This is a genomic window from Propionivibrio sp., from assembly GCF_029255185.1.
Classification (GTDB): domain Bacteria; phylum Pseudomonadota; class Gammaproteobacteria; order Burkholderiales; family Rhodocyclaceae; genus Propionivibrio.
In genome coordinates, this window is the sequence record NZ_JAPUVO010000132.1 from 1 (window position 1) to 56562 (window position 56562).

Below are 56562 nucleotides of genomic sequence, written 5' to 3' on the forward strand. Positions count from 1 at the left end.
TATGCACATCCAGCCCCACGTACTTGCTAAACTCTTTCATGACCTGCCTCCCTCAATTTAGGCTCTGCGCCTACGGTTGAACAAACCCCAAGCGTAACCCTCGTCGCTTGAGGTGTGGCAGGTCAATACATGATGTCTAAGGGAGGCCAGTATGGAAGGCTCATTTCTCAGATTTTACCTGGGCGAGAAGCAGGGTCATCACGGCGTTCTGCTTTGGGAGTGGCTGCTCGAAAAAGCCAACAAGCTGGGCATACGAGGAGGTTGCGCATTTCGCGCGATCGGTGGCTTTGGCCGACACCATGCGGTGCACGAGGAGCGCTTTTACGAACTGGCGGGCAGTACGGGAGTTGAAGTCGAGTTCATTGCCAACGATGAGGAGATAGAACAGCTGCTGGCGCTCATTCATCAGGAAAATATCCGGATTTTTATGCTCGTATGCCGGTTCATTTTGGCGTCATCAATCCGGATGCTGATGATCACGTCAGCGTTGGCAGCTAATCAAAGGGCATTTCGTTGTATAGTCCTGCCCTTGTTTGTTTTTTTCGCCGTGTGTTTGATCAACTTTTGTATTGGAAACCAAAATGGTCACCGTCACAAAACCCTCATCCCCAAAAAAAACCACAGCTGCCGTAAAGAAGGTCGTTGTCGCCAAAGCGGCGGCTACGCCTGCCAAGTTCGTCAAGATCACCAAGGTTGTCGGCCGTCAGATTCTTGACTCGCGCGGCAACCCTACCGTTGAAGTCGATATCACTCTTGACAACGGATTCGTGGCGCGTTCGGCTGTTCCGTCTGGCGCCTCCACTGGCGAATTCGAAGCCTGCGAACTGCGCGACGGCAACAAGAAAATTTATCTTGGTAAGGGCGTGCTCAAGGCGGTTGAGGCCGTCAACGGCCCGATCGCCAAACTGCTCAAAGGCAAGAATCCGCTCAACCAGCGCGAACTTGACGTAGCGATGATCGCGCTCGATGGCACAACCAACAAGTCCAGGCTCGGCGCCAATGCGCTGCTCGGCGCTTCAATGGCCATCACCGTGGCTGGCGCCAATGTCAGCAAGATGCCGCTCTGGAAATACATCGGCAAGATCCACAAGAACAGGGATTTCGTACTGCCGACGCCGATGGCCAACATCATCAATGGCGGCAAGCATGCTGACAACATGATCGACTTCCAGGAGTTCATGATCATGCCGGTCGGCGCCAAGAGTTTCTCCGAAGGCCTGCGCTGGATCACCGAAATTTTCCATGCGCTAAAGAGCATCCTCAAAAAGGGCAAGCATGTGACGGCGGTTGGCGACGAAGGCGGTTTTGCGCCGAACCTGACCAACGACGAGGCGCTCGAAGTCGTCATGCAGGCGATTGTGGCTGCGGGTTACAAGCCGGGAAGGCAGATCGGCATCGCACTTGACTGCGCATCCTCCGAGTTGTTCGACGAAGGTGAGCGCAAGGGCTATAAGTTCTGGAAGTCGAACCCGGACAAGCTGTTTACGGCCGACGACATGATTGCCAAGTACACAGAGTGGTGCAAAAAATACCCGATCGTTTCGATCGAGGACGGTCTTGACCAGAGTGACTGGGGTGGTTACGTTAAACTCACCAAGGCCCTGGGCAAAAAGGTGCAGATCGTTGGCGACGACTTTTTCGTGACCAACCCGGTTCGCCTGAAGAAGGGTATCGATATGGGGGCCTGCAATTCGATCCTGATCAAGGTCAACCAGATTGGCACCGTGACCGAAACGCTCGATGCCATCAAGATGGCGCAGAAGGCCGGCTACAGCGCGGTTTGCTCGCACCGTTCCGGGGAGACGGAGGACTCTTTCATTGCCGACCTCGCCGTGGGTACCGGCGCCGGCCAGATCAAGACCGGTTCGTTGTCGCGTACCGACCGCATCTGCAAATACAACCAGTTGATCCGTATTGAAGAGCAGCTCGGTGACAAGGCCGTGTACAAGGGTCTGAAGTCGATCAAGGGCGCCGGTTACTAATACTGCCTTTTCAGCACCAAGTAAAAAAGCATCGCTTCGGCGATGCTTTTTTACTTGGTGCACTGTGTTGGTTGGAGTTATCGGCCGGTCGCCAAGAGTGTTCTCGGCTGCCACCGTGCCTTGGTCGTGGCGGCCGGCTGACGACGAACTGATTGGCATCGTCCACGGGCCAACTGTCTTTGTTTCATCGCAGCGCGTAAGTCATGCGAGCTGGATACGCCGCTATCGCTGGCGCGTCGAGAGCTGACCACCAATCGCTGAAAGTCCATGCCGGCAATGGATTTAGCGAGATAGCCAATGCGCGCCCGCCACGACAGGTTATATCCTTATCAGAACATAGTCGTTTGGTCGCGTGGCTTTGCCTACTAAGGTGTCTGCTCCGAACCTGGCGCTGCACCAATCGTTTTAAGTGACGATGTGCAGTGCCCCTGACCCGCCGCGCGCGGGCTTTCAACTGGAGAAGATCATGAGTCTGCATCGCACGCTGCTGGGGGTCGCCGTGGCCCTAGCCATCGTTTCCGCACACGCCGAAACCATTCGCGTCGCCATCGGCACGCAGGATACGACCATCAACTGCGCCACCGGCGGCCTGTTGATCCGCGAACTCAAGTTGCTCGACAAGTACCTGCCGCACGACGGCAAGTACAAGGACGTGAGCTACGACGTGCAGTGGAAGAACTTCACTTCGGGCGCACCGCTGACCAACGAGATGGTCGCCGACAAGCTCGACATCGGTTCGATGGCCGATTTCCCCGGTTCGGCCAATGCCGCCGCCTTCCAGAAAGCCGGCAAGAAGAGCGTGTTCATTACCGTGCTCTCGGGTAGCACCCTGGGCAGTGGCAACGGCATCGTCGTGCCCAAGGACTCGCCGGTTACCTCGATCTCGGAGCTCAAGGGCCGGACCATCTCGGTGCCCTTCGCCTCGACCGCGCACGGCATGCTGTTGCGTGCCGTCGCCGCCCAGGGTTGGGATCCGGACAAGGACGTCAACATCATCACCCAGGCCCCCGAGGTCGCTGGTCCGGCATTGCAGGCCGGCAAGGTCGAGGCCCACGCCGATTTCGTTCCGTTCGCCGAGCTCTTTGTCCATCGCGGTTTCGCGCGCAAGATCTTTGACGGTTCGCAAGCCAACGCGCCGACCTATCATGGCACGCTGGCCAATTCGGCCTTTGCCGAGAAATACCCGGAGATCGTCGTCGCCTTCCTGCGCGCGGCGATCGAGGCCGAAAAACTGATCGCTGCCGATCCCGAGAAATACAGCGAGCTGATCGAAAAGGTCACCGGCATCGAAGCGCCGGTGAATTATCTCTACCACGGGCCGCTCGGCTTGCAGACCCGCAGCTTTGCCTGGAAACCAGAATATCGGCAGGCACTGCAAACGTCGATCGACACCTTGAAATTGCTGCGTCGCACCGATGCCGATATCGAAGCCACTCGCGTCATCGACGATCGCTACCTGCGCGAGGCGTTCAAGCAGTCGAGCCTCAATTATGACGCGGCGCTCAAGAACGATGGCAAGCATCCGCTCAAGGCCAACGACCACCTGACCGGCAAGCCGATCACCGACACCCGGCGCGTCGCCGGCGTCTGGGTGCAGGGCGAGCCCAAGGTACGCCACTACGCCAGCGTCGAGTCGGCCTTCAGCGACCTGCGCAAGATTGAGGCCTCGGGCAAGAGCGCACGCGCCGTCTATGTGCACGACCTGATCCACCGCATCAAGCTGCTGGCGCCGCAGTCGTATTTCGCCAGCGACGCCAGTGGTCAGCTCAGCGCCTTCCTGCAGAAGGACGCTGCGGCGGCCTATGCCAGCGCCAACAAGGGAAAACTGCTCGACTATGCGGCGCTGCGCTCGGGATCGGCCAAGCTGGCTGCCAACTAAAGTCTACGGTGTAGAGCGCGATGACCAGCCTGCAACCGTCCTTGTCCCTGGCCGGGTCTGTCGATACGGGCTCGCCCGATCTGTCGCCCGTCGTCGCATCCGCCGCGTCGGGCTGGGCCTGGGCCCGCCTGGCCTTTCAGGCGGGAGGGTTGCTGCTGTGCGTACTCATCTGGCACGTGCTGGCCAGCCACCGCGTGCCCCTCGGCGTGATCACTTTCGCCAATGTGCCGCCGCCGGCCGAGGTGCTGGCTACGGCCTGGGATCTGGCGCAATCGCCAAAACTTGGGCAACACCTCTACAGCAGCCTGCTGCGCATCTTCTTCGGTTTCGGTCTGGCGGCGCTGTTTGGCATCGGTCTCGGGCTGCTGATCGGGCGCCTGCGCTGGGCGCACGACGGCCTGTTGCCGCCGCTCGAAGTGTTGCGGCCGATTCCTGCGGTGGCGTGGATTCCGCTATCGATCCTGATGTTTCCCTCGTCCGAGGGCAGCATGATTTTCATCACCTTCATCGGCGCGCTGTTTCCGATCCTGCTCAACACCATTCACGGCGTCGAAGGCGTCTCGCCGCGGCTGATCGCCTCGGCGCGCAGCCTTGGCTGCGGGCGTTGGTCCCTGTTTACCGAGGTGATCGCCCCTGGTGCTGCGCCGAGCATCGTCACCGGCCTGTCGATCGGTATGGGCACCTGCTGGTTTTGCCTGGTCACCGCCGAGATGATCTCGGGACAGTTCGGAATCGGCTACTACACCTGGGAGTCCTACACGGTGCAGAACTACGCCGCAATCGTCGTCGGCATGCTGGTGATCGGCGCGCTGGGCATGGGTAGCAGCGCACTGATCAACCGCTTCGGCAAGCTCCTGATGCCCTGGTATCAGCCGCAAGGAGGGAGATCGTGAGCTCGCCGGCAAGCGCGGCAACGCTGGGCCATATCGACATCGATCACTTGCATATACACCTCGGTGAGCCTGGACAAAGCCTAGAAGTTGTGCACAACGTGTCGTTTACGGTGGCAGCCGGCGAGTTCGTCTGCCTGCTCGGTCCCTCCGGCTGCGGCAAGTCGACGCTGCTCGGCGCGCTGGCCGGCCATCTCGTGCCCAGTCACGGCAGCATCCGCGTTGATGGCCTGCCGATCAGCGGGCCGCACCCCGAACGTGCACTGGTTTTTCAGCAGCACACGCTGTTTCCGTGGAAGCGGGTGGTCGATAACGTCGCCTTCGGCCTCAAGATGAAGGGAGTGGCTCGTGATCAGCGGCAGCGTCAGGCGCACGACCTGCTGAATCTGGTCGGTCTCGAAGGCTTCGAGAATCACTATCCGGCGCAACTCTCGGGCGGCATGCAGCAGCGCGTCGAAATCGCCCGCGTGCTGATCAACTATCCACGCGTGATGCTGATGGACGAGCCCTTCGGCGCGCTCGACGCGCAGACCCGACTGATGATGCAGGAGCACCTGCTCGAGGTGTGGTCGCGCATCCGCACCAGTATCGTCTTCATCACGCACGACATCGACGAGGCGCTTTTTCTGGCCGACCGCATCCTGGTCATGAGTCCGCGTCCGGGGCGAATCATCGACGAACGCAGGCTCGGTTTTGGCCGCCCGCGCGATGGGTCGCTGGTCACTTCCGCGCGCTTCATCGAACTCAAACGGCATTGCCTCGAACTGCTGCATCCCGGAGGCAAGCATCCGGCCTATCTCGAACGCCTGAGCCCGCTGGGCAAGGTACCGGCCAACGCATCTTCGTTCTCCGTCTGAGAAAAATGAACGCGCCAACCACTCCCGCCGCCGTGCAGCGTGCCAGCCATCCGGTACCGCTCTACATTCAGATCAGGGAAGCGCTGCGTTCCCGAATCGTCGATGGCTCATACCACCAGAATGATCGCCTGCCGTCCGAAAGCGAGCTGATGCGGCACCACGGTGTCAGCCGCATCACCGTTCGTCAGGCGCTCGGTGACTTGGAGAGCGAAGGGCTGATTTTTCGCGTCGTCGGCAAGGGCTCGTTCGTCTTACGCCTCAAGCCGTTTGAGGAACTGACTCGCCTGCGGGGTTTCGGCGAAGCGATGTCGCGCCTGGGTTATGAAACACGTAACTGGGTCGAGAGTCTGGGGACCGTCGCTGCCACCCAGGCGGTCGCGCGCCGGCTCGGGCTGGCGCATGAGGAACTGGTGACGCGCGACATTTTCCTGATTATTGAGAATAACTACGGCATTCCCCTTGGGCAGGCCGAATTGAGTATCGAGGCCACCGTAGCCGACCCTGTTCTCGCCGGGCTGCTGGAGATGTCGGATGGAGCGCCGGTGCTGCGCATCGAACGGCTGAACCATAGCGCCGCCGGCGTTCCGCTCGATTTCGAATACCTCTATTAACGTGGCGACGCCTTCCGCTACCAGTTACGCATCAACCGTGGCGGCTAAGCCGCAATTTATCAACCACTAAACAGACCAGGAAAGCCGCTGGCAGAACCCGATCTATCGCGACGTCAGGCAGGCGGACGACGTGCGCCTGGAGTTCGGTCGGGAACATCAGCAACTGTTCAACGACTGGCTCGACGCCAGTTTCGAGAATGGTCTCTTGAAAACCCGGGTCGAGCCGGACCGGGAGTGACGAAGCGGCGAGCTGTCGCTTGCCAGGCAACACCAATCCGCATTGCAACCCGCAAGGAACAAAATGAAAACAAGAAATATTGAAGTCGACGTGCTGGTCATCGGCGGCGGTACCGCCGGTCCGATGGCTGCCATCAAGGCCAGGCAGAAGTCGCCGCAGCTCAAGGTGCTGCTGCTCGACAAGGCTAACGTCAAGCGCGCCGGCGCCATCGCCGAGGGAATGGACAGCGTCAACAACGCGATCATCCCCGGTTATGCGACGCCGGAGCAGTACGTCAAGGAAATCACCATCGCCAACGACGGCATTGTCAATCAGGCGGCGATCAATGCCTACGCCATCCGCAGCCACGACATGATCCGCGAACTCGATAGCTGGGGCGTCAAGTTCGAGAAGGACGAGACCGGCGAGTACGCGGTCAAGAAGGTGCATCACCTCGGTTCCTACGTACTGCCGATGCCCGAAGGCTACGACATCAAGAAGCACATTTTCAAGAAGCTGCGCAAGTTCGGCGTCGAGGTCAGCAATCGCCTGATCACCACCCGCCTGCTGGTCGGCCGCGATGGGCGCATCGCTGGCGCTATGGCGCTCGACTCGCGCAGCGGCGAGTTCGTCGTCATCCGTGCCAAGGCGGTGGTGCTCTGTACTGGCTCCGCGGGACGCCTCGGTCTGCCCAGTTCGGGCTACCTGTTCGGCACCTACGAGAACCCGACCAACGCCGGCGACGGCTACAGCATGGCCTATCATGCCGGCGCCGAGCTGTCCGGAATCGAATGCTTCCAGATCAACCCGCTGATCAAGGACTACAACGGCCCGGCCTGCGCCTACGTGACCGGACCTTTCGGCGGCTATACGGTCAATGCCAGGGGCGAGCGCTTCATCAAGAGCGACTACTGGAGCGGCCAGATGATGCTCGAATTCTGGCGCGAACTCGAAGGCGGCAATGGCCCGGTCTACCTCAAGCTCGACCACCTGGCCGGCGAGACGGTAAGCAAGATCGAGAACGTGCTGCACGTCACCGAGCGCCCGTCGCGCGGGCTCTTTCACGAAGGGCGCGGCGTCAATTACCGCTCCGACCTGGTCGAGATGCACATCTCGGAGATCGGCCTGTGCGGCGGCCACAGCGCGTCCGGCGTGTGGGTCGACGAGAGCGCGCGCACCACGGTGCCCGGCCTCTACGCCGCCGGCGACCTGTGCAACGTCGCGCACAACTACATGCTCGGCGCCTTCGTCTTCGGCCAGATCGCCGGCGAGGACGCCGTCGACTATGTCGTCGGCAAAGAGCAGGCGCAGATCGACGAGGAGCAGATCGAGAGCGAACGTGAACGTGTCTTCGCGCCGCTGCTGCGCGCCGAAGGCATCCCGCCGACGCAGATCGAATACAAGCTGCGGCGCATGGTCAATGACTATCTGCAGCCGCCAAAGGTGACCAGCAAGATGGAGATCGGCCTGCAGCGCTTCGCCGCGATTGGTGAGGATCTCAAACAGATGAAGGCCAACAATCCGCACGAGCTGATGCGCGCGATGGAGGTCTACGCCATCCTCGACTGCGCCGAAATTGCGGCGATCGCCTCGCTCTACCGTACCGAAAGTCGCTGGGGGCTCTACCATTACCGCCCCGACTTCGAGGAACGCAACGACCAGGACTGGTTCGTCTTCGTCGAAGTGAAGAAGGGCGCCGACGGCCGTCCTCAATGCTTCACTCGCCCGGTGCCGCCCTACATCTACCCGCTCGACGAAAACGAGCGCGATGCCTACAGCAAAATGCGCGTCGACACGCCGCTGGCGGCCTGAGGAGAAAGAGAACATGACTACCTACGAGACCCGCGGCCTGGTCAACATCATTGTCGATCCGGGCAAATGCATCGCCGAGAAAGGCTGCCGCGTCTGCATCGACGTCTGCCCGACCGACATCCTGATCCTCGACCTGGGCAACGGCAAGGTGCGCATGGCCTACGACGAATGCTGGTATTGCCTGCCGTGTCAGCACGATTGCCCGACCCAGGCGATCCGCGTCGAAATTCCCTACCTGCTGCGTTGAGCGAGAAGATGACCCAACTTGACCCCGACATCCAGGCGGCACTGCCGCTGTTGAACAGCGACGATGCCGCCGTGCGGCGCATCGCGCTGCTTGGCCTTGTCGATTACGCTACCGAACATCCCGATCTCTTTATCACGGCTAGCCGCGACGCCGATCCGGGCGTCCGCCTCGAAGCCGCGCGGGCGCTCGAAGGCCAGCCCGACGCTGGTGCCGTCGACGCGCTCATCGACCTGCTGGTCGACCCCGACGCGGTAGTGCGTGCCGCCGCCGCGCTCTCACTCTCGGAACTGCTCGACGGGCAGGCAGCGCCGGTTCTGCTGCGCCGCTTCGCCGCTGCTGCGCCGCTGGCGCGCGCCGGAATCCTCGGCGGATTGCGCAAGCTGCGGCAGCCGCAGGCCTTGCCGCTGGCGCTGCAGAGCCTCGACGATGAACTGGCCGCCGTCCGCCGAGAGGCGGTCGGCGTCCTCGGCTACCTCAAGGAGAGCCAGGCACTGCCGCAACTCGCGCAGCGCGCGAGCAGCGACCCCGAGCCGGCGATCCGTCTGGCGGCCGTTGGCGCTCTGGCTTACGCCACCGACGCGTCGGTGCTGCCGGCCTTGCTCGCCGCGCTGGCCGACAATGACTGGCAGGTCCGCCAGGAAGCCGCCGTCACCCTCGGCAAGTTGCTGCTGCCGGGCGCCGCCGATGGCCTGATCGCCGCGCTGGCCGACCCGAGCTGGGAAGTGCGCCTGAAGGCAGCGGGTGTTCTCGGCAAGTTGCGCGAGCCACGCGCGGTCGCCGGTCTGGTCGAGGCCATGGGACATCCGGTCAGCAACCTGCGCAAGGAGGCCGCCGGGGCGCTCGCTGCGATCGGCGGTCATTCGGCGTTCGTCGCGCTGACCGTCGCGCTCGACGATCCTGACGTTGAAGTGCGCAAGATTGCCGAGCGCCACCTTGGCTGAAAGTGTTGCCCAGAGCGCGGCAACCAGCGGGACCGCCGCAGGAATGCGGTCGGTAGTGCGCCCGATAAACGTGCTGCGGCTACCGGCACCGCCTTCGCTGCAGGCGCTCGGCGATTTTCTGCAACGTCGGCAGACGCTCGTCCTGCGCATTCAGTGGGCGTTCGCCGCGCTCTACGCCTTTTTGCTGATCGGGCCGGTCGTGCTACCGCCTCCGCTGGCACAGGCCGGCGTTTTCGACAGCCTGGCGCGCTTTGCCGAAGCGCTGTTCTGGGGCATCTGGTGGCCGGGTGTGCTGCTCGCAACGCTGCTCTTCGGGCAACTCTGGTGTGGCGTTCTGTGTCCCGATGGCATGCTCACCGAATTCGCCAGCCGCCACGGCAAGGGCGCAAAGATCCCCGCCTGGCTGCGCTGGTCGGGCTGGCCGATGCTCGGCTTCAGTCTGCTGATCGTCTACGAGCACCTGACCGACGCCTACCGCTCGCCGAACGCGACCCTGGCGCTGCTCGGCGGCGCCAGCCTGCTGGCCATCGTTACCGGTACACTGGTCGGTCGCAGCAAGCGCGTCTGGTGCCGTTACCTCTGCCCGCTGGCCAATGTCTTCTCCTTGCTCTCGCGCTGCGCGATCTTCCATTTCCGTGTTGACCGCGAGGCCTGGGATAGTGCACCGCGCCTGCCGCGCTCCCAGGCGAGGGCGGTCGATTGTCCGCTGCTGCTTGACGTGCGGCGCCTGCGCAGCAATGAAAAATGCAATATGTGCGGGCGCTGCAGCGGTCACCGCAACGCCGTGCAGCTCGCCCTGCGGCAGCCGGGCGGCGAGATTGCGGCGCTCGGCGCAGGGCAGGGCGAAGCCCGGCGCTGGGAGGCGCTGGTCATCGCCTTCGTGCTCATCGGACTCTCTTTTGGCGCGCTGCACTGGCGCGGCAGTCCGTGGCATGCAGCGCTCGGTGTCGCGCTGCAAGGCTGGACGCCGTGGACGAGCGCCGCGCTCGCCATCTTGCTGCCGGCGCTGCTCATCGGCAGCGGCGTCGCGCTGCTTCTGCTGCTGGCCGGCGCCGGTTCGCTGCAACGCAGTGTCCGCCTGGCCTATGGATTGATTCCGCTGGCCGGCATCGGTCTTTTCGTCGGCTCGCTCGAATACTCGCTGGGCATTTTGGCGCGCGAAGGGCTGGCGCTCGGTCACCTGCTGCCGACCTTGCGCGCCGCCGTCCTGCTGCCGGCGCTGATCTGGAGCGGCGCGCTCGGCTGGCTGCAATTGCGCGGCGAGATCATCGCGCCATGGTGCAGGCATGGGGCCCTAGTCATCTATTTGCTGACCGCCGCCTTGCTCGGCGGGTGTTACCAGATAGTACCGTTTCCCTTGTAACCCAGTCTCACGGAAGAGACTGGGAGGCGCTTCCGGCGTCCTGCTGCCGCTTGGCATTGAAGTAGTCGGACGGCCATAATGTTTTTGTCATATTTGGCTCGCCACTCACTTGATGCTGATTCACCACGCAAGTCCGGTGATCCCGCTGCTACCAGCACAACAGATGGCCTCGCAAACCGGCCGCATCAATTTAAAAACTCTAATACCTGGCGTTGCCGGGCGTGCGCGGGAACGGAATTACATCGCGCACATTGGCTAGCCCAGTGATGTATGAAATGGTGCGCTCAAAGCCAAGGCCAAAGCCCGCATGCGGCACCGTGCCGTAGCGGCGCAAATCGCGGTACCAGCCGTAATGCGCCGGGTCGAGGCCGCTTTCAATCATGCGTTTATCCAGAATGTCGAGTCGCTCTTCGCGTTGTGAGCCCCCGATAATTTCACCGATGCCGGGGGCCAGAACGTCCATGGCGGCGACGGTTTTTTCATCATCGTTAAGTCGCATGTAAAACGCTTTGATTTCTTTGGGGTAGTTCATCAGCACCAGCGGACCCTTGACATGCTTTTCGGCCAGAAAGCGTTCGTGCTCGCTATGCAAATCCATGCCCCATTGCACCGCATACTCGAATTTCTCCTTGCTGTTTTCCAGGATTCTTACGGCCTCGGTGTAATCCATGCGCACAAAATCGCAGTCGATCATGGCCCTTAGTTTGTTGATCACGCCCTTCTCGATGCGCTCCTCGAAAAACTCCATATCGTCAGCGCGTTCGGTGAGTACCGCTGTGAAAACATAGCTCAACAGGGCTTCGGCCAGGGCCGCGTCATCCGTCAGATCGGCAAAGGCAATTTCCGGCTCGACCATCCAGAATTCCGCGAGGTGGCGGCTGGTGTTGGAGTTCTCGGCGCGAAACGTCGGACCAAAGGTATACACCTTGGACATTGCCATGCAGTAGGTTTCAACATTCAACTGGCCGGAAACCGTGAGGAAGGATTCGCGTCCGAAAAAATCCTTGGAAAAATCCACCTTGCCATTTGCTGTATGCGGCAGATTCATCAGGTCCAGCGTCGAGACGCGGAACAGCTCACCTGCCCCTTCGGCATCAGAGGCGGTGATAATTGGGGTGTTCACCCAGAAGAAATTCTGCTCATCGAAGAAACGGTGGATTGCCTGCGCGATGGTGTGCCGAACGCGTGTAACCGCGCCGATCACATTGGTGCGCGAACGCAGGTGCGCCACTTCGCGCAGATACTCCATGCTGTGCGCCTTGGGCTGGATCGGATAGGTATCCGGGTCATCCACCCAGCCAATCACCTTGATTGCCGTCGCCTGCATTTCAAACGGTTGGCCTTTGGCGGGGGAGGGAACGATCAAGCCCGTCGCCTCAACCGAGCAGCCGGCGGTGAGGTGGACAACCTCATCGGCATAATTAACCAGCGTATCGGGCGCCACCACCTGTATCGGGTGGAAACATGAGCCATCGGATAGGTTGACAAATGATACGCCAGCCTTGGAGTCGCGCCGTGTGCGCACCCACCCCTTGACCGTAACGGGTACACCGGCAGGCGCCAAGGCGCAAAGAATTTTCTGAACGCTAAGTTGAGTCATGATTTAATCTGAAGTTCCACCACGTGATGAGCGAATTTTCCTGAGCCCGTAAGGGGTTGGCTTGAGGTCGGGGTTCTGTTTTCTGACTACGGTGATATCTGTTGCAGAAGTTCCATAGCGCGCCGCTGTTTCGCGTTTGCGGTGGTGAGGATAGCGAAGCTTGGTGTATCTCCAGCGGCCATCGGCGTTCGGCAGGTATTGCGGGTGATAGTGGCCAATTCAGCCATCAAGGTGGCAAAGCTATGAACCGGCGTGTCGTCGTCGAGGGTGTGGCGCGCTACCTTGGCCAAGGCGGCTTCGGAGCGTGTAGCCGGTGCCACGGGGTCGCGGACGGCCTTGGCTTGCTGGTCTGTATCGGCAAACATCAACTCGCGCCAAGCCTCACGCATGTGCCACTCGACGTAGTACGCCAGCATGCACAAAAAGATATGCGAACGCACCCGATCGGCCAGCCGGTGATGAATCGGGCGCGCCTTCAGGTCAATGCTCTTGAACGAACGGAAGGCGAGCTCGACGTTGGCCAGCGACTTGTAGTTGCGCACACAGTCCGCGTCGCTCATCTGCGTGGCACAGACCGAGGTGCGAATGATGTAGATGCCGTCCAGCGCCGCTTCGGCGGCGATGCTGTCCGGCTTGCGTCGAAATGAGAATGCCGCCTCGTCAATGACCAGCTCGAAATGCTTGGACACCTTGTACTGGTTGACGACCTTGCCGACGCACACGCCGATGGCGTCCTGGCCCGTGAGTCTGGCGGCGACCACGCGCTTCTTGATTTTCTCAAGGTTCTTCTCGGTGGCGCACAGCAAGGCTTCGCGCTTGTGGGCGCGTAGCGCTGCCAGCGGGGCATTGCGGCACGCCACCAGGCGTTCGCCGGGATAGTCCGGGGCGCTAAACTCGAACAGGTTGCGCTCATCAAACAAACCCAGTTGCAGTTGCCCCTGCTCGATCAGCGCACGGATCGAACCGCTCTTGAGCGTCGTGATCCAGTCAAAGCCTTCGTTTCCCTGCATCGCATCGATGGCCTTTTGCGAGATCATCCCCCGGTCGCCAACCATGACCATTTGCTCAATACCAAACTCAGTGCGCAGCCGCTGCACTTCGGGCAGGAAGGTTGTACTGTCTGAAACATTGCCATCATGAACAGACACAGCCACCGGACACCCTCGGGCATTGGTCAGCAAGCCGTAGTTCGCCTGCAGCAGGCCGTGCTTGGCCAGCGGACAGGTGGTTCCCTCGAAGTAACTGGAGGAGAGGTCGTAGAGCACCAGACCACCTTCGCGCAAATGGCGCGCCGCAAGCTTCTTCTCGATGCGGCCTTGGTGCGTCAACAACCAGTCCATTGCCGCGTACAGATCGTCCTCGCTGGCGTCCGCGACCGCAAAATCCTCGGCCAGCGTCGTCGTGTGCCACGTGCGGGTGGTGGCCAATTTAGTTTGTGGGCCGACGATGCGCGAGGCGACCATGGCCAGCACCAGATCACGTTCGCGGCACGGCTTGGCAGCGATCAGCGACGCGAACCCGAGGCGCTGCATCGCGGTGGCCGCCGCGTGCACATGACCTTGCGCACGTGAGCGCGAAATCTCGAAAGCCTGTCCAATAGGGACGAACGTCTCGCCTTGCAGCGTGCGCCGAATGATGTCTACCAGCGCCTCGGGCAGATGCGACAGATTGCCCAGCGTCTCATTCTTTACCGTACCGCCTTCACGATAGCTGCGACGCAACAGATGCGTGCGATAGACCCGATCTTTGTACGTGCGGGTCGTGGTGACGACATGAGCGGTTCCAGTACGTGTAGACATAAGCACAGATTAGGAAATTAATTGACGTGCGTCAATAATTTTTAGTGACTACAAATAGAAACAAAAATTCCTCGCCAAACAGTATTCTCGGAAACCACATGGCGTCCCTGTGCGAACTTACTTCAGGTCACCGCGCAAATCAGCAACCCGCTGTTGCAGGTATTCCGGCGTCGCCGCTTCCGGCGCTACCGGCTCGCCAACATACAGCCCGATCTTCGCGAAAGGCCGCAGATTCGACGGCCTGCTCATTGCCGGACCGTTTTTACGGCTGAAAAAACTTCCCCACAATCCGCGCAAGGCCATGGGCACAACAGGCACCGGCGTACGCGCCACGATACGCTGAACACCGGGACGGAAAGCCAGCAGCTCCCCGTTGTTGGTAATACCCCCTTCGGGAAAAATGCCAATCAGGTCGCCGTTCTCAAGCGCACTAGCCACTTCGGCGAAAGCTTTCTCCATCAACGCCGCATCTTCCCTGGCGGGCGCAATCGGAATCGTTCGCATGTGCCGAAAAATAAAGCCAATGAGCGGCATGCGGAAAATTCGGTGATCCATCACGAAACGGATCGGTCGCCGGCTGGCTGCGGCGACCACGATCGGGTCGACAAAGCTGACGTGGTTGCAGACCAACACCGCCGGCCCGTCGTGCGGTATATGCTCAAGCCCCTTCTGTTCCAGGCGATAGATCGAATGGATGAGCAGCCAGGCAAGAAAGCGCAGCATGAATTCCGGCACTAGGCTGTAGATGTAGATGGCGACCAGCGCGTTGCATAGCGCGGCGCAGCCAAACAGCAGGGGAATCGGCAGCCCGTTGCCGAGTGCGCCCGCCGCCGCAAGTGCGCCGATAACCATGAACAGCGCGTTGAGAATGTTGTTGGCAGCGATGATGCGCGCTCTATGCTCGGGGGTGCTGCGCAACTGGATCAGGACGTAGAGCGGGACGATGAAGAAACCGCCGAAAAGGCCCAGAGCGAAAAGGTCGAAGAGGACGCGCCAGGTCTCGTGCAAGCCAAGCAGGCTGCTCATCGCCAGCGGCGCGGCGGCTGGCAAAGTGGCGGGTGAGGAGAAGACCAGATCGAGGCCAAACAGTGTCAGGCCGATCGAGCCAAAGGGCACCAGGCCGATTTCAACGTGTTTGCCCGAAAGCTTCTCGCACAGCATCGACCCCAAGCCGATACCCACGGTAAAGGTGGCGAGCAGGAGGGTGACCGAACTTTCATCACCGCCCAGAACCTTCTTGGCATAAACCGGAAACTGGGCCAGAAACAGCGCCCCGTAGAGCCAGAACCAGGAGATGCCGAGAATCGATAGAAATACGGTGCGATTCTGGCGAGCAAAGCCAATATTGCGCCAGGTCTCGGAGAATGGATTGAGGTTGACCGCCAGATTGGGAACAGGCGCCGGCGCCGGCGGAATGCCCAGACTGGCAAGAAAACCGGCGGCGGCAACCAGCAGCCCGGCAAAGGCCACCCAACCGGGGTGAGAACCAACACCGGCGAGCAAGCCGCCAGCCAGGGTGCCGATCAGAATGGCAACAAAGGTGCCGCTCTCGACCAGTGCATTGCCGCCCACCAGCTCTTCCTCGCGCAAATGCTGCGGTAGAATCGCATACTTAACTGGGCCGAACAGGGCCGAGTGCAAACCAAGCAGGAACAGTGCGCCGAGCAGCACGGTCAGGCTGTGCATGAAGAAGCCGAGCGCGGCGACGCCCATGATCGCCATCTCCAGCACTTTCACCAGGCGTGCCAATTTCGCCTTGTCGATCTTGTCGGCCAGTTGCCCGGCGGTCGCCGAAAAAAGGAAAAAGGGAAGAATGAAAATCCCGGCTGCCAGATTGGTCAGCATCTCGGGCACCAATGTCGTCCAGCTCGCCGCCTGAAAGGTGAGCAGCACCACCAGCGCATTTTTGAACAGATTGTCGTTGAAGGCGCCGAGAAACTGCGTGGCGAAAAATGGCGCAAAGCGACGGGTCTTGAGCAGGGAAAACTGCGAGTACTCGGTCTGCGATGTCGGTTTAGGACTCATGACGCGGCCTTTCATCAAGCCTTCGATAAAAAGAACCCCCCCGCAGGATTCTGCCCGGCGGGGGGGTTCGGTGAGCGAATCGCAAGCAATTACGCCCAAACTGGCATGATCTGCCGGTTGATTACATGCCCATGTCCATACCGCCCATGCCACCCATACCGCCCATGCCACCACCCATGCCGCCACCGGCTGGCTTGTCTTCGGCCAGTTCAGCAACCATGCAGTCGGTAGTCAGCATCAGGCCAGCGATCGACGCTGCGTTCTGCAGCGCGGTGCGCGTCACCTTGGTCGGATCGAGCACGCCCATTTCGACCATGTCGCCATATTCACCGGTGGCCGCATTGTAACCGTAGTTGCCCTTGCCATTGACCACGGCATTAACCACGACGGAAGGCTCTTCGCCAGCATTGGCAACGATTTCACGCAAGGGCTGTTCCATGGCGCGCAGAACGATCTTGATGCCGGCGTCCTGGTCATGGTTATCACCCTTGAGCGAAGCTAAGGCCACACGGGCACGCAGCAGCGCAACACCACCGCCTGGAACGATGCCTTCTTCAACGGCGGCGCGGGTTGCGTGCAGCGCATCTTCGACGCGCGCCTTCTTCTCCTTCATTTCGACTTCGGTGGCCGCACCAACTTTGATCAGCGCAACACCGCCGGCCAGTTTGGCCACGCGTTCTTGCAACTTCTCACTGTCGTAATCGCTGGTCGAGGTTTCGATCTGGGCGCGAATCTGCTTGACGCGTCCTTCGATAGTAAGGGCATCGCCGGCACCGTCGATGATTGTCGTGTTTTCCTTGCCGATTTCGATGCGCTTGGCCTGGCCAAGCTCGGCCAGGGTAGCCTTCTCGAGGGTCAGACCGACTTCTTCAGCGATAACCTGACCACCCGTCAAGACAGCGATGTCTTCGAGCATGGCCTTGCGCCGGTCGCCGAAGCCTGGAGCCTTGACGGCGCAGGTCTTCAGAATGCCGCGGATGTTGTTGACCACCAGGGTGGCCAGTGCTTCACCATCGACATCTTCAGCAACGATCAGCAACGGACGACCCGCTTTGGCGACCTGCTCGAGCACGGGCAGCAAATCGCGAATATTGGAGATTTTCTTGTCGAAAATCAGAATATAAGGGTTGTCCAGGATCGCGCTTTGCTTTTCCGGATTGTTAATGAAATAGGGCGACAGGTAGCCACGATCAAACTGCATCCCTTCGACGACGTCGAGTTCGTTGTTCAACGATTTGCCGTCTTCGACGGTAATGACGCCTTCCTTGCCGACCTTTTCCATCGCTTCGGCAATAATGTCGCCAATCGAACTGTCGGAATTGGCGGAGATCGAACCGACTTGGGCGATTTCCTTGTTGGTCGAGCACGGCTTGGAGATCTTCTTCAGTTCATCAATGGTGGCGATAACCGCCTTGTCGATGCCGCGCTTCAGATCCATTGGGTTCATGCCGGCGGCAACGTACTTCATGCCTTCGCGGACGATTGACTGAGCCAGAACGGTGGCTGTGGTGGTGCCATCGCCAGCGATGTCGGAGGTTTTGGAAGCCACTTCCTTGACCATCTGCGCGCCCATGTTGGCGAACTTATCCTTCAGTTCGATTTCCTTGGCGACGGATACACCGTCCTTGGTCACGGTCGGGGCGCCATACGAGCGCTCCAGAACGACATTCCGCCCCTTGGGGCCGAGCGTGATTTTGACTGCATCCGCCAGGATATTCACGCCTTCGACCATGCGAGCGCGTGCGGAATCACCAAATTTAACGTCTTTTGCTGCCATTGTGATACTCCTAATAATTCGGTAGTGGTGTGAGTTTTGCTGTGAAGCAGGGATCGTGTGCCGGGTGAACTACACTCAGACTTCAACGACGCCCATGATGTCTTCTTCGCGCATGACCAGCAGTTCCTCACCATCAACCTTGACGGTCTGGCCGGAATACTTGCCGAACAGGACACGGTCGCCGACCTTGACGTCGAGCAGGCGAACTTCACCGCTTTCGAGGATCTTGCCTTTGCCGACGGCGATGATTTCACCCTGATCTGGTTTTTCAGCAGCGGCATCAGGAATCACGATGCCAGAAGCGGTCTTACGTTCTTCTTCGAGGCGTTTAACAATCACGCGATCATGTAAAGGACGGATTTTCATGCAGTTTCTCCTTGGGGTTTAAGCGTAAGTGACTACGAATTCATCGTTGCCAAGCCAGGGAGCCCAGACCGGGCTGTTAGCACTCATGGCTGACGAGTGCTAATGATAGGGGCGGAAAGGTAATATTTCAAGGTGTGCGGCAATAATTATCGTAATCAGAATGCCGGGTGCGCCATAGATCAGGAGTCGACCCGGTACTCGGCGGATCTGGCGTGGGCCTGTAGACCCTCGCCCTGCGCCATGAGTGACGCGATACGCCCCAGCGTCTTCGCCGCCGCTTGCGAGACACGGATCAGGCTGCTGCGTTTCTGGAAGTCGTATACACCGAGCGGTGATGAGAAGCGCGCGCTGCCTGAGGTTGGCAACACGTGGTTCGGTCCGGCACAGTAATCGCCGAGCGATTCGGAGGTATAGGGGCCAATGAAAATGGCGCCGGCATGGTGAATTTTGTCCACCCAGACTTCAGCGTCGGCCAGCGACAATTCCAGGTGCTCCGGTGCAATGCGATTGGCGATGGCGCAGGCCTCATCCAGGTCGCGCACTTCGATCAGCGCGCCGCGATGTTCCAGTGACGCGCGGATCACGTCCTGGCGCGGCATGGTCTGCAGCAGTTTATCCATGGCTTGGGCAACGCGCTCAATATAGGCCGCATCTGGGCAGAGTAGTATCGATTGCGCCAGTTCGTCGTGCTCGGCCTGAGAAAAAAGATCCATCGCCACCCAGTCGGGATCTGTCTGACCATCGCAGATGATGAGTATTTCCGAAGGCCCGGCCACCATGTCGATGCCAACCACACCAAAGACGCGACGCTTGGCCGCAGCGACATAGGCATTGCCGGGACCAACGATCTTGTCTGCCGCCGACACACTCTGCGTACCGTAGGCCAGCGCACCTACCGCCTGGGCGCCGCCAATGCAGAACACGCGGTCGACACCGGCCAGCGCCGCCGCCGCCAGCACCAGCGGATTGCGTTCGCCGTCCGGCGTTGGCACAACCATGATGAGTTCCCTGACACCGGCCACCTTGGCTGGAATTGCGTTCATCAGCACCGACGACGGGTAAGACGCCTTACCGCCGGGAACGTAGAGGCCAACACGGTCCAGCGCTGTCACTTTCTGGCCGAGCAGCGTGCCGTCGGCTTCCTCAAACTGCCAGCTGTGCAGGGTCTGCCGCTCGTGATAGCTTCTAACGCGGCGCGCAGCCGCTTCGAGCGCTTCACGCTGAACCTTGGGCAAGTGATTCAGTGCGTTCAGCAACTCGTCGCGGGACAGTTCAAGCTCCGCCATCGAGTGCACGGCGAGGCGGTCGAAGCGATTGGTGTAGTCAACCACGGCAGCGTCGCCGCGTACTTTGACGTCGGCCAGAATGGCGGCGACCGTGCGGTCTACCGATTCGTCCTGCGCACTTTCAAAGGCCAGCAGCGAATCGAGTCGCATTTTAAAATCCGCATCACGACTGGAAAAGCGCTTTATCGAAATCACGATTTGACTACGCACGACCCGACAACACTCGCAATGGCATCAAGAATCGGAACAATCTTCTCGCGCTTAAGTTTGAGTGCAGCCTGATTGACGATCAGACGCGAGGAAATGTCGATGATGTGCTCAACCGCCACCAGGTTGTTGGCTTTCAGCGTGCTGCCGGTCGATACCAGATCGACGATGGCATCAGCCAGACCAGCCAGCGGCGCCAACTCCATCGAGCCGTAGAGCTTGATCAGATCGACGTGCACCCCTTTAGCGGCGAAATGCTCACGCGCGATGTTGATGTATTTGGTTGCCACCTTGAGCCGTGCGCCCTGACGCACGGCGTTTTCGTAGTCAAAGCCAACGGGAACCGCAACCATCATCCGGCACTTGGCGATCTTCAGGTCAAGCGGCTGGTAGAGTCCTTCGCTACCGTGTTCGAGCAACACATCCTTGCCGGCCACGCCGATATCCGCCGCGCCGTACTGCACATAGGTCGGCGCATCGGTCGCGCGCACGATGACGACGCGCACATCGGCACGGGTGGTCGGGATAATCAGCTTGCGCGAAGTCTCGGGGTTTTCCAGCGGTTCAATGCCGGCTGCCGCAAGCAGTGGCAAGGTTTCTTCAAAAATTCGGCCCTTTGAAAGGGCGATGGTAATGCCATTCACGGCGCTGATCCTTTATGCTGCTTGGTAAAGGGGCGATTTTACCGCAACGCCGCGCCCAACACCTTCAATGTACCCGCTTGACCTTGGCGCCCAGCCTGGTCAGCTTCTCTTCAATCCGTTCGTAGCCGCGATCAAGGTGGTAGATGCGTTCAATCAGTGTTTCGCCCTGCGCCACCAGGCCAGCGATGACCAAGCTGGCTGAAGCGCGCAAGTCGGTAGCCATCACCGTCGCCCCGTCAAGACACGCTACGCCAGTCACCAGTGCGTTGTTGGCGTCGATCCTGATGTCAGCGCCGAGCCGGATTAATTCGACGGCGTGCATAAAGCGGTTCTCGAAAATCGTTTCGCGGATCACAGCCGAACCCTCGGCAACACAGTTGATGGCCATGAACTGCGCCTGCATATCGGTCGGAAAGGCCGGATAAGGCGCGGTGCGAATACTCACCGCCTTGAGCCGCGGCGGCGCTTTGAGTTTGATCGCACTACTTTCGGCCGTCACCTCGCACCCCGCTTCACGCAGTTTCTGCAGCACCGAATCGAGATAGGCGGCCGAGGTATTGGTCAGGCGAATATGGCCGCCGGTCACTGCCGCAGCACAAAGATAGGTGCCCGTTTCGATACGGTCGGGCATGATTGCATGGCGCGCGCCGTGCAAACGTTCAACGCCATGGACGCAGATGCTGTCGGTTCCGGCGCCCGTAATCCGAGCGCCCATGGCAATCAGGCAGTTGGCCAGATCGACGACCTCCGGTTCACGCGCGGCGTTTTCAATGACCGTTTCACCGTCAGCGAGCACCGCAGCCATCATCAAATTCTCGGTCCCGGTTACCGTCACCATATCGGTGACGATGCGCGCACCCTTCAAACGACTGGCCCGGGCAAGAATGTAACCGTGTTCGACATGAATTTCAGCGCCCATCGCCTGCAAACCCTTGATGTGCTGGTCGACCGGCCGGGCGCCGATGGCGCAACCGCCGGGCAGCGACACCTTGGCCTCGCCGCAGCGTGCGAGCAGGGGACCAAGCACCAGAATCGAGGCGCGCATGGTTTTGACCATGTCATAAGGTGCAGTCGGATTATGCAACCCATGGCTATCGAGGATCAGGCCATCGTCACCGTCCAGCGTAACCTCAACACCCATCTGCCCAATTAAGCGCCGCATGGTCGAAATGTCGTTAAGCTCAGGCACGTTGGTGAAGTGCAGGGGCTCGGCGGCAAGCAGGCTGGCGCAGAGAATCGGCAGCGCAGCATTCTTGGCGCCGGACATGGCCACTTCACCGGTAAGCGGCGTGCCGCCCTGAATCAGTAATTTATCCACGGAGTGCGCTCCGCTCCTCGGGGGTAAGCGTTTTCATCGATAGAGCGTGCAGTTCGCCACTATCGAAATACGGACGCAAAATAGCGTTAACCAGTTGCTGGCGTTGAACACGACTCTTGCCAGCGAATGCGGAGCTGACGAGGATCGCTTCAAAGTGCTCGCCGTCACCCTCGACGTGCAGCCCTTCGCACGACAGGCCTTCGGCGATTATTTTTTTTATCTGTTCGGGGTTCATCATGGTTTAGTACCTCAACTTGTAACCGCTGCGCAATAGCGCCAGCGTGGTCAACGCAACAACAAGAAAACTTACGGCGACAACGGCCAGGCTGGTTGCAGGCGCCACGTCGGAAACACCGAAAAAGCCGAAACGAAAGCCGTCGATCATATAAAAAACGGGGTTGAAATGCGATACTCGCTGCCAGAAGACCGGCAGCGAGTGGATCGAGTAGAACACCCCTGAGAGCATGGTCAGCGGCATGATCAGGAAATTCTGAAAACCCGAGAGCTGGTCGAATTTGTCAGCCCAAATACCGGCAATCATTCCCAGCGATCCCATGATGCCGCCGCCAATAATGGCGAACACCAGGATCCAGCCCGGTGCGACAAAACTCAGCGACGCAAACCAGCCGGTCACGACAAGCACGCCGAGGCCCACCATTAGTCCGCGCAGCATGGCCGCGACAACATAGGCGAGGAAAAACTCAACGTAGGAAATCGGCGGCAGCAGGATGAAGATAACGCTACCCATGACCTTGGACTGAATCAGGCTGGACGAGCTGTTGGCAAAAGCATTTTGCAGCACCGACATCATGACCAGCCCGGGAATCAGGAACGCGGCATAGCGCACGTTATGGACCTGCACCTGCGCATCAAGCACGTGCGAGAAGATCAGCAGGTAGAGCAGCGCCGTCAGCACCGGCGCGGCCACCGTCTGGAAACTGACCTTCCAAAAGCGCAGCACTTCTTTGTAGAGCAGTGTACGGAAACCGCTCATCGGCTTACCGCCTGTTCTCTGGCCTCTGCCCCCTGCATGACAGCGACAAAGACATCTTCGAGGTCGGCCTGGGTCAGGCGCAGGTCCTCAATCACACCGCCCGCCACGCGAATTTCCGCCAGCAGGTGCTCGATCTCATCGAACCCGGCCAGTCGAAAAATCCAGCACCCCTCGTTTTGAGTCGCGCGCGCGCGCAAGGCTAGTGGCAGGCTAGCCGCATTGGCCAGGCGCAGATTAAGCGTGTGCCCGGGAACACGGGCCAGCAGGTTGCTGGTCGTGTCCAGCGCCACGACGCGCCCCTGCTTGAGCATGGCAATACGCCCGCAAAGCGCTTCGGCTTCTTCCAGATAATGGGTGGTCAGAATCACCGTATGCCCTTCGCGGTTCAGGCGCTGGACAAACTGCCACAAGCCCTGCCGCAACTCGACGTCGACTCCGGCAGTCGGCTCATCGAGAACGATCACCGGCGGCTTGTGTACCAGCGCCTGCGCGACCAGCACCCGCCGTTTCATGCCGCCGGACAGGCGGCGCATATTGACATTGGCCTTGGCGGTGAGATCAAGATTCTCAAGAATTTCGTCGATCCAGGCGTCGTTGTTGCGGATGCCAAAGTAGCCCGACTGGATGCGCAGGGTCTCGCGCACCGAAAAGAACGGGTCGAAAACCAGTTCCTGCGGTACCACGCCGAGCCGCCGGCGCGCTTCGCGATAATCGCCATGCACATCGTAACCCATCACACTGAGTTGGCCCTGGTCAGGACGAACCAAGCCGGCCAGACAGGAAATCAGTGTCGTCTTGCCGGCGCCATTCGGTCCCAGCAGGCCGAAGAACTCGCCTTCGGCAATTTCCAGTGAAACGCCGTCAAGCGCCCGCAAACTACCGAAGTATTTTACAAGCTGCTGAATGGAAACAGCGACGCCCATGGCATCAGAACTTTACAGACACGCGCGCTGATCAGGCGAGCGAAAGAGAATCGGAAACGCCGTATAGCGCAGCCTGGCTAATCATGCTTGCCGGCGGGTTGGTGACACGCATCGTTACGCCGCATTCACGCGCGGTGCGCAACAAGCCGAAAATGACGCTGAGTGCCGACGAATCGGTTTGCGCAACTGCAGAAAGATCGAAAACGATTTCGCTGGCTGTGGCCGGCGCAGTCGCCACCACTTCGGGGCGCAAAAAATCTCGCCCCGCTTGGAGCAGGGCGCTGGCGTTGGCGATCAGCATGGGGCCCGTGACAGAAAGGCCGCCCCCATTTTTTTCAATCATTTCTTGCCGGCTTCAAGTTGCTTGTTCTTGGTCGTGAGCATCTGGAGTAGGCCATCAATGCCATTGGCACGAACTTCCTGATTGAACGTGTCGCGATAGTTGGTCACCAGACTGACGCCAGCAACGACGACGTCATAGACCTTCCACGCATCACTTAACTTTTCCAGTGAGTAATCCAGCTGGATCGGCTTGCTGCCCGGCTGCACAATCTCGGTTTTGACCAGCACCTCCATATCGCCGCTTTGCATCCGGGTCGGCTTGTAGCGTACCGTCTGATCTTTGTAGCTGGTCAGCGCATTGGAGTAGGTGCGGACCAGCAGCGTCCTGAATTCGTCGGACAGGTGCTTCTTCTGTTCAGGCGACGCCTTGTTCCAGTCGCGCCCCATCGCCAGCGCCGTCATGTGCTGGAAGTTGAAGTGGGGCAGCACCTTGATCTCGACGAGTTCGATGGCCTTTTTGGTATTGCCGTTCTGGATATCCTTGTCCTGACGAACGATGCTCAGGACATCGTCGGTCACTTTCTTGATCAGCGCGTCTGGCGAATCTTCCTGGGCAAAGGCTGGAGCACAAAACACGAACACGCCAAGCAGCAACGAAAACAGCGGTTTCATCAGTCGCTTTCTAAAGAACAACAAGCGACTCAGTAACACCGGCTCTGCTTGCATTCGCCTTCGCCACGGCCTTCAATCAGGGTTTTCCCGTCGTTGATTTCGCTACGACGGTTTTGTAGGTATGCATCGCGAATATAGTTGTATTTGTCGAAGGCCGCCTGCTCGACAACCCTGTCGGTCGGTAAAAGACTGGCGCGAAGATCAATGAAACGAACACCAACCAGCGAATTGCGCAGGGCGACATCATCGACACGCCAGACCGGATCGGCGTAGCTATCAACCAGCCAGCCGAACGAATCACGCGTCGTGCGTGGCCCGATCAGTGGCCAGTAGAAATAGGGGCCGTCATCAACGCCCCATTTGCCGAGGGTCTGGCCAAAATCTTCGGTGTGCTTTTCCAGCCCCATTTCACTGGCCACATCAAAAACGCCGCCGATGCCAATCGTCGTATTGACCAGTACCCGGCCAACGTCAGACAAACCCTGACCGCCTTTGCCTTGCAGAAAATTGTTAACCGCCGTCCATACGTCGTAGATATTGCCAAAGAAATTTCCGATTCCGGCCTTCACCGGCAACGGTGCGGCCGCATCGTAGCCCTGGGCGACCGGTTTGACGACCAGGTCGATGCCCTCATTGACCGAGAACATCGCACGGTTGAAACTTTCGTAGGGATCCTTGGGATTGTTCGCCGTAGTCGCACAGCCGTTCAGACCGCCCAGGACTGTAGCGGCGAATGCCACTGAAAACACGCGCTTTGCCATTTGAGTTTTCACGAGCGAACCTTCCTGTTATTTTTTGTCCGGACCTTCGGACGCCTTGTTGAACATGAACTGACTGATCAGTTTTTCCAGCACGACTGCAGACTGCGTCTTGGCCACTACATCGCCAGACTTGAACATTTTTTCGTCACCGCCGGCATCAAGCCCGATATACTGTTCGCCGAGCAAACCCGCAGTCAGAATGGACGCAAACGTATCCTTCGGGAAACGGTAGCGACTATCGATGGTCAGCGTTGTTACCGCCTCATAGCTCTCAGGATCGAAGCGAATCTCCGTCACCCGACCGACAACCACCCCTGCACTTTTCACCGGACCGCGTACCTTCAGGCCACCGATGTTATCAAACTTGGCCGTCAACTGGTACGTCTCGGCAAAATTGGCCGACGAAAGGTTGCCGACTCTTAGTGCTAAAAACAACAGTGAGGCAAACCCAAGGAGAACAAAGAAACCTACCCACAAATCAAGCAACTTGCGACTCATCAAAGCCCCCGGAACATGAAGGAGGTCAACACAAAATCCAGCGCCAGAATGGCCAGCGCCGAATAGACCACCGTTCTTTTGATCGAGCCCGACACGCCTTCGGCGGTCGGAACTGCATCGTAGCCTTCAAAAACGGCAATCAAGGAAACGGCCACCCCAAAAACAAAACTCTTCACCACGCCATTCCAAACGTCGTAGCGGAAGTCCACCGACCCCTGCATCTGCGACCAGAAGGCGCCCTCATCAACACCGATAAGAACGACACCGACCAGATAGCCCCCGAAAACGCCAATCGCAGAAAACAGCGCTGCCAGCAGCGGCATCGAAATAACACCACCCCAGAACTTCGGAGCGACGACCCGGGCAATCGGGTTAACCGCCATCATATCCATCGCGGTCAGCTGTTCGGTGGCCTTCATCAGGCCGATCTCAGCGGTAATCGCCGAGCCGGCGCGCGAAGCGAAGAGCAGCGCAGCAACCACCGGACCCAGTTCACGCGTCAGCGACAGCGCCACCAGAACCCCCAACGCCTCGGACGAGCCATAACGCTGCAGCGTCTCGTAACCCTGCATGCCAAGCACCATGCCGATGAACAGCCCGGAAACCAGAATGATCAGCAGCGACTGAAAGCCGGAGAAATAAATTTCGCGAATCGTCAGATGCAGGCGTCGGAAGGACTGGCCCGAATAGACCAGAACCATCACGAAGAAGCGTGCCGCAAAGCCCAGGCGTTGAAGCCCATCGTTCAAGTGATGCCCGACAGTCCGGATCAGTTCGATCACGCTGGAAACACTTTTCTCAACCATAGGCGCCCTGCCGCATCAAATCCTGCTCGAAAGGAGCCGCAGGATAGTGGAAGTGCACCGGACCGTCAGCTTCGCCATAGACAAATTGATGCACGAAGGGATCGGAGGACGCGCGTATTTCGTCCGGCGTGCCCTGGGCAACGATCTGCCCGTCAGAAACAAAATAAACGTAATCGACGATCAGCATTGCCTCATGCACATCATGCGTCACCAGCAAGGTCGTCGCACCCAGCGCGTCGTTAAGCTTGCGGATGAGCTGGCCGATGACGCCCATCGAGATCGGATCGAGTCCGGCAAAGGGTTCGTCATACATGATCAGCATCGGATCAAGCGCGATCGCCCGGGCCAGGGCAACGCGCCGCGCCATGCCCCCCGACAGTTCAGAAGGCATCAAATTGTGTGCGCCACGCAAACCAACGGCATTGAGTTTCATCAACACCATATCGCGAATCATTTCTTCCGGCAGATCGGTATGCTCGCGCATCAGGTAGGCGACGTTATCGAAAACGGAAATATCCGTAAACAGCGCGCCAAACTGGAACAGCATTCCCATCCGCCGACGCATGGCGTAAAGCTCATCGTGGCTCATGTCCGGCACCGACTCGCCATCGACCAGCAGCGTGCCGCTAGTTGGTTTGAGCTGGCCGCCAATCAGACGTAGCAGGGTCGTTTTCCCGCAACCCGAATTGCCCATGATGGCCACCAGTCGGCCTCGGGGAATCTCCATGGTGACGCCATTGAGGATAGCCCTGTCGTCGTAAGCGAAATTGATGTCAGAAATCTTGACCAAGCTATCGGCTGGCACAACGGCATCCCGTACGAAAAATTGACGCCGATTATACCCGAATCCGGATCCCCTCATCCGCCAAAAATACGCGGCCATATAATTGTGAAATAATGGCGAGCTCCTTTTTCTGGATCAAAGACGCGCCTTCCATGACCGCCGCCCCAGAAACCACCTTGCCGGAAAAATCGCTGCTGCTCATCGTGGACGATGACCCGCTCATTTCCGATACGCTCAGTTTTTCGATGAGTTCTGTTTTCGAGGTCATCACCAGCCACTCCCGTGCGCACTGCACCCAACTGCTCCGTCAGCTACGCCGCGCCCCGCAAGTGGCACTGGTTGACCTTGGACTGCCTCCGCTGCCGCACCGCCCGGACGAGGGATTCGCGCTGATTTCCGATCTGCTCAAACTGGCGCCGGAAATCAAGATCGTCGTACTCTCCGGCCAAGGCGACGCCGACAATGCCCGTCACGCCCGCACCTTGGGCGCGACCGACTTTGTCGCCAAGCCTTGCAATCCCGCCGAACTGCACAAAATTCTTCAGCGCGCCTTGAGTTATCGCTCGCTGGACGAAATACGCGCTCCTGGCTTTTCTGCTTCGCCACTGATCGGCAACAGCCCGGCCATCCAGAAACTGAAAGTGCAGTTGCAGCAGTACGCCGATTCGCCTTTTCCTGTCCTCATCGAGGGCGAGTCTGGCAGTGGCAAGGAAATCGTTGCCAGCAGTTGCTTGCACCTCGACACCCGGCGCCGTAGCAAGCCTTTTTTTGCACTCAACTGTGCGGCCATTTCACCCAGCCTGGTCGAACCGACCCTCTTTGGCTATGCCAAGGGAGCCTTTACCGGGGCGGTTACGGCAACAGCCGGCTATTTCGAAGATGCCGCCGACGGAACACTTTTTCTCGATGAAATTGGCGAACTACCGCTTGAGTTGCAGGCAAAATTGTTGCGGGTACTCGAGAACGGCGAATATCAGCGGGTCGGCGAAACACAGAAACGCGTCAGCCACGCTCGAATCATTGCCGCCACCAACCGCGACCTGCGCCGGGAAGTCCGGTCCGGCAACTTCCGCGCCGATCTTTATCATCGCCTTTCGGTTTTTTCGATCACCGTTCCGCCGCTACGCGAGATGGACGACGACAGGTTGCTCTTGCTCGAGCACTTTCGCCAGCGCTACGCGACGCAGACGCAAGCACCTTTCATTCTTTCCGATGCGGCGCGCGCGCTGTGGTCACGTTATAGTTTTCCTGGCAATGTGCGCGAACTGCGCAACATCGTCATCCGCCTCACAGCAAAGTATCCCGGTCAAAGCGTGGACAGCAGTGCACTGGAAGCCGAACTTGACCTGCAAGACGAGCCGCTGGCGCCAGTCACCGCACCACCGCTGGTCAGCACCGAAAGCGATGCATCGATCGTTGCCGCCGGCCAGCGCCTGCAACAGCCGGACCCCTTCAGCCTGGATCGCTTGCTGGCCGAAACCGAACGCAATTACATCGAAGCCGCACTACGACTGGCGCATGGCAACGTCAGCCAGGCCGCACGCCTGCTTGGCATCAACCGCACCACGCTTTACAACCGGATGGAATCCTTTGCCAAGGAGCAGTAATGTATCTTGACCACTTTGGACTCCGCGAAGCCCCGTTTCGCATCACCCCGCATACCGAATTCTTTTTCGCCGGCGCCAACCGGGGAGCCACGCTCGAAGCGCTGATCTACGCCATCACGAACGACGAAGGCATCGTCAAGGTTAGCGGCGAAGTGGGCAGCGGCAAAACCATGCTGTGCCGGATGCTACTGGAAAAACTCCCGGACAATGTTGAAACCGTCTACCTCGCCAATCCGTCACTGTTGCGTGACGAAATTCTCCATGCCATCGCCGAGGAACTGCACGCCCCCTTGCCGGAAGGGCGCTCGCACCAGTTGTTACGCGCCTTGCAGGATCGTCTGATCGAAATCTACGCCGCTGGCCGTCAGGTCGTTGTCATGATCGATGAAGCCCATGCCATGCCTGCGGAAACGCTGGAAGAAATCCGCCTGCTTTCCAATCTTGAATCAAACCGGCACAAACTTCTGCATATCGTCCTCTTCGGTCAGCCAGAACTCGATGCTCACCTGCGCAAAACAAATATGCGTCAGCTCAAGGAACGGATTACCCACAACTTCGCCCTGGAGCCGCTGCACCGCAACGATATCGCCAGCTACCTGATGTTTCGCATCCGTGCCGCCGGCTACCACGGACCCGATCTATTCACCGAAGGCGCCATCCAGCGCATCAGCAAGGCATCTGAAGGGCTAACGCGGCGCATCAACATCCTCGCCGACAAGGCGCTGCTTTCGGCATTTGCAGAAAACAGGCATCTCATCGACGCCCGGCAGGTAAAGGCGGCGATCAACGACGCCCAGTTCAACCTGATACATGACAGCACCGTCAACCCAACAAAATGGGGAATCAGTGCCACCGTAATTGTGCTCATTGCGGCGTTGGCCTTCTTCGCCGGAAGCCACCGCACCAGCAGCTCGCCGGCCTCGGCCGCCGAAGTCACCACCGGCCTGGCTGTCGCACTGCCTGACGCAGCGCCACCCGACGCTACTCCCGCCGTGCAGCCGGGCACCCTCGCCGAGCACATCGCCGCCGGCGAAGACTGGCTGAAAAAAACACCAGACACCCACTACATCATTCAGTTGCTCAACACAGACGGGCGCAGGCTCCGCGAGGTATCTGCCTTTCTGGAAAACAATACCCGGACGCTTGACCCGCAACAACTCCACGTCTATCGATCGAACCTGAGCGGCCACGACCGGCTCGGCGTGATTTATGGCGATTATCCCTCGCGTGACGCGGCAAACGCAGACCTGGCAAGGCTTGCCAGGGCCAGTCACGTCACCAAGCCCTATATTCGCTCGGTCAGCAAACTGCGTTGAATCAATACAAATCAGTCACCAATGGCACCACCTTAAGAAATGAACCAGGCACCCATGGCGCTACCTTAAGCCGCATTTTCCCGAGATTTTCGGATGTTATGGCGAGCGACCTCACGGGTGATGGTCAGCAATGGGTGGCTTTTTGGCCGTCGTTTGATGGCATGAGGTTCGACTCGCCCCGGGCGAACCGGTAGTCGCAACAAACTGATGCCGCCGAGCAGGTGGGCCGTCATGGTTCCGATACTGCGGCGGCCGGCAAAACGAAGCTGCTGTTCAAACGCCAGAAAGAGCTGGATCGTCCCTTTGAAGCTCAGCGCCCGAGCTGCCACGTCGGAACCGGCTGCCGCGCGAACCATTAAGGCACAGACCAGGTTGTAGGCGAGCAGATAGACGGCGATTTCCTTGTCGACCATCGACGCCGATTGAGTGCGCAGAATACCCATTCCCATGTCGGCCTTGATCGAGCGCAGGTCCACCTCCACCTGCCAGCGCCGGGAATACAGCGCATCGACAGCCTCTCCGGCATGGATTCGTAGGTCTCGGCGTCCATCCAGGCTGGCCGTTTGGGGCGCATCCAGCCCACCAAATGATCCCGTCGTCCCAGGCGTCGGCTCCGGCGGAAGTCGTTGATTCGGCGCTGATGCTGCCGGGTGACCAGATCGACGCCTCGTTTCACCAGCAGGGCGGCGGTGAAGTAGTTGCCGTGATAACGGTCGGCCAGGATGATGTCCCCAGAATCCAGTTTCGGCAGCCGCCGGGAGACTGCATCCTGGCACGCACCGTCCTGACTGAGCGCCTGACCAATGAACAACGCCAAGGTCATCAGCGGGGGATAGATTCGTTCCCGAAAGGCGCCAACTTCCTCGACCACCAACCGCTGCAAATCCGCAGCGGGCACCACGGCCCCCAAGCCTTGGGTCGGTTGGTCGCCAAATTGTCGGCGGAATCGTTCAATCCCTTGTTGCAGGCGTTTTTTTGCTAGCATCCACCATGGCTGATCCTCCTGTTATCGAACGTGACTTCAGACACCACGATCTTAGCAAGCGGGGCTCTCAGCCTTCTTCTTTTTGCGCCGCTAATTATCACAGCGGCTTAAGGTAGCGCCATGGAAGTCACGGTCGTATTGAGTGGGCCAGACCTTAAAGACCTCGACCTCTGGATCTTCCATCAGATGCGGCTTGTCGTTGAGCAAGTAGTCGCGAATCCTCTCAGCAGAAGCCGTAAAGCCAGTCGAACTAGCGTAATCGCGTGCGGCGGCAAGAAACATCTGAAACGTTGTCAATCGCTGCTGTCCATCTACAACCTGAAAGGCTGGCACGCGGCCGGCGGAAAACCCGCCCCGAGTTTCCAGCACAACGGCGCCCATGAAATGGGAGAACCTGCGTTCCCTTCCGGCTAAACATTCAATCGCCTTGGTGCGCACGTCATTCCAGAACAGCTCCCACTGTTTTTGCTTTGTCCAGACGTAATGGCGCTGATAGATCGGCACACAAAATCGCTGCCGATTTTGAAGAAAACGTCCGATTTCGATTGGCCCCGCTTTCATCAGCTTCCCCTACTCGCTATCGTCAGGGGATTGTATTCCTTGCTCTTTGACGCCACAAGGTGGAATCATCATTGGCATAAGGGCGAAACCACGTCCGCCGATCCGAAAGTCCTCAGGGAAATGCAAATACCCCTGAAATGGATGCCAAAGACGACGCAGATATAGCAGCTGAATTCTTCAAATCATTAACCATTGTGGTAAAGTAAACGAATGAAAGTCTCCTATGAAGATGAAGACATCGAGACTTTGTGCAAGCAAGAAAAGATGGCTACCAAGAAGCTGGGGCCTGAGTCGGCCAAGAAGTTACAGCGACGGCTGGCAGAGTTGCACGCAGCCGGTGTGGTCGGCGAGTTGGCCATCGGTCGGCCGCACCCTCTGGATTATGACCGCGTGAGGCAGTTTGCCGTTGATTTGCACAAGGGAAAGCGATTGATCTTCAAACCGACCAGCAAGCCGCCGCCCGCGAAGGCCGATGGCTCGATTGACTGGTCGAAGGTATCGGAGATAACGATTATCGGGGCGGAGGATTACCATGACTGATGCAATGTTGCGAACCTACGAATCGCTCGCGGATTTCGCGCCCGATTGGGTTGCGGTGCCCGGCGAGTCGATTAATGATTTATTAGAAGAGCGAGGCTGGACGCAAGCCGACTTGGCAACGCGGACAGGCTTCACGACTAAGCACGTCAATCTGCTATTGAAGGGGAAGGCGCCCATTACGGAAGAGACTGCTCTCAAACTGGAAAGGGTGCTCGGCAGTACTGCTCGATTCTGGCTCAATCTCGAAACGCAATATCGGGAACACTTGGCCCGGCAGGTTTCCATCAAAGCGTTGTCCGAGCACACAGCTTGGCTGAAAGAGCTTCCGCTAGGCGATATGGTCAAGTTCGGATGGGTCCGAAAGGTCACCGATAAGGCCCAGCAAGTATTCGAGTGCCTGCGGTATTTCGGGGTTGCCGAGGTGTCTGCGTGGCGCGAGCAATATGAAAGCCCGGTTGCCGCATACAGGGCAGCGGAAAAGTTGATCCGAACACCGGCAGCGGTTTCAGCATGGCTGCGGCAGGGCGAGCGGAAGGCCGAAGATATGAGGCTTGCCGAGTTTGACCGCGACAAGTTCGAGGTCGCGTTGAAGCTGATTCGGGGGCTGACGACAGAGAGTAACCCGAAGGTCTTCCTGCCCAAACTCATCGAACTGTCCGCCCGTGTTGGCGTCGCCGTAGTGCTCGCACCCGCTCCCAAGGGGTGTCCGGTAAGCGGCGCTACCAAATGGCTTGGTTCGACCAAGGCACTCATCATGTTGAGTCTTCGAGGAAAGACCGACGACAAGCTCTGGTTCTCGTTCTTTCACGAGGCAGGGCACTTGCTAAAGCACGGTAAGCGAATGACCTTCCTCGACATTCTTGGTGAAGATGGACTGAACCCACAGGAGGAAAAGGAGGCGGATGTATTTGCCCGCGATTGGCTGATTCCGCAGGTGGAATATCGAGGATTGCTTTCGCAACCATTGATCGGGGAAAGAAAAATCAAAGAGTTCGCCAAGCGTATCGGCGTTGCACCTGGCATCGTGGTCGGACGACTGCAATATGACGGTCAAATCGGTTGGCAACAGTTCAACCACTTAAAGGTGCGCTATGTCTGGAATCATGAGTCGCGGTAACAATAGTCGCCACTGAGACAACACGGCACAGGTAGCCGGGAAACAATCGGGCAGGGACATGGACAACAAGAACGAAGCATTCTCCCGCGTCATCATCGACGCAATGCTTGCCGCGCAGGGGTGGAACACCACCGATCCTAACGCCGTCCGCTTCGAGGTGGTCATGGCCGATGGCACCCGGGCCGACTATGTGCTCTGTGACCGCAATGGCCGCTCCCTGGCAGTGGTCGAAGCCAAGCGCTATTCCGTCAATCCTGCCGACGCCGGCCCGCAGGCCAAGAACTACGCCAAGCAGTTGGATGTTCCCTATGTGTTCCTGACCAATGGCGTCGAAGTGCTGTTCTGGGAATGGCAGCGTGAAGCCTACGCCCACCCGGTCAAGAGTTTCTTCAAGCAGGACGACCTTGAACGGCGTTTCGCCAGCCTGCAACTGCGCCGCGATGTCTTGGCCGTGCCCATCGACTTGAAGATTGCCGGCCGCGATTACCAGCAGGAGTGCATTCAGACCGTCAGCAAGGAAATCAAGCAGGGCCGGCGCAAACTGCTGATCGAGATGGCGACGGGCACGGGCAAGACCCGCACCGCCGCCGCCCTCATTAAGCGGCTGTTCGAAGCCAATGCCATCACCCGCGTGCTGTTCCTCGTTGATAGGATTCCACTCGCCAAGCAGACCGAGGACGCTTTCGCCGAGCACTTGCCCGACTACCCCGCCTACGTGCTGCGGGCCGGCCGCCGCTTTCAGGACGAGAAGCGGATCACCATCACCACGCTGCAAAGCATGATCAACACCTATGGCGAATATTCGTCGGGCTACTTCGACCTCATCATTTCCGACGAGTGCCACCGCAGCATCTATGGCAAGTGGAGCGGCGTGCTCAAATATTTCGATGGAGTGCAAATCGGCCTCACCGCCACGCCCTGCGTCGCCAACCTCGACGGCATGGAAGGCGACGACGAAGACAAGCTGTTCGTGCGCGACACGCTGCGGTTCTTCGAGGTGGATGCGCCGACCTTCTCCTACAAGTTGAAGGATGCCATCCGTGACGGCGTGCTGGCCCCATATCAGATCTATCAGGCTAAGACGGTCAAGACCGCCGCCGAAGGTGGCTTCGAGGTCAAGCGAAGCGAACTGGACTGGTCGGCCATGAATGCCGAAACCATGGAAGAGTTCGAACTGTTGTTCGCCGCCGCCGATCCCATCGTGATCGACCTGGCGGCGCTGGAACGCCGCTTCACCATCCCGGAACGCAATCGGGCTATCGTCCGCGAGTTTCGAGAGGTGTTGGAAAAGGGCTTCATCGACCGCAAGGGCGTGCTGCGGATGCCGCTGATCGGGAAAACCATCGTGTTTGCCGTGAATAAGAAGCACGCCGAAACGCTGGCGCAACTTTTCGACGCCGAGTTTGCCGACAAGAAGCCTTCCGCCGATGTCCGCTTTGCAGACTATGTGGTGTCGGGTGCTGGGCCTGATGACACCATCGACGCCGTGGCGAAGATTCGCCGCTTCAAGAAGGAACCGTTCCCGCAGATTCTGGTTTCCGTGAATATGCTCGACACGGGATTCGACTGCCCGGAAGTCTGCAATCTCGTCTTCGCCTGCTTCACCCAGTCGGCCATCCTCTACCAGCAGATGCGCGGACGCGGCACCCGCAAGACCAGCAAGAAGCCCATCTTCACCATGTTCGATTTCGTCGGCGTGTGCGACTTCCACGGTGACGAGGACGCGATTGGCGAGGGCGGCTTGGTCATGGAGCCGAAAAAGAAGAAGCACTACGAACCCAAGCGGCTGCTGTCGCTGGGCATCGACGACCACATCGACCCGACCACCCGCGAATGGATCAGTGTCGATGAGAACGGCAACATGATGTTCCCCGAGGCATCGGAGCAGAAGGCCGCTGAGTTGGGCGTCAAGTTCGAGGCGTGGCGACTGGAACAGCAGCACCTGACCGCAGAACAGGATCGCTGGCTGCGCATACTCGGCAGCCAGATAAGCGCTGCATTAGCGGCGGACGTGCCACGCTGCGTAGCGCACTATACATGGCCACACTGGCAGCTACTCGCTTTAACCCGTGATCCGCGTGTTCTACCAGCGCCTCTTGGCAGCAGGAAAACCAAAGAAGGTCGCCTTGGTCGCGTGCATGCGCAAGCTGCTGACTATCCTTAATGCCATCGTCAAAACAGGCTTGCCATGGAACGAGAAATTGCACACTCCAGCGGTAGTTAATTCTTGACTTCCAAGACAGTTGCTTATTCGTTAGAACAAATTTACCCTGCTGATAGCGAAGTGTGACGGTGATAGCTGAAAACTATTCTGTAGAATGCGGCTCAAAAGCGTTCGGGTTTATTGCAAGGAGTCGATCATGATTCAACTTCGTTCGAGCGCTTCCCGTGGAATCTCCGACCATGGCTGGCTGGTCGCCCGGCACAGTTTTTCCTTTGCTGACTACTACGATAGTGCCGAAATGGGCTGGGGCGTTCTGCGCGTGATCAATGAGGACCGGGTAGCGCCTGGCCGGGGCTTTGGCAAGCACGGGCATCGTGATATGGAGATTGTCACCTATGTTATCGACGGTGTGCTCGAACATCGCGATAGTCTGGGCAATGGCGAATTGATCGGCTCCGGTGAAGTACAGCGTATGAGCGCTGGCAGCGGCATAAAACACAGTGAATTCAATCCTTCGCAGAGCGAGACAACGCATCTGTTGCAGATCTGGATCGAGCCGAGCGAACTGGATCTGGCGCCGGGGTATGAGCAGCAGGCGCTGGCGCCGGGGTATAACGCCTGGCGGTTGATTGCTTCACCCGACGCTGCGCAGGGCAGCACGCTGATTCATCAGGATGCCAGGCTCTACGCTGCGCGACTGGAGCCGAGGGCAGAACTGGATTTCATCCTTGATCCGGTACGGCTAGCCTATGTGCATTTGGTGCACGGTGCTCTGGTTCTGGGCGGCATGGCGATGAGTACGGGTGACGGCGCCAAGATCGCCAATGAGTCCTCATTACACTTTGTTGCCGCCGAGGGAAGCGAAATCCTGCTCTTCGATTTGCCGCACTGAGGCACTGGCCGCAAGGACTCAGTGCCGCTCGTTCCAGTCGTGATGCCGATGCTCGTGGCGCCTCCTGTCATCGCGTTCGTACCTTCCCTGCACATAGTAGATCGGGCGTTGTGCAAAGCGTGCCGGCTGGGCGTAATACACCGGCGGCGCCGAGTACTCAACCCGGCTGCGGCCACGCTCCGAGCCGATTGCCGCACCGGCCGCAGCACCCAGGACGCCGCCGATGATGGTGCCGTCGCGACCGCCAATCGAGCGACCGGCGATGGCGCCAGCGCCGCCACCGAGCAGCGCGCCCCAAACGGCATCGTCGGCCATGGCGACGGTTGATGAGAGCAGGCAGGCTGCGAGTGTCAAGGTGATGCCCAGTTGTTTTTTCATGATTATTCCTTTGTTTCATTGTCGATTTGACATAGAGAGTAACGCGTCGGCTCCGGTAGCGCTGACCTGGGTTACAAAACCTTACGACTCGATGTTGTTGTGCATGACGAAAGGCCTCGCGTTGCTTCACCCGCTAAGAGGTAAAATATTGCAGCGCACAAGACCCGGCATGCATCAAGACGACAAAGCGGAGAATGAGCGCCTAATGCTATTCTGCCGAAGTGCAAAACGAAAGCTCTGAAAGAAAAGTGATGGCGGAACAACAGGAAGCCAAGGGATCGATCCAGGTCATCGAGCGCATGATGTCGCTGCTCGATGTGCTGGCCAACGCCCCGGAACCGGCAACGCTCAAGATGCTAGCGCAGGCGACTGGTCTACATCCATCAACAGCTCACCGCATTTTAGCGGTGATGACCCAGTCGCGCCTTGTTGAACGACACGAAGCTAGCACCTATGCGCTTGGAATTCGTCTACTGGAGCTAGGCAACATCGTCAAATCACGAATCAACATTCGCGAAGTCGCTCTGCCCTTTATGCAAAACCTGCACGAAACGATCGACGAATCGATCAATCTGGGCATTCGCGATCAGGATGAAATCATCTACATCGAACGCACATCAAGCGGCCGTTCGCTGGTGCGCGTGGTCTATTTGGTTGGTGATCGGGCGCCCTTGCATCTGACCTCGCTTGGCAAGCTGTTTCTCGCCGCCGAGAGTGTTGCTGATGTTTGCGCTTATGCCAAGCGCACCGGACTGCCGGGCAAGACGCCGCATTCGCTGACCCGTCTGGATGCGCTGGAGAAGGAACTCGACAAGATTCGTCGGCACGATGTGGCCTACGACAACGAAGAAGCTGAAATTGGCCTGCGTTGCCTGGCAGCGCCGATTCGCGACGACCATGGTTGCGTTGTCGCCGGCCTGTCCATCTCGGCACCGACGGATCGGCACGAGCCCGGCTGGGCGGTTCAAATCAAGGCGGCAGCCGAAGCAATCTCCAACGCTCTGGGGTATCGACCAGCTCACATGCGATAGGCCAAGCGGCCACGGGCTTATCGTGGGCTCCTGGAAACAGTTGCCGTAATCAGCCCGGAGCTGCGCTCGCCAACGCCAGAGTGGTTTGTGTCGACGGCTTGCGCGAAGCATGGGTGCGTGTCTGTGCGCTTTCCATCCAGCGTTTTATCCGGTTGGCATCGCCCACTCGTGTTTGCTTGCCCGCCGAGTCCAGCAGCACGATAACCACTGGCTTGTCGGCCAGGCGCGCTTGCATGACCAGACACTTGCCGGCTTCATGAATGTAACCCGTCTTGGAAAGGCCGACATCCCAGGCCGCGCTTTTCACCAGAGGATTGGTGTTGCGATAGGCCAACTCGCGACCGCCGACGTCAACAGTCGCTTCGGAGGTGGTCGAAAACTCCCGAATCAGCGGGTAACGATGCGCCGCGACAACCATCTTGGCCAGATCGTTGGCCGTAGACACATTGCTGCTGGTCAGTCCGGTAGGGTCCTCAAAATGGGTATCTCTCATTCCGAGCGCTTGAGCCTTGATATTCATCGCTATCAAGAACGCCGTCACTCCTCCCGGGTAATTTCGTGCCAGGGCGTGCGCTGCCCGATTCTCGGAAGACATCAGGGCGAGCAGCAGGGCAAATTCACGCGACATGACCGACCCCACATGCAGACGCGAACGGCTGCCACGCAGGGTATCGACATCGTCATCCGAGATGGTGATGGGTGTTTGCAGGCTCGGCGCACTGTCAAGTACAACCATGGCCGTCATCAGCTTGGTGATCGAAGCGATTGGTACCACCTGATTGGCGTTTTTCTGGAACAGGGCGTCGCCCCCGCCCTGCTCAATGACTAGCGCTGAGGCCGACTGTACGTCCAGCCTGCGTTCTGCCTGCCACGATGGTACGTTGCTCGCCGTGAGCATGCGAACTGGCTTTTTCCTGGCCAACGGCAGGGCCTTGGCATTGGGCAGCAACACTTTACCTTTGTGCTTGTGTGGAGCGAGCCTGGCTTTTTCAACGGCCTGCGCTGTCTCGACAGTCGAGAAACCACTGCCCAGCAACGCCACAAACAGAAACGCCGTTTTCAGACTGATCCGCGTCAATTTAAACTCCTGCACAATTTCATTTTCATACTAACCTTCGAAGAGTCTATCATTAGGCAAATTAAAATCAAGAAAAATAATAAGATAGCGCAACCAGTTGATAAATAACATGACATAAATTCAAACGCCAAGAAACACTACGACCTCATCGCGACGGGCCATCGTATCCTTGTAGCCCAGATCGATAAGAACACGAGTGTAGGAGCTCTCAAACAATAGATAGCTGGCCAAGGCGCCGCCCCGCCGGTTCATCGCGCCAACTCCGCGCAGCAGCCAGCGCACCGCCCAAGGCAGTGCATTGACATGGCGTGCGGCCAGATAATCGAGCCGTTCCGATGGCGAAATAACCAGCGACTGGATCGGTCGAAGCGGAATTTTACCCTGTTTCTTGACCTCATCCGGAATGGCTTCAAGAGTCCGGTTGATGCGCTGCATGCGCTCGATATCGACCGCCAGGCTATCGAGAAAAATTGAAGAAAGCACGTGACCGGCGATCTGCGCCAGCGTCGGATAAACGCTGGAATGCTGGCGCTCGACTTTGTCGGACATCCGACCCGAGCCAATAATCAGGATTTTCTCTGCGCCAAGATGAATCGCCGGAGAAATTGGCGACAATTGGCGCATTGAGCCATCGCCAAAATATTCACGATTCAAACGAACCGCGGGAAAGATGAAAGGGATCGCGCTGGACGCCAGCAAATGATCCATGCTGAGCTGGGTACTACTACCGAAACGATGCGTCCGTTCCCAGGACTGAACATCACTGCGTGCCTGAAAATAACTGACGCTCTGTCCGGAGGTATATCCGGAAGCCGTAAGACAGACCGCATAGAGCGAGCCATTGTCTATCGATCGGCCAAGCTTGCTAAAGTCCAGTGTCTTTTCCAGCAGCTCGCGCAATGGCGTATTGTCAAGCAACGAGCGCGGTGCCTTCTTGAACAGCCAGCCGAAGACCAGCGCACCCAGCCAGCGCACGCTGGAGATGGCAATACCCAGCGGGTCGGAACGATAGACCTGACCAGCATGAAAATTGCGCCAGACATCCGACAGCGACTCAACAGCCGTGCCATAGCTGTCGCTACCGCAGGCCAAGACAATTGCATTGATGGCGCCGGCCGAAGTGCCGCAGAGGATCGAGAAAGGATTGGGACTGTCTTCGGGCAGCAGATCGCGAATGGCAAGCAGCACTCCAACCTGATACGCCGCGCGCGCACCGCCACCAGCCAGGACCAGTGCCGTTCTGCCGTTGCTCTTCGAAGATGAAACCGAGTCATTCATGATGCTGAATGATAACTGGATTGCTGGCTGCCGGGGCAATGCTCGGGGAAACAAGGAAACAAGGAAACAAGGAAACAAGGAAACAACTCCGGGACTGCGTGGCAGCACTTGGCTGTGATACTATTTTGCCTGCCCAAGAATTCTAGTATGCCCGTTAAAATGACTGAACCATCCAGCACTTCACCAAGCTTTTTCTGGTCGCGAGCGACCTGGAGTTCTTCCGGAGTTTTTCCGCCTGTTCCGGGTCCCATATGGCATATCATTAAAACACCCTTGTCAGACCCCGCCGATTTCTCAACTGTCCTTTAAAAAGTGAATTGCCATGAATCGAAATTTATCCAACAACGCACCTGATTACGTCAAGCACGAAGGCTTGAAGAAGTGGGTTGCCGAAATCGCCGCTCTGGTCACACCTGACCGCGTTGTGTGGTGTGACGGTTCGCAGGAAGAATATGACCGCCTGTGCGGTGAGCTGGTTGAAGCCGGCACCTTCGTCAAGCTCAAGAAGCGCAAAAATTCCTTCCTGGCTTTTTCCGACCCGTCCGATGTGGCCCGCGTTGAGGATCGTACCTACATATGCTCCGAAAAGAAGGAAAACGCCGGGCCCACTAACAACTGGGAAGACCCGGCCAAGATGCGGCAGACCCTGAATGGCCTGTTCAAAGGCTGCATGAAGGGGCGTACCATGTACGTCATCCCCTTCTCGATGGGACCAGTCGGCTCACCGATCGCCCAGATCGGCGTCGAGATCACCGACAGCGCCTACGTTGTGGTGAACATGCGCATCATGACCCGTATGGGCAAAGCAGTATTCCCGGTACTTGGCACCGATGGCGTTTTTGTTCCCTGCGTGCACTCGATTGGCGCACCGAAGGAGGCCGGCCAGAAGGATTCTCGCTGGCCATGCAACCCGACCGTCAAGTACATCGTTCACTACCCAGAAACCCGCGAAATCTGGTCCTATGGTTCGGGCTATGGCGGTAACGCGCTGCTCGGCAAGAAGTGCCTGGCGCTGCGTATCGCCTCGAACATGGCCCGTGACGACGGCTGGCTGGCCGAGCACATGTTAATCCTCGGCGTCGAATCGCCCGAGGGTGACAAGCACTACGTCGCCGCCGCATTCCCGTCGGCCTGCGGCAAGACCAATTTTGCCATGTTGATTCCGCCGAAGAGCATGAGCGGCTGGAAGATCACCACCATCGGCGACGACATCGCCTGGATCAAACCTCGCCTGGAAAAGGACGGTAGTACCCGCTTCTACGCGATCAACCCTGAAGCCGGCTTCTTTGGCGTGGCGCCAGGCACCAACGACAAGACTAACTTCAACGCCATGGCCTCACTCGCCGAGAACACCATTTTCACCAATGTCGCGCTGACCGACGACGGCGACGTATGGTGGGAAGGCATGGGTCCGGCGCCAGCGCACGCCATCGACTGGCAAGGCAATGACTGGACGCCTGAAATCGCCAAGGAAAAAGGCACCAAGGCGGCGCACCCGAACTCGCGTTTCACTGCACCGGCTTCACAGTGCCCGTGCGTCGATGAAAAATGGGAAAGCACTGAAGGCGTGCCGATTTCGGCCTTCCTCTTCGGCGGTCGCCGCGCTTCTACCGTACCGCTGGTCTGCCAGACACTGGACTGGGAGCACGGCGTCTACGCTGCCGCCACTCTCGGCTCAGAAACCACCGCTGCCGCCTTCGGCCAGCAAGGTGTCGTCCGCCGTGACCCGTTCGCTATGCTGCCATTTTGTGGCTACCACATGGCTGACTACTACGGTCACTGGCTGAAGATGGCCAAGGCGGTCGACAAGACGCCGCTGATATTCATGGTTAACTGGTTTCGCATGAATGAAAAAGGCGAGTTCGCCTGGCCCGGTTTCGGCGACAACGCCCGTGTTCTCAAGTGGATCATCGAACGCTGCGAAGGCAAGGTTGACGCCAGGGAAACCAGGCTCGGCTGGATGCCCAACTACGAGAACATGGACTGGACCGGCTTGGACTTCTCCAAGGCCGACTTCGATGCGGTGACCAGAATCGACAAGGACGCGTGGAGGAACGAACTGGCCGGAGTCAAGGAATGGTTCGAGAAGATGGGCAACAAAATGCCTGCCCAACTTATAGACATCCGCAACGAACTGGAGAAGAGCTTCCAGGGATAGGCATCAATAGTCATCAAAAGGCCGCCCAGTGGCGGCTTTTTTTCTACGTGCGCCCGGCAGGGTGCACTTACTTGGAGGTGAAAGTCCTCTACTCGCCCGACAAGGGGAAGAGTTAGCTAAACGGCAAGGGTGTCGCGGGCGACTGCGAATCTGGAGGAAGCCGAAGGCAAAGCGCTGGCCTGACGAACAGGAAGCGGATACGAGGCGGCGTAGCGGGGTGAGATGTCGTAGATCATCAAAGCCCGAAACTTGTACGGAACGCTACGACGTAGATCCGACAGGCATAAGCGTGAAGGTGGGTGCGTCATACCCGGGGAGATCTGCTGCGTGCCTTGTGCTAGCGACATCGAGAGGTGTCGGGATGCGCCTGCAGAAGTCAGCAGAAGGCATAGTAGGTTGGGGACGAAGCGGAGCGCCCGAGAAGAATCCTGACCGAAGGCCTGAACATTAAACAACGCGATTAGGACATCCGACCTCGATGCAAATCGATGAAGCACCAAAGCAGGCAACTGCACCCGGCACGGAGGGAGGCGGACGGATTTCGCCAAAGACCGGATTGGGCGCTGAGGTAGGCACGGCGGCGGATGGGCAAACGAAAGCGGAAGGACTGCGGCAGGGGATGGACGCCGTGGTCGAACGAAGCAATCTCTGGCAAGCGTATGAGCGAGTCCTGCGGAACAAGGGCGCGGCGGGAGTCGATGGACTCACCGTGCTCGAACTCAAGGCATGGCTGCAACAGCACTGGCCAAGCGTCAAGGCAGCACTTCTGGCAGGTGATTATCTGCCGGCGGCGATCCGGAAAGTGGAGATGCCGAAGCCCAACGGAGGGGTGCGGATACTGGGCATCCCGACGGTGCTGGATCGACTGATCCAGCAAGCGCTGCTGCAAGTTCTACAACCGGAATTCGAGCCTGAATTCTCCGAACACAGCTACGGGTTCCGACCGGGCCGCAATGCCTGGCAAGCGGTACAACGCGCCCAAGGCTACATCAGGGAAGACCGCCGTTGGGTGGTCGACCTCGATTTGGAGAAATTCTTTGACCGGGTAAATCACGACATTCTGATGTCGAGAGTGGCGCGCCGGGTACAAGATGATCGGGTACTGAAACTGATCCGGCGTTATCTGGAAGCGGGCATGATGTCAGAAGGAATTGTCAGCGCAAGGACGGAAGGCACGCCGCAAGGCGGACCGCTGTCACCGTTGCTGTCGAACATCCTGCTGACCGACCTGGACCGCGAACTGGAGCGCCGGGGGCACCTGTTCTGCCGTTATGCCGACGACTGCAACATCTACGTCAAAAGCCAAATGGCGGGGCAGCACGCGATGGACGTGATGACCGACTTTCTGGATACGAAATTGAAGCTTCGGGTCAATCGGGACAAGAGCGCTGTCGCGCGGCCCTGGCAACGGAAGTTTCTGGGGTATAGCGTCACGTGGCACAAGCAGGTACGTCTGAAGATCGCCGACAGCAGCTTGAAGCGACTGAAAGACAAAGTGCGTGAAATCGTCGTCGGGAATGCCTTTCGCAACCTCGGCCAAACGATCGCCGCACTGAACCCCGTGTTGCGTGGCTGGACCTCCTATTTCCGGCTGACCGAGGTAAAAGGTGTGTTGCAGGACTTGGACGGATGGATAAGGCGCAAACTGCGCTGCCTACTCTGGCGGCAATGGAAGCGACCGGCCACTCGTAACAAGCGATTACAAGCGCGCGGGTTGGACGGGACGCGTGCATGGAAATCGGCAAGCAACGGACGTGGCCCTTGGTGGAACGCCGGCGCGAGCCACATGAACGCGGCCTACCCAAAACGCTATTTTGATGCACTGGGGTTGGTTTCGTTGCTGGATACTCAGCGACGCTTCCAGCATGTTTGATGAACCGCCGTATGCGGAACCGCATGTACGGTGGTGTGAGAGGGCGACGGGGGTAACTCCGTCCCCTACTCGATCAAACTTTTCCGCCAGCTCTCCAGCAAAGGAAAGCAGGTGGGGCGTTAGCCCCACCTGAGGTGGCCTTTTACTTTGGGCGCGAACCTGTCGGGAACGGCCAGGCGCCGGTCGGATTGAGTGCCGACTTCAGACCCGGGGTTGCTGCCGTTGACGGAGCTGCGGCGGCTGCCTGAGGCGCTGCTGCTGCTTTTTTCACAGCCGGCTTTTTTTCCACCGCTTTGGCAATGACCTTCTTGGCTACAGGCTTGGCGGCAACTTTCTTCACCGCTGGCTTGGCAACTGCTTTCTTCGCTGCCGGCTTTGCAGCTGGCTTGGCAACTGCTTTCTTCGCTGCGGGTTTGGCCGCTGGCTTGGCAACTGCTTTCTTTGCTACGGGCTTGGCCGCTGGCTTGGCAGCGACCTTCTTTGCTACCGGCTTGGCTGCTGGTTTGACAGCAACTTTCTTCGCCGCTGGCTTGGCTGCAACCTTCTTGGCGGCCGGTTTCGCAGCGGTCTTCTTAGCTACGGGCTTGGCCACTACCTTTTTGGCTGCTGGCTTGGCTGCTGGTTTGGCAGCAGCCTTCGGAGCCGCTTTCTTGACCGCAGGTTTGGCAGCAGCTTTCGGCGCTACCTTCTTGGCGGCCGGCTTGGTAGCCACCGCGGGTTTCTTCGCACTTGTTGCCATGTCAACCTCCTAATTTGATTTCAAGGAAAACTTCTAGCTGGAGCACTGAAAAAAACGACCCGTAACAACCGGACCATTCAACAGGCGCATCAGTGATGCGCTGATTGAATCCATAGACGGCACCTGCCGCCGAAAAACAAACAAAACCCAATGGCATATTTTCGATGAGTGCGATGTGGCATTTTCGCAAGCCGAGGGTGGTGTGCACTGTTCGACAGAACAGGATGGGCAGCGAAAAAAGTTGAGAAAACGCGAAAAACAGACGTCGCCGCAAGTGGATGCAGCATCCTGAGCCAGACCGGAAGACTCCGGTGAGCACGGTGCGTAGATGAGATTTGTTTGATCCTGCAATCCGTTTACATCCATCATAATCTGAAATCAGGGCTTGGTAAGCCAGACCAACGCAAGCCAAAAACCAGCCCTGGGTGAAAAGTCAGCACCAACACAAAACTACTAGATGTTGTGTCTCTCTTGCCATTTTCGACTAATTCTAGTAGCGCATCACACTTGACGCAAGAAGTTTTTTATGGGTGACAAGAACAAGGCGGTGAATGAGCTCATCACACCATATGCTTTTAGAATACCTCCGGTGTTCTGGGTGCTGGAGCAGGCTTGGATGGCAATAAATGACAGCCAGAATATAGCTAGGCCACCGTCACAACTACCCGCCATTTGCCAGCGATTTTTCATGCAACGCAAGGCGCCGCCAATCAAAGAACGGCCCCGGATCGGTTTTGCGCCCAGGGGCAATGTCGGCGTGACCGACAACCGCATCAATTGGATAAAGTTTGCGCAGTGACTCAATCAGATCAACGAGCCTAAGGTACTGCGCATCCTCGAAAGGCAGCTCATCACAGCCCTCCAGCTCTATGCCAATTGAGAAATCGTTGCAACGCTGGCGGCCCTTCCAGAACGACGCTCCAGCATGCCAGGCGCGCTGCTGGCAACACACAAACTGAATCAACGCCCCGTCGCGAGGTATCAGAAAATGGGCAGAAACACATGCGGAACTGATCGCTGAAAAATAGGGATGCGCGTCCGGGTCAAGCGTATTGGTGAACAAACGGACAATATCGTCGCTGCCAAATTGCCCAGGGGGCAAACTGATGGCATGCACGACGAGCAGCGAGATGCCTGCTCCTGTCGGGCGATTGTCAAAGTTTGGCGAGTCGATGCGCTGCGCAGAAGGTAACCAGCCGTCGCCAGAGATGCCGGAGAGCGTCGTCCCTGGGCCCATCGCGCCGCTCGCGCTCACTCTTCAATACCCAGCCGTTCAATGCGGTAGCGCAGGGATCGGAAAGTCACGCCAAGCTGCCTGGCTGCGGCGGTTCGGTTAAATCCGGTTTTCGCCAGTGCCTCGATGATCATCTGTTTCTCGACACGATTCATAAGGTCATCCAGGGTTTCTCCATCACGCCCAACGCCACCCTCGGCAGTGGGCGCGAGTTGCAGATCCTCAAGCAACACCCTGCCGTCAACGCACAGGGCCGTTGCCCGCTCAAGAATATTCTCAAGTTCGCGCACATTGCCGGGGTAACTATAGGCACACAAGGCACGAATCGCCTCGCCAGTCAGCTCGGGCATCCGCCCCCCGCAAATGCGGGAGAGCACTGTTTTAATAAGGAGCGGGATATCCTCTTGGCGTTCGCGCAGACTCGGCATTTTCAATTCGATCACATTGAGCCGGTAATACAGATCCTGGCGAAAGCTGCCCTCATCGACACAATCACTGAGCTTGCGGTGTGTTGCCGAAACAATGCGAACATCGACAGGCTCTTCACTGGCAAACCCTACCTTGCGCACCCTCTTTTCCTGAATCGCGCGCAAGAGCTTGACCTGCATGGCCATGGGCAAATCAGCCACCTCGTCGAGAAACAGCGTCCCGCCATTTGCGGCCTGAAAGAACCCCCCCCGATCACTGTCGGCCCCGGTGAATGCGCCCTTACGGTAACCAAAGAACTCGCTCTCCATGAGATTTTCGGGAATGGCGCCGCAATTTACCGGAACGAAGGACGCCGCGTGGCGTGCGCTCTGGCGATGGATCAGGCGCGCGGCAAGCTCCTTGCCGCTTCCTGACTCCCCCGAGATATAGACCGGCGCCTGGCTGCGCGCCAGCTTGCCGATCATTTCACGGGCATAAACGATGGACGGGGATTCGCCGATGAGTTGCCCGGCCACACCGGCAGCGGTCGGGGTGTCATCCAGCAATTCATTACTCTGTGGAAGATTGAGCGCCGACTTAATCAAGGTCCGCAGTTGATCGAGTGCAACCGGTTTGGCCAGATAATCAAACGCCCCGGCCTTCAGCGCCGCCACTGCGTTATCGGCACTACCGAAAGCAGTAATCACGGCCACCGGCGTTTCGCCATAACGGGCGCCGATCAGGCGCACGATCTCCAGGCCCTCGCCATCCGGCAGGCGCATATCGGTCAGGCATAAACCGTAATGCTCGCGCTCGAGAAATTTCCTGGCTTCGGCGACGGTACCGGCACAATCCGCCGACAGTCCCATGCGCGCCAGGGTCAGATCGAGGAGCTCGCGAATATCCGCCTCATCATCGACGACCAGGACTTTCGCCAACTCGCCGCGTGGTCGACGATCCGTTTTGCTCACTAGCACTAGACACCTCCTCCCGAAATACAAAAATCGGCGCCCGATTCGCTGTGCACCAACTCGAGACGCGCGCCATTGGCGTCACATAATTCACGCGCAATGTAGAGTCCCAGACCCGTACCTCGACTGTGCGTGGTGAAAAAAGGCTCAAAGATCTGATCACTAAACCGATCGTCGACACCCGGCCCGTCGTCGATCACATGCACATCCACCCATCCCTCGCGGTTGCTATCGCACACCCGCAAACGGATACTTCCGACCATGCCCCGTGAATAACGCAAAGCGTTGCCAAGAAGGTTCCACAAGACCTGATAAAAATGCGATCGGTCGAAGAAAAGCCTGGCACGCCCGGCGAACTCAAACCCCACCACACCCGCCCCTACATCCTCTTTCAGGGTATATTCTTCGACAAGAATCGGCAAGGTCTGGCGCAAATCGATTTGTTCCCGGTGCGCGCGGTCGCGCCGCCCCAATTCGAGCACATCGCTCACGATACGCCCAACACGTTGCGCGTTATCGAGCATGATGCGCAACAGGCGGTCATTTGTCGGACCCAGGCTCTCTTCACGCATCAACTCTCCGGCATGATTGATCGCTGATAGTGGATTGCGAATTTCGTGCGCAATATTCGCCGTCAAGTGTCCGAGTGCCGCCAACTTGATCTGTCGTGCCTGTTCCTGTAATCGTCCCATGTCTTCGAGAAATACCAGCACGTCGTGCTCCGAACTATCCGTTGAAACAAAGCGCGCACGTAGTTGCATGCCGCTTGCCGGAGCTCTGACCAGCACCGACTCATCGCTCGCACGCTGGCACCAATCGGAAAAACAGCGCGCCAATTCGGTTGAGTAATTGACCAGCCTGCGCTCCGAAGGATCGCCCAAACCCAGCAACTGTTCGGCCTGCGGATTGTGCTGCTTGACCCGTCCATTGCGGTCGAGCACAAGAACGCCATCCTGCATTTCCTCAATGACACGCTGACTGACCAAGGTCTGGTTTCTAAGATCGACCCCTCGCTTGCGCGCCAGTTCTTCGTTGGCAATTATCCGGCGCGCGAGCAGACGGGCTGAAATAGCGACAGCAAAAAAACCCGCGCTGAACAGTCCGGCCTGAAAGAAATCGACCATTTCAGCACCGACCACCATCGCCCGATAGGACTGCTCGAAAAGAACCGAGAGCGTCGCTACAGCCGCGAAGAACAACGCCAGACGCCCCTGACCAACGATGCTCGCGCCGCCCAGGGTAAATAGCAATATGGCGCCAAACCCGCTACGTAGGCCACCTCCGGTGTGCATCAACAGGGTCAGTACCAGCACGTCGACCAGAACATGCGCTGTCAGTTGCTCATTGAAGCGCTGCCGATAGTAATACAAGCCGATAAGGGACAAGGTGGTCGACAGAAGATAGAGGCCGGTCACCACAAGATGGAAGGAGCCGGTATCCGGGCTGAGTATCGAAACGACTGAAGGGTGGAGCAGCGATGACACAAATAGCAGCACGGCGATGCAGCACCGGTAAATGACAAAATAGCGCAGCGACTTCCATTGCATTTCGGAAAACTGATCAGCGCTGGCATCAGGCTTTTTTAGCATGGATTATCCGCCATCCCGTGACCCGGCTTCATGCCGATGAGCATTGCAGCAGTAGTAGCGTCCATGGGCCAGAACGCTTTCACTGACCGGCTGGTTAACGCCGCAATGCGCGCACTTGACCATCTGCTCAGGCGCACGTGCTGTGGGCGGGGCCTGTCCTCCGGTGCGGGGTGGCGTCTGGGCCTTGCGCAAGAGCCACAGCACAACAAAGCACAGCGCGATCAGGAGCAAGTATTTCATGATGGGCTGGCCTTCATAGCACGTAACGCGACAGGTCCTCGTTACTGGCCAGTTCGTCAAGCCGCCCATCAACGTACTCGGCGTCGATCCGGATGGCCTGCGCCCCGGCGCTGCCGGCGGTGAACGAAACTTCTTCCAGCAGCCGTTCCATGACTGTATACAGGCGGCGCGCTCCAATGTTCTCAGTCCGCTCGTTGACCGTCCAGGCGACCTCGGCCAGACGCCGAATGCCATCAGGCACGAACTCGAGAGTGACGCCCTCGGTGGCGAGCAGGGCCTGATACTGCATGGTCAGGCAAGCATCAGTCTGGGTCAGGATGCGTTCGAAATCAGCAACCGACAGGGAGTCCAGTTCAACTCGGATGGGAAAGCGTCCCTGTAGCTCCGGAATCAGGTCCGAAGGTTTGGCAAGGTGAAAAGCCCCACTGGCGATGAACAGCACATGATCGGTGCGGATCATGCCGTACTTGGTCGATACCGTGGTGCCCTCGACCAGCGGCAACAGATCGCGCTGTACTCCCTGACGCGAAACCTCAGCGCCATGCGCGTCGCTGCGCGAAGTAATCTTGTCGATTTCGTCCAGAAAAACGATGCCATTCTGCTCGACATCGCGCACGGCGTCGTGCTTTACCTCTTCGTCATTAATCAGCTTTCCCGCCTCTTCGTCGATCAGCAGTTTGCGCGCCTCACTGATCTTCAGCTTTCTTGATTTCTTGCGGGCGCCACCCATGTTCTGGAACATGCCTTGGATCTGCGAGGTCAGTTCCTCCATCCCGGGCGGGGCAAAAATCTCGGCCTGTACTGACGGTCCGGCCAACTCGATTTCAATCTCCTTGTCATCCAAGCTGCCTTCCCGAAGTTTCTTGCGGAACTTCTGGCGCGTCGCATTATCGTCGGCGATTTGCGTATCGTTGAAAAAATTCCCCCGCGCTGGAGGCAACAAGACATCGAGAATGCGCTCTTCAGCCGCATCGTCGGCACGCACGCGAACGGCTTGCATGGCTTGATCCCGGCCATTCTTGATAGCAATCTCGGCGAGGTCGCGAATGATTGTCTCCACATCGCGGCCGACATAACCCACCTCGGTAAACTTGGTCGCCTCGATCTTGATGAATGGTGCGTTGGCCAGCCGGGCCAGCCGGCGCGCAATTTCGGTTTTGCCAACACCGGTCGGCCCGATCATCAGAATGTTCTTGGGCGTAATTTCCTGGCGCAAAGGCTCATCCACCTGCGCGCGCCGCCAACGGTTACGCAGGGCGATAGCAACGGCTTTCTTGGCCTTGCCCTGCCCTACAATGTGCTTGTCGAGTTCGGAAACGATTTCCTGCGGGGTCATTTGCGTCATATCAATCCAGTGCGGTACACGGTACACCACGGTAACAAGGCCATTATGTTCTCATCGACCATGCAATGTGGCAAACTACTTGCGCGCCACGGCCTTCCGGCAATTCGTTCTGGAGCACTTCAATGAAGTCACGCACCATGTTTTTTGCTCCCGGACGGGCAGCGCCGGGAATGACGCTGGCCAAGTCAATCACCGACCGCGAGGGCAATACGCTGCTGGCCTCCGGCACGACGCTCACGTCGGAAACGCTCGACCGACTGATCCGGCGCGGCATCGAAACAGTCTGCGTCCTGGTGCTCGACCCCCGCGACGACGAAACCATTGCCAGCGAACTGCTTACCGCCAGAACCCGGGTGGATACCATCTTTCGCGGCACCGGCAGTCCGGCCCGAGAAGAACTGCACATGGCCATTGTCAATTATCGTCTGGAGAGCACGAAATGACGCCGCCCAGCCTTGCAGAACTCGCCTCCCACGCCGAGGCGCTTCCCTCGCTGCCCGAGGTGGTCAACTACCTGATGCGTTCACTCAAGGACGAACGCGCTGACGTCGACACTCTTGCCCATCACATCAATTCTGACCCGGCCATTGTTGCGCGCCTGCTCGCCGCCGCCAATTCCGTTACCACTGGTCTTTCGACGCGAATCTACTCGGCGAAGCAGGCTTTCCTTGTTCTCGGTGCCGACCGGGTGGTCAGTATCATCATGGCCTCGGCCTTGTCCTATCGTTACGATACCCGTAGTTCCGGATTTGACGCCCGGCTGCTTTGGCGCCATTCGCTCGGCGTTGCCAGTTGCGCACAGGTACTCGCCGAGCAGAGTAGCATCAACCCGGATCTCGCGTTCACCGGCGGCTTGCTGCACGACATCGGGCAGTTGCTGATGTTTACCGCCAGTCCGATCAACTACCTTCAGGCGCTCGACCTTCGCCACCAGGACGACCTCCCATTAATCGCCGCCGAACACTCGCTGTTCGGCTATGACCACGCGGAAGCCGGCCGTGCGCTGGCGATCAAATGGAATATGCCAACCGAAATCGTCGACGCCATTACGGCGCACCACGAGCCTGACGAGTCGGGCAGTGAAATTGGCAATCTGATACACGTCAGCGAAGTGTTGAGCCACGCACTGGACCTCGGCGAGCAGCCCAACAACCGCGTTCCTGACCTGTCTGAACTGGCCTGTGCCACGCTTGGACTATCCTGGCCGAAACTTGCCGGACATTTCGCAGAAATCGAGGCGCGTTACGACGGCCTGCGAATCGCACTGGGGATCTGAGGCAAGGCTCAGTCCAGGGTTTCGACAGTAACGTTGTGGTTGGTATAGATGCACAGGTCACCGGCAATTGCGAGCGACTTGCGGATGACATCGGCCGGATCAAGTTCGGTGTTCTCGATCAGCGCCCGCGCCGCCGACTGGGCAAAGGCGCCGCCTGAACCAATGGCGACAATGCCATACTCCGGCTCCAGCACATCACCATTGCCGGTAATCACCAGCGAATTCTCCAGATCGGCGACGGCGAGCATCGCCTCCAAGCGGCGCAAAGCGCGATCACTACGCCAGTCCTTGGCCAATTCGACTGCCGAGCGCAATAAATTGCCTTGGTGCTTGTCGAGTTTGGCTTCGAAACGCTCAAAGAGCGTAAACGCATCCGCCGTACCGCCGGCAAAACCGGCGAGAATCCTGTTCTGGTGAATACGCCTGACCTTGCGCGCACTGGCCTTGATGACGATATTGCCGAGCGTGACCTGCCCGTCACCGCCCATTGCCACCCGCTGGCCGCGTCGCACTGACAGGATCGTGGTGCCGTGGTATTGCTCCATGCATAAGCCCTAGTATTTTGCGCTAACGATGGTCGCGATGGCTTTCAGACCAACGGTGCCGAACAACTCGGCAACAAGATGATTGGGATGGCGAAAGATAATCTGTTTGCCACTTTGCCGGATCGTCGTCAACACATTGAGCAATGCTCCGGCACTGATGAAATCCATGCGCGTCAACTGGCCGCATTCAATGAGCACGGGATCATGCACTTCGGCGTGTGCCGGCAGATCGGCAAATCGCGACGCCTTGATATCGCCGTGCATGACATAGGCATCAACAACATCGCTGTCACCATTACCCTTGGCCATTTGCAGCACCGGCTCGGGAACGGCAACCCGCTTGGCCTCCCAGGACGGCGGCGAGACCTCAAAAGTCACCGCATAATTGATTGCCACCTCTTCGAAAGCCTCACACTGACCCTGCAACTGGCACAATTCCAGAAGCAGAAGCCAGCACTCCTTGTCTTCGGCACGCCCCGATTCAACGCATGCCTCAACCAAGGTTCCCAGCGTGTCACGACCCAGCAGATCGAGTTCGCGCTTGGCTTTCCTTGCCTGCTGTAATTGGGCCAGCAGGCGACCACAGCCTGCCGCATCAAGACGGCTCACCTTTGACAGATCGAGACGCAGCCTGGGGTTCTTTTCGAGTGCCTGGCGAATGGCATCAAATGCCGCATTGTTATCGCCGGTCAGATCGCCCCTGAAGAGCAGGCTACCGGCAGTTGCTTCAACGGTTTTCGACTGGCCTTTGGATTTGTCGCGCCAACCGGGAGGCGATTTCTCAAAAGCTTTCGCGTATTCAATCTCCAGCGCTTCAAATGCGGCTTTTTTTCCGGACAAGCGGTAAAAATCAAAAAGCATCAGCCACAAACGCTCGCCCGGGCCAAAATGATGGATGCGAACGGCATTTTCGAGCACGGAGCCGACCGCTTCGTCCTGGCCATTGGCAAAAAGTATCGCCGCTTCCTCGGCTTCGGCATCGACCGGGTCGACATCCGCTTCAACTTGAAAGTGTACCGCCCCTTCGCTGAATACAAAATCAGTAAACTCAAACGAGACAGGGGCGTCCTTGGCAGGCTCCGGCGGTGCTGCAACGCCAACCGCGCGTGGGGGTTTTTGAGCATCCTGCCCATCCACAGCAAGCGCAGACGCCGACTCAGGCTTCTTCGTCGAACGTGGCACGGCAGCCGGTTTGGCAACCATTTTTTCCGGCGGTTTTTTGAAGAAAGAGAAAACCATGCTTAACAAGGTCGATCCGAGTCGGTTGGCACAGACGACCCTTTTAACACATCATCCTGCCAGCTGCAATTTCAGACCCGGCTTTTGCCCCGCTGTTCCTGATCAATCCCGACCTTAGAAACTGCACAGCACAGGGCTTGACGGCCATATGGGCAGCGCAATTTGTGGTAAACGGACGCCAACGCAATTCGCTGTAAGTTTTCGGCCTGTTCAAACGACGAAGCTTCAGGGAACTGTCACACCGCTTCACTGCCGAACCGAAGGCCGGGAATATCAACCGCTTTTACGGAGAACAACATGGATCGTCGTCAATTGCTCAAGTGGCTCGCTAGTTTGTCTGCCTTCGTTCTGCCCCTTTCGAGCTCGGCACTGGCCAAGGAAGGTGGTATGACGCGACTCGTCAAATCAAAGGCCGATTGGTCAGCTCTACTGCCGCAAGCTGCGTATCGTGTTCTCTTCGAGGAAGACACCGAGCAGGCAGGGACAAGCCCACTCAACACCGAGAAACGGGACGGGACCTTTATCTGCGCTGCCTGCTTCCTGCCCCTGTTCGACAGCACAAAGAAATACGAAAGCGGTACCGGTTGGCCAAGCTTCTGGCAGTACCTGCCCAACGCGGTAGACACCAAGACCGACTTCAAACTGATCTATCCACGCACCGAATACCATTGCGCACGCTGCGGTGGTCATCAGGGACACGTTTTCAATGACGGCCCGCAACCGACCGGCAAGCGCTACTGCAACAACGGCGTTGCCCTGCGGTTCATTGCGCGCAACGACAAGCTCCCGGAGCTGCGTTCATGATCCGGCGCTTGATGACCTCCGTCTTGCTCGCCCTTGCCGCCATCGGCGCTGGCGTCATGGCGGCAGAGCCCACGACAGCCAAAGCCGGAAACACCCTGACCGCCATTTTTGCCGGCGGTTGTTTCTGGTGTGTCGAGGCGGATTTCGAAAAATTGCCCGGGGTCATCGGCGCCGAATCCGGCTACACCGCCGGCAAGCGATTGAACCCGACATACGAGCAGGTCAGCTCCGGCAGCACTGGACACACCGAAGCTGTGCGCGTTACCTACGATCCGGCCAGGGTGAGCTATGAAAAGCTGGTGGATTATTTCTGGCGGCACATTGACCCGACAGTGAAAGACAAACAGTTCTGCGACACCGGCAGCCAGTATCGTAGCGGGATTTACTGGCAAAACGAGAGCGAGCGCAAGATTGCCGAAAGCAGTCGGGAGGCTTTGCTGGCCAGCGGCAAGTTCAAGGAGATTTATACCGAAATCATCGCCGCAACCACTTTCTACCCGGCTGAGGACTACCATCAGGACTACTACAAGAAAAACCCGATTCGTTACACCTACTACCGCAATGGCTGCGGAAGGGACGAGCGTGTTCGGCAAGTCTGGGGCAGCAAGTAATCAGCGCCGGTGACCAGAGCGACATCGCGTTCCGGTTGCTCAGCCCTTCCTTTTGGCACGCGGATGGGATGCATCATAGACCTTGGCCAGATGCTGAAAATCAAGGTGGGTGTAGACCTGCGTCGAGGCGATACTGGCATGGCCGAGCATTTCCTGCACCGCCCGCAAGTCGCCCGACGATTGCAGAACATGCGATGCAAAGGAGTGGCGCAGCATGTGCGGATGAACGCTGGTCGACAGGCCCTGCGCCTGCGCACGCCGCTTGAGCCGTTCTTCGATTACGCGCGGGTTGATCCGGCGCCCGCGTTGCCCCACAAACAACGCCGACTCCTCAGGCGCCGCTAGTTCGACACGGCGCTGCGCCCACGCCCCGACTGCTGCACACGCCTTGCTCCCGACCGGAACCAGGCGCGGCTTGCTGCGCTTGCCAAGGACACGAACCTCCCCAGCCAGCAGGTCTTCTAAGCACTCCAAATCGAGCGCCGCAAGTTCGGCCAGACGCAGTCCGGACGAGTAGAAGAGTTCGAACATCGCCTGGTCGCGAATCTCAGGCAACTCATCGCTAGCCAAATCAAGCAGGCGATTGGCTTCATCGGGCGATAGAAGCTTCGGCAGGGCCTTGGGGCTTTTGGGTGCACGCACGCCGTCGACCGGATTGTGCGTGATCGCACCGCGCCGACCCAGCCAGCGGTAATAGCCGCGCCAGGTGGAAAGCATGCGCGCCAGCGAGCGCCCACCCAGGCCGCGGGCGTGCAACTGGCCAATAAAACGGCGAATCTGGTGTGACTCGACCGTAGCGATACTGGTCGAGCCCGGCAAGCCACCGACGAGTTCGACGAGGACGCCCAGATCGCGCCGATAGTTGCTGACCGTGTGCGGCGACTGTCGCCGCTGCTGGGCGAGTTCGTCGAGGTAGCTGTCGATCGAATTCAGCGCAACACCCGCGCCAGCGCGGCCGAGGCCATCTCGCCAAGGCGCTCGAGATACAGGGTGCCCATGCCAGAGTAAAAGCGTTGCCCCTCTTCACTGCCCAGAGCGATCA

At 58.5% G+C, this 56562-nt stretch carries 57 protein-coding genes and 2 pseudogenes (1 of these 59 only partly in view); 25 read left to right on the forward strand and 34 right to left on the reverse strand.

Going from position 1 to position 56562, the window contains the following annotated elements:
* Positions 1-151: 151 nt before the first annotated feature.
* From Q1J43_RS15950 to Q1J43_RS14265, 6 genes are all read left to right on the forward strand, one after another.
* Entirely contained in the window at positions 152-715 is a 564-nt protein-coding gene (locus Q1J43_RS15950; protein ID WP_366141927.1) for a DUF190 domain-containing protein, read from the forward strand.
* Positions 684-1982 (forward strand): phosphopyruvate hydratase, encoded by a 1299-nt coding sequence (gene eno / locus Q1J43_RS14245; protein ID WP_366141929.1) that lies wholly within the window; start codon positions 684-686, stop codon positions 1980-1982. Before Q1J43_RS15950 ends, eno begins: the two co-directional genes overlap by 32 nt.
* 466 nt (positions 1983-2448) lie before the next feature.
* The gene (locus tag Q1J43_RS14250) at positions 2449-3861 is read left to right on the forward strand and encodes an ABC transporter substrate-binding protein (RefSeq protein WP_301103172.1); all 1413 of its coding nucleotides are present in this window, start codon (positions 2449-2451) and stop codon (positions 3859-3861) included.
* Positions 3862-3881: 20 nt separating this feature from the next.
* Positions 3882-4754, forward strand: coding sequence for an ABC transporter permease (locus tag Q1J43_RS14255; protein ID WP_301103173.1), 873 nt, complete (start codon positions 3882-3884; stop codon positions 4752-4754).
* The gene (locus Q1J43_RS14260) at positions 4751-5608 is read left to right on the forward strand and encodes an ABC transporter ATP-binding protein (protein ID WP_301103174.1); all 858 of its coding nucleotides are present in this window, start codon (positions 4751-4753) and stop codon (positions 5606-5608) included. The genes Q1J43_RS14255 and Q1J43_RS14260 overlap by 4 nt, the downstream gene beginning before the upstream one ends.
* Before the next feature lie 5 nt (positions 5609-5613).
* The gene (locus Q1J43_RS14265) at positions 5614-6219 is read left to right on the forward strand and encodes a GntR family transcriptional regulator (protein WP_301103175.1); all 606 of its coding nucleotides are present in this window, start codon (positions 5614-5616) and stop codon (positions 6217-6219) included.
* A 31-nt stretch (positions 6220-6250) separates the two neighbouring features.
* Here Q1J43_RS14265 and Q1J43_RS14270 read toward each other — a convergent pair whose 3' ends face one another.
* Entirely contained in the window at positions 6251-6487 is a 237-nt protein-coding gene (locus Q1J43_RS14270; protein WP_301103176.1) for a hypothetical protein, read from the reverse strand.
* Between the two features lie 33 nt (positions 6488-6520).
* Between Q1J43_RS14270 and Q1J43_RS14275 the strand changes: the two genes are divergently transcribed.
* Genes Q1J43_RS14275 through Q1J43_RS14290 form a run of 4 tightly spaced genes read left to right on the forward strand, consistent with a single transcriptional unit; the run spans position 6521 to position 10799 of the window.
* The gene (locus Q1J43_RS14275) at positions 6521-8248 is read left to right on the forward strand and encodes a fumarate reductase/succinate dehydrogenase flavoprotein subunit (protein ID WP_301103177.1); all 1728 of its coding nucleotides are present in this window, start codon (positions 6521-6523) and stop codon (positions 8246-8248) included.
* Positions 8249-8261: 13 nt separating this feature from the next.
* Positions 8262-8495, forward strand: a complete 234-nt coding sequence (locus tag Q1J43_RS14280; RefSeq protein WP_301103178.1) for a ferredoxin family protein — start codon at positions 8262-8264, stop codon at positions 8493-8495.
* A gap of 8 nt (positions 8496-8503) precedes the next feature.
* Positions 8504-9436 (forward strand): HEAT repeat domain-containing protein, encoded by a 933-nt coding sequence (locus Q1J43_RS14285; RefSeq protein ID WP_301103179.1) that lies wholly within the window; start codon positions 8504-8506, stop codon positions 9434-9436.
* The gene (locus Q1J43_RS14290; protein WP_301103180.1) at positions 9429-10799 is read left to right on the forward strand and encodes a 4Fe-4S binding protein; all 1371 of its coding nucleotides are present in this window, start codon (positions 9429-9431) and stop codon (positions 10797-10799) included. Before Q1J43_RS14285 ends, Q1J43_RS14290 begins: the two co-directional genes overlap by 8 nt.
* 199 nt (positions 10800-10998) lie before the next feature.
* Here Q1J43_RS14290 and asnS read toward each other — a convergent pair whose 3' ends face one another.
* From asnS to Q1J43_RS14375, 17 genes are all read right to left on the reverse strand, one after another.
* Positions 10999-12399 (reverse strand): asparagine--tRNA ligase, encoded by a 1401-nt coding sequence (gene asnS / locus Q1J43_RS14295; protein WP_301103181.1) that lies wholly within the window; start codon positions 12397-12399, stop codon positions 10999-11001.
* A gap of 86 nt (positions 12400-12485) precedes the next feature.
* Positions 12486-14198: an IS1634 family transposase gene (locus tag Q1J43_RS14300; protein WP_301103182.1), complete on the reverse strand. Its 1713-nt coding sequence runs from the start codon at positions 14196-14198 to the stop codon at positions 12486-12488.
* 117 nt (positions 14199-14315) lie between these two features.
* Positions 14316-16223: an MFS transporter gene (locus Q1J43_RS14305; protein WP_301103183.1), complete on the reverse strand. Its 1908-nt coding sequence runs from the start codon at positions 16221-16223 to the stop codon at positions 14316-14318.
* Between the two features lie 121 nt (positions 16224-16344).
* Positions 16345-18000: a chaperonin GroEL gene (gene groL / locus Q1J43_RS14310; protein ID WP_301103184.1), complete on the reverse strand. Its 1656-nt coding sequence runs from the start codon at positions 17998-18000 to the stop codon at positions 16345-16347.
* Positions 18001-18075: 75 nt separating this feature from the next.
* Positions 18076-18366, reverse strand: a complete 291-nt coding sequence (gene groES / locus Q1J43_RS14315; RefSeq protein ID WP_301103185.1) for a co-chaperone GroES — start codon at positions 18364-18366, stop codon at positions 18076-18078.
* A gap of 179 nt (positions 18367-18545) precedes the next feature.
* A complete protein-coding gene (gene hisD, locus Q1J43_RS14320) occupies positions 18546-19802 on the reverse strand; it encodes a histidinol dehydrogenase (RefSeq protein WP_301103186.1) in 1257 nt (418 codons plus the stop codon).
* A gap of 41 nt (positions 19803-19843) precedes the next feature.
* Positions 19844-20503: an ATP phosphoribosyltransferase gene (gene hisG / locus Q1J43_RS14325; protein WP_301103187.1), complete on the reverse strand. Its 660-nt coding sequence runs from the start codon at positions 20501-20503 to the stop codon at positions 19844-19846.
* Between the two features lie 64 nt (positions 20504-20567).
* Positions 20568-21821, reverse strand: coding sequence for a UDP-N-acetylglucosamine 1-carboxyvinyltransferase (gene murA / locus Q1J43_RS14330; RefSeq protein ID WP_301103188.1), 1254 nt, complete (start codon positions 21819-21821; stop codon positions 20568-20570).
* Positions 21814-22059 carry a BolA family protein gene (locus Q1J43_RS14335; protein ID WP_301103189.1) on the reverse strand — a complete coding sequence of 82 codons (246 nt, stop codon included), beginning with the start codon at positions 22057-22059 and terminating at the stop codon, positions 21814-21816. The genes murA and Q1J43_RS14335 overlap by 8 nt, the downstream gene beginning before the upstream one ends.
* A 3-nt stretch (positions 22060-22062) precedes the next feature.
* Positions 22063-22815: an ABC transporter permease gene (locus Q1J43_RS14340; RefSeq protein WP_301103190.1), complete on the reverse strand. Its 753-nt coding sequence runs from the start codon at positions 22813-22815 to the stop codon at positions 22063-22065.
* Positions 22812-23738: an ABC transporter ATP-binding protein gene (locus Q1J43_RS14345; RefSeq protein ID WP_301103191.1), complete on the reverse strand. Its 927-nt coding sequence runs from the start codon at positions 23736-23738 to the stop codon at positions 22812-22814. Before Q1J43_RS14345 ends, Q1J43_RS14340 begins: the two co-directional genes overlap by 4 nt.
* Positions 23739-23769: 31 nt before the next feature.
* Positions 23770-24081 (reverse strand): STAS domain-containing protein, encoded by a 312-nt coding sequence (locus tag Q1J43_RS14350; protein WP_301103192.1) that lies wholly within the window; start codon positions 24079-24081, stop codon positions 23770-23772.
* Positions 24078-24692: a phospholipid-binding protein MlaC gene (locus Q1J43_RS14355; RefSeq protein WP_301103193.1), complete on the reverse strand. Its 615-nt coding sequence runs from the start codon at positions 24690-24692 to the stop codon at positions 24078-24080. Before Q1J43_RS14355 ends, Q1J43_RS14350 begins: the two co-directional genes overlap by 4 nt.
* Before the next feature lie 29 nt (positions 24693-24721).
* Positions 24722-25453: a VacJ family lipoprotein gene (locus Q1J43_RS14360; protein WP_301103194.1), complete on the reverse strand. Its 732-nt coding sequence runs from the start codon at positions 25451-25453 to the stop codon at positions 24722-24724.
* A gap of 27 nt (positions 25454-25480) precedes the next feature.
* On the reverse strand, positions 25481-25951 hold the full coding sequence (gene mlaD / locus Q1J43_RS14365) for an outer membrane lipid asymmetry maintenance protein MlaD (RefSeq protein ID WP_301103195.1): 471 nt from the start codon (positions 25949-25951) through the stop codon (positions 25481-25483).
* A complete protein-coding gene (gene mlaE, locus Q1J43_RS14370) occupies positions 25951-26757 on the reverse strand; it encodes a lipid asymmetry maintenance ABC transporter permease subunit MlaE (RefSeq protein ID WP_301103196.1) in 807 nt (268 codons plus the stop codon). Before mlaE ends, mlaD begins: the two co-directional genes overlap by 1 nt.
* Positions 26750-27562, reverse strand: a complete 813-nt coding sequence (locus tag Q1J43_RS14375) for an ABC transporter ATP-binding protein (RefSeq protein ID WP_301103197.1) — start codon at positions 27560-27562, stop codon at positions 26750-26752. Before Q1J43_RS14375 ends, mlaE begins: the two co-directional genes overlap by 8 nt.
* 131 nt (positions 27563-27693) lie before the next feature.
* Between Q1J43_RS14375 and Q1J43_RS14380 the strand changes: the two genes are divergently transcribed.
* Positions 27694-29148 (forward strand): sigma-54 dependent transcriptional regulator, encoded by a 1455-nt coding sequence (locus Q1J43_RS14380; protein ID WP_301103198.1) that lies wholly within the window; start codon positions 27694-27696, stop codon positions 29146-29148.
* On the forward strand, positions 29148-30464 hold the full coding sequence (locus Q1J43_RS14385) for an AAA family ATPase (protein WP_301103199.1): 1317 nt from the start codon (positions 29148-29150) through the stop codon (positions 30462-30464). Before Q1J43_RS14380 ends, Q1J43_RS14385 begins: the two co-directional genes overlap by 1 nt.
* A gap of 65 nt (positions 30465-30529) precedes the next feature.
* Here Q1J43_RS14385 and Q1J43_RS14390 read toward each other — a convergent pair whose 3' ends face one another.
* Positions 30530-31042: a transposase gene (locus tag Q1J43_RS14390; protein ID WP_301103302.1), complete on the reverse strand. Its 513-nt coding sequence runs from the start codon at positions 31040-31042 to the stop codon at positions 30530-30532.
* 8 nt (positions 31043-31050) lie between these two features.
* On the opposite strand from Q1J43_RS14390, the gene Q1J43_RS14395 reads away from it, so the two are divergent.
* Positions 31051-31446: a hypothetical protein gene (locus Q1J43_RS14395; protein WP_301103309.1), complete on the forward strand. Its 396-nt coding sequence runs from the start codon at positions 31051-31053 to the stop codon at positions 31444-31446.
* Between the two features lie 93 nt (positions 31447-31539).
* On the opposite strand, the gene Q1J43_RS14400 is transcribed toward Q1J43_RS14395, so the two are convergent.
* Positions 31540-32010, reverse strand: coding sequence for a DUF262 domain-containing protein (locus Q1J43_RS14400; protein WP_301103200.1), 471 nt, complete (start codon positions 32008-32010; stop codon positions 31540-31542).
* Positions 32011-32220: 210 nt separating this feature from the next.
* Between Q1J43_RS14400 and Q1J43_RS14405 the strand changes: the two genes are divergently transcribed.
* From Q1J43_RS14405 to Q1J43_RS14425, 5 genes and pseudogenes are all read left to right on the forward strand, one after another.
* Positions 32221-32550, forward strand: coding sequence for a killer suppression protein HigA (locus Q1J43_RS14405; protein WP_301103201.1), 330 nt, complete (start codon positions 32221-32223; stop codon positions 32548-32550).
* Positions 32543-33667 carry a HigA family addiction module antitoxin gene (locus Q1J43_RS14410; protein WP_301103202.1) on the forward strand — a complete coding sequence of 375 codons (1125 nt, stop codon included), beginning with the start codon at positions 32543-32545 and terminating at the stop codon, positions 33665-33667. Before Q1J43_RS14405 ends, Q1J43_RS14410 begins: the two co-directional genes overlap by 8 nt.
* Before the next feature lie 163 nt (positions 33668-33830).
* Positions 33831-35306 (forward strand): annotated as a pseudogene (locus Q1J43_RS14415) (DEAD/DEAH box helicase family protein); the annotation flags it as partial.
* A 350-nt stretch (positions 35307-35656) separates the two neighbouring features.
* A pseudogene (locus Q1J43_RS14420) lies at positions 35657-35898 on the forward strand (transposase); the annotation flags it as partial.
* Between the two features lie 129 nt (positions 35899-36027).
* Positions 36028-36723, forward strand: a complete 696-nt coding sequence (locus Q1J43_RS14425; protein ID WP_301103203.1) for a pirin family protein — start codon at positions 36028-36030, stop codon at positions 36721-36723.
* A gap of 18 nt (positions 36724-36741) precedes the next feature.
* On the opposite strand, the gene Q1J43_RS14430 is transcribed toward Q1J43_RS14425, so the two are convergent.
* Positions 36742-37101: a glycine zipper 2TM domain-containing protein gene (locus tag Q1J43_RS14430; protein WP_301103204.1), complete on the reverse strand. Its 360-nt coding sequence runs from the start codon at positions 37099-37101 to the stop codon at positions 36742-36744.
* A gap of 251 nt (positions 37102-37352) precedes the next feature.
* Here Q1J43_RS14430 and Q1J43_RS14435 point away from each other — a divergent pair, with 251 nt between their 5' ends.
* Entirely contained in the window at positions 37353-38132 is a 780-nt protein-coding gene (locus Q1J43_RS14435) for an IclR family transcriptional regulator (RefSeq protein WP_301103205.1), read from the forward strand.
* 49 nt (positions 38133-38181) lie between these two features.
* Here Q1J43_RS14435 and pbpG read toward each other — a convergent pair whose 3' ends face one another.
* Both pbpG and Q1J43_RS14445 read right to left on the reverse strand, forming a co-directional pair.
* Positions 38182-39210, reverse strand: coding sequence for a D-alanyl-D-alanine endopeptidase (pbpG, locus tag Q1J43_RS14440; protein ID WP_301103206.1), 1029 nt, complete (start codon positions 39208-39210; stop codon positions 38182-38184).
* Positions 39211-39330: 120 nt separating this feature from the next.
* The gene (locus Q1J43_RS14445; protein ID WP_301103207.1) at positions 39331-40488 is read right to left on the reverse strand and encodes a patatin-like phospholipase family protein; all 1158 of its coding nucleotides are present in this window, start codon (positions 40486-40488) and stop codon (positions 39331-39333) included.
* Positions 40489-40810: 322 nt separating this feature from the next.
* Here Q1J43_RS14445 and Q1J43_RS14450 point away from each other — a divergent pair, with 322 nt between their 5' ends.
* Together Q1J43_RS14450 and ltrA are read left to right on the forward strand one after the other, a co-directional pair.
* Complete coding sequence (locus Q1J43_RS14450) at positions 40811-42646, forward strand: phosphoenolpyruvate carboxykinase (GTP) (RefSeq protein ID WP_301103208.1); 1836 nt, start codon at positions 40811-40813, stop codon at positions 42644-42646.
* A 619-nt stretch (positions 42647-43265) separates the two neighbouring features.
* Positions 43266-44519, forward strand: coding sequence for a group II intron reverse transcriptase/maturase (gene ltrA / locus Q1J43_RS14455; protein WP_301103209.1), 1254 nt, complete (start codon positions 43266-43268; stop codon positions 44517-44519).
* Positions 44520-44661: 142 nt separating this feature from the next.
* On the opposite strand, the gene Q1J43_RS14460 is transcribed toward ltrA, so the two are convergent.
* The 7 genes from Q1J43_RS14460 to hslU form a co-directional block, all read right to left on the reverse strand.
* Positions 44662-45258, reverse strand: coding sequence for a hypothetical protein (locus Q1J43_RS14460; protein ID WP_301103210.1), 597 nt, complete (start codon positions 45256-45258; stop codon positions 44662-44664).
* 1 nt (position 45259) lies between these two features.
* On the reverse strand, positions 45260-45532 hold the full coding sequence (locus tag Q1J43_RS14465) for a hypothetical protein (RefSeq protein WP_301103211.1): 273 nt from the start codon (positions 45530-45532) through the stop codon (positions 45260-45262).
* Between the two features lie 387 nt (positions 45533-45919).
* On the reverse strand, positions 45920-46495 hold the full coding sequence (gene ampD, locus Q1J43_RS14470; RefSeq protein WP_301103303.1) for a 1,6-anhydro-N-acetylmuramyl-L-alanine amidase AmpD: 576 nt from the start codon (positions 46493-46495) through the stop codon (positions 45920-45922).
* 14 nt (positions 46496-46509) lie between these two features.
* Positions 46510-47871 carry a sigma-54 dependent transcriptional regulator gene (locus Q1J43_RS14475; RefSeq protein WP_301103212.1) on the reverse strand — a complete coding sequence of 454 codons (1362 nt, stop codon included), beginning with the start codon at positions 47869-47871 and terminating at the stop codon, positions 46510-46512.
* Between the two features lie 5 nt (positions 47872-47876).
* The gene (locus Q1J43_RS14480) at positions 47877-49460 is read right to left on the reverse strand and encodes an ATP-binding protein (protein ID WP_301103213.1); all 1584 of its coding nucleotides are present in this window, start codon (positions 49458-49460) and stop codon (positions 47877-47879) included.
* A gap of 3 nt (positions 49461-49463) precedes the next feature.
* The gene (locus Q1J43_RS14485) at positions 49464-49700 is read right to left on the reverse strand and encodes a PP0621 family protein (RefSeq protein ID WP_301103214.1); all 237 of its coding nucleotides are present in this window, start codon (positions 49698-49700) and stop codon (positions 49464-49466) included.
* 13 nt (positions 49701-49713) lie between these two features.
* Positions 49714-51045, reverse strand: a complete 1332-nt coding sequence (gene hslU / locus Q1J43_RS14490; RefSeq protein WP_301103215.1) for an ATP-dependent protease ATPase subunit HslU — start codon at positions 51043-51045, stop codon at positions 49714-49716.
* 122 nt (positions 51046-51167) lie between these two features.
* On the opposite strand from hslU, the gene Q1J43_RS14495 reads away from it, so the two are divergent.
* Positions 51168-51488 (forward strand): hypothetical protein, encoded by a 321-nt coding sequence (locus tag Q1J43_RS14495; protein ID WP_301103216.1) that lies wholly within the window; start codon positions 51168-51170, stop codon positions 51486-51488.
* Positions 51485-52321, forward strand: a complete 837-nt coding sequence (locus Q1J43_RS14500; protein ID WP_301103217.1) for an HDOD domain-containing protein — start codon at positions 51485-51487, stop codon at positions 52319-52321. Before Q1J43_RS14495 ends, Q1J43_RS14500 begins: the two co-directional genes overlap by 4 nt.
* An 8-nt stretch (positions 52322-52329) precedes the next feature.
* On the opposite strand, the gene hslV is transcribed toward Q1J43_RS14500, so the two are convergent.
* Both hslV and Q1J43_RS14510 read right to left on the reverse strand, forming a co-directional pair.
* On the reverse strand, positions 52330-52866 hold the full coding sequence (gene hslV / locus Q1J43_RS14505; RefSeq protein WP_301103218.1) for an ATP-dependent protease subunit HslV: 537 nt from the start codon (positions 52864-52866) through the stop codon (positions 52330-52332).
* Between the two features lie 9 nt (positions 52867-52875).
* Positions 52876-54069, reverse strand: coding sequence for an STAS domain-containing protein (locus Q1J43_RS14510; protein ID WP_301103219.1), 1194 nt, complete (start codon positions 54067-54069; stop codon positions 52876-52878).
* A gap of 333 nt (positions 54070-54402) precedes the next feature.
* Here Q1J43_RS14510 and msrB point away from each other — a divergent pair, with 333 nt between their 5' ends.
* Positions 54403-54909, forward strand: coding sequence for a peptide-methionine (R)-S-oxide reductase MsrB (gene msrB, locus Q1J43_RS14515; protein ID WP_301103220.1), 507 nt, complete (start codon positions 54403-54405; stop codon positions 54907-54909).
* Positions 54906-55520, forward strand: coding sequence for a peptide-methionine (S)-S-oxide reductase MsrA (gene msrA, locus Q1J43_RS14520; RefSeq protein ID WP_301103221.1), 615 nt, complete (start codon positions 54906-54908; stop codon positions 55518-55520). Before msrB ends, msrA begins: the two co-directional genes overlap by 4 nt.
* Before the next feature lie 39 nt (positions 55521-55559).
* Here msrA and xerC read toward each other — a convergent pair whose 3' ends face one another.
* Both xerC and Q1J43_RS14530 read right to left on the reverse strand, forming a co-directional pair.
* Complete coding sequence (gene xerC / locus Q1J43_RS14525; protein WP_301103304.1) at positions 55560-56453, reverse strand: tyrosine recombinase XerC; 894 nt, start codon at positions 56451-56453, stop codon at positions 55560-55562.
* On the reverse strand, positions 56450-56562 hold the 3' end of the coding sequence (locus tag Q1J43_RS14530; RefSeq protein ID WP_301103222.1) for a DUF484 family protein. 541 nt of this gene lie beyond the right edge of the window; the window shows 113 of its 654 coding nt (coding positions 542-654); its start codon lies beyond the right edge, outside the window; its stop codon occupies positions 56450-56452. The genes xerC and Q1J43_RS14530 overlap by 4 nt, the downstream gene beginning before the upstream one ends.

Excerpts from the sequence above, each read along its gene's own strand:
- hslU (WP_301103215.1), bottom strand. The coding sequence starts at position 51,045 with ATGACGCAAATGACCCCGCAGGAAATCGTTTCCGAACTCGACAAGCAC.
- Q1J43_RS14350 (WP_301103192.1), bottom strand. The coding sequence starts at position 24,081 with ATGATTGAAAAAAATGGGGGCGGCCTTTCTGTCACGGGCCCCATGCTG.
- ltrA (WP_301103209.1), top strand. The coding sequence starts at position 43,266 with ATGGACGCCGTGGTCGAACGAAGCAATCTCTGGCAAGCGTATGAGCGA.
- mlaE (WP_301103196.1), bottom strand. The coding sequence starts at position 26,757 with ATGGTTGAGAAAAGTGTTTCCAGCGTGATCGAACTGATCCGGACTGTC.
- Q1J43_RS15950 (WP_366141927.1), top strand. The coding sequence starts at position 152 with ATGGAAGGCTCATTTCTCAGATTTTACCTGGGCGAGAAGCAGGGTCAT.
- Q1J43_RS14280 (WP_301103178.1), top strand. The coding sequence starts at position 8,262 with ATGACTACCTACGAGACCCGCGGCCTGGTCAACATCATTGTCGATCCG.
- Q1J43_RS14510 (WP_301103219.1), bottom strand. The coding sequence starts at position 54,069 with ATGGTTGCCAAACCGGCTGCCGTGCCACGTTCGACGAAGAAGCCTGAG.
- Q1J43_RS14255 (WP_301103173.1), top strand. The coding sequence starts at position 3,882 with ATGACCAGCCTGCAACCGTCCTTGTCCCTGGCCGGGTCTGTCGATACG.
- Q1J43_RS14360 (WP_301103194.1), bottom strand. The coding sequence starts at position 25,453 with ATGGCAAAGCGCGTGTTTTCAGTGGCATTCGCCGCTACAGTCCTGGGC.
- Q1J43_RS14300 (WP_301103182.1), bottom strand. The coding sequence starts at position 14,198 with ATGTCTACACGTACTGGAACCGCTCATGTCGTCACCACGACCCGCACG.
- Q1J43_RS14395 (WP_301103309.1), top strand. The coding sequence starts at position 31,051 with ATGATCCCGTCGTCCCAGGCGTCGGCTCCGGCGGAAGTCGTTGATTCG.
- Q1J43_RS14335 (WP_301103189.1), bottom strand. The coding sequence starts at position 22,059 with ATGATGAACCCCGAACAGATAAAAAAAATAATCGCCGAAGGCCTGTCG.
- Q1J43_RS14450 (WP_301103208.1), top strand. The coding sequence starts at position 40,811 with ATGAATCGAAATTTATCCAACAACGCACCTGATTACGTCAAGCACGAA.
- Q1J43_RS14500 (WP_301103217.1), top strand. The coding sequence starts at position 51,485 with ATGACGCCGCCCAGCCTTGCAGAACTCGCCTCCCACGCCGAGGCGCTT.
- hslV (WP_301103218.1), bottom strand. The coding sequence starts at position 52,866 with ATGGAGCAATACCACGGCACCACGATCCTGTCAGTGCGACGCGGCCAG.
- Q1J43_RS14340 (WP_301103190.1), bottom strand. The coding sequence starts at position 22,815 with ATGAGCGGTTTCCGTACACTGCTCTACAAAGAAGTGCTGCGCTTTTGG.
- Q1J43_RS14345 (WP_301103191.1), bottom strand. The coding sequence starts at position 23,738 with ATGGGCGTCGCTGTTTCCATTCAGCAGCTTGTAAAATACTTCGGTAGT.
- msrA (WP_301103221.1), top strand. The coding sequence starts at position 54,906 with ATGATCCGGCGCTTGATGACCTCCGTCTTGCTCGCCCTTGCCGCCATC.
- Q1J43_RS14400 (WP_301103200.1), bottom strand. The coding sequence starts at position 32,010 with ATGAAAGCGGGGCCAATCGAAATCGGACGTTTTCTTCAAAATCGGCAG.
- mlaD (WP_301103195.1), bottom strand. The coding sequence starts at position 25,951 with ATGAGTCGCAAGTTGCTTGATTTGTGGGTAGGTTTCTTTGTTCTCCTT.
- ampD (WP_301103303.1), bottom strand. The coding sequence starts at position 46,495 with ATGGGCCCAGGGACGACGCTCTCCGGCATCTCTGGCGACGGCTGGTTA.
- Q1J43_RS14385 (WP_301103199.1), top strand. The coding sequence starts at position 29,148 with ATGTATCTTGACCACTTTGGACTCCGCGAAGCCCCGTTTCGCATCACC.
- msrB (WP_301103220.1), top strand. The coding sequence starts at position 54,403 with ATGGATCGTCGTCAATTGCTCAAGTGGCTCGCTAGTTTGTCTGCCTTC.
- hisD (WP_301103186.1), bottom strand. The coding sequence starts at position 19,802 with ATGCGACTCGATTCGCTGCTGGCCTTTGAAAGTGCGCAGGACGAATCG.
- Q1J43_RS14355 (WP_301103193.1), bottom strand. The coding sequence starts at position 24,692 with ATGAAACCGCTGTTTTCGTTGCTGCTTGGCGTGTTCGTGTTTTGTGCT.
- Q1J43_RS14275 (WP_301103177.1), top strand. The coding sequence starts at position 6,521 with ATGAAAACAAGAAATATTGAAGTCGACGTGCTGGTCATCGGCGGCGGT.
- Q1J43_RS14425 (WP_301103203.1), top strand. The coding sequence starts at position 36,028 with ATGATTCAACTTCGTTCGAGCGCTTCCCGTGGAATCTCCGACCATGGC.
- Q1J43_RS14435 (WP_301103205.1), top strand. The coding sequence starts at position 37,353 with ATGGCGGAACAACAGGAAGCCAAGGGATCGATCCAGGTCATCGAGCGC.
- Q1J43_RS14495 (WP_301103216.1), top strand. The coding sequence starts at position 51,168 with ATGAAGTCACGCACCATGTTTTTTGCTCCCGGACGGGCAGCGCCGGGA.
- Q1J43_RS14265 (WP_301103175.1), top strand. The coding sequence starts at position 5,614 with ATGAACGCGCCAACCACTCCCGCCGCCGTGCAGCGTGCCAGCCATCCG.
- Q1J43_RS14460 (WP_301103210.1), bottom strand. The coding sequence starts at position 45,258 with ATGGCAACAAGTGCGAAGAAACCCGCGGTGGCTACCAAGCCGGCCGCC.
- asnS (WP_301103181.1), bottom strand. The coding sequence starts at position 12,399 with ATGACTCAACTTAGCGTTCAGAAAATTCTTTGCGCCTTGGCGCCTGCC.
- Q1J43_RS14250 (WP_301103172.1), top strand. The coding sequence starts at position 2,449 with ATGAGTCTGCATCGCACGCTGCTGGGGGTCGCCGTGGCCCTAGCCATC.
- groES (WP_301103185.1), bottom strand. The coding sequence starts at position 18,366 with ATGAAAATCCGTCCTTTACATGATCGCGTGATTGTTAAACGCCTCGAA.
- Q1J43_RS14430 (WP_301103204.1), bottom strand. The coding sequence starts at position 37,101 with ATGAAAAAACAACTGGGCATCACCTTGACACTCGCAGCCTGCCTGCTC.
- Q1J43_RS14305 (WP_301103183.1), bottom strand. The coding sequence starts at position 16,223 with ATGAGTCCTAAACCGACATCGCAGACCGAGTACTCGCAGTTTTCCCTG.
- Q1J43_RS14445 (WP_301103207.1), bottom strand. The coding sequence starts at position 40,488 with ATGAATGACTCGGTTTCATCTTCGAAGAGCAACGGCAGAACGGCACTG.
- Q1J43_RS14410 (WP_301103202.1), top strand. The coding sequence starts at position 32,543 with ATGACTGATGCAATGTTGCGAACCTACGAATCGCTCGCGGATTTCGCG.
- Q1J43_RS14285 (WP_301103179.1), top strand. The coding sequence starts at position 8,504 with ATGACCCAACTTGACCCCGACATCCAGGCGGCACTGCCGCTGTTGAAC.
- Q1J43_RS14485 (WP_301103214.1), bottom strand. The coding sequence starts at position 49,700 with ATGAAATACTTGCTCCTGATCGCGCTGTGCTTTGTTGTGCTGTGGCTC.
- Q1J43_RS14380 (WP_301103198.1), top strand. The coding sequence starts at position 27,694 with ATGACCGCCGCCCCAGAAACCACCTTGCCGGAAAAATCGCTGCTGCTC.
- Q1J43_RS14480 (WP_301103213.1), bottom strand. The coding sequence starts at position 49,460 with ATGCTAAAAAAGCCTGATGCCAGCGCTGATCAGTTTTCCGAAATGCAA.
- Q1J43_RS14405 (WP_301103201.1), top strand. The coding sequence starts at position 32,221 with ATGAAAGTCTCCTATGAAGATGAAGACATCGAGACTTTGTGCAAGCAA.
- groL (WP_301103184.1), bottom strand. The coding sequence starts at position 18,000 with ATGGCAGCAAAAGACGTTAAATTTGGTGATTCCGCACGCGCTCGCATG.